This is a genomic window from Serinicoccus chungangensis, from assembly GCF_001483745.1.
GTDB classification, from domain to species: domain Bacteria; phylum Actinomycetota; class Actinomycetes; order Actinomycetales; family Dermatophilaceae; genus Ornithinicoccus; species Ornithinicoccus chungangensis_A.
The window spans coordinates 168746-226416 of record NZ_LQBL01000028.1 but is presented as its reverse complement, the minus strand read 5'-3'; the positions used below and the strand labels follow the sequence as shown (position 1 = coordinate 226416).

General features: G+C 70.7%; 43 protein-coding genes (1 of these 43 cut by a window edge). 16 read left to right on the top strand and 27 right to left on the bottom strand.

Annotation, left to right across the window (positions count from 1 at the left end):
* Positions 1–2102 carry the 5' portion of a UvrD-helicase domain-containing protein gene (locus AVL62_RS09610; RefSeq protein ID WP_161937872.1) on the bottom strand. It extends 613 nt beyond the left edge of the window, so only the first 2102 of its 2715 coding nucleotides appear in the window; it begins with the start codon at positions 2100–2102; its stop codon lies beyond the left edge, outside the window.
* A gap of 726 nt (positions 2103–2828) precedes the next feature.
* Here AVL62_RS09610 and AVL62_RS09605 point away from each other — a divergent pair.
* Positions 2829–4649 (top strand): DEAD/DEAH box helicase family protein, encoded by a 1821-nt coding sequence (locus tag AVL62_RS09605; RefSeq protein WP_161937871.1) that lies wholly within the window; start codon positions 2829–2831, stop codon positions 4647–4649.
* Positions 4650–4734: 85 nt separating this feature from the next.
* Here the strand turns inward: AVL62_RS09605 and AVL62_RS09600 are convergent, their stop codons facing one another.
* The 5 genes from AVL62_RS09600 to AVL62_RS09580 form a co-directional block, all read right to left on the bottom strand.
* Positions 4735–5415, bottom strand: coding sequence for a hypothetical protein (locus AVL62_RS09600; protein ID WP_058891417.1), 681 nt, complete (start codon positions 5413–5415; stop codon positions 4735–4737).
* A gap of 86 nt (positions 5416–5501) precedes the next feature.
* Entirely contained in the window at positions 5502–6224 is a 723-nt protein-coding gene (locus AVL62_RS09595) for an EcsC family protein (protein WP_058891416.1), read from the bottom strand.
* A gap of 73 nt (positions 6225–6297) precedes the next feature.
* Positions 6298–9384, bottom strand: coding sequence for a helicase-related protein (locus AVL62_RS09590; RefSeq protein ID WP_161937870.1), 3087 nt, complete (start codon positions 9382–9384; stop codon positions 6298–6300).
* A 59-nt stretch (positions 9385–9443) separates the two neighbouring features.
* Positions 9444–11378 (bottom strand): phospholipase D family protein, encoded by a 1935-nt coding sequence (locus tag AVL62_RS09585; protein ID WP_161937869.1) that lies wholly within the window; start codon positions 11376–11378, stop codon positions 9444–9446.
* A complete protein-coding gene (locus AVL62_RS09580) occupies positions 11324–12517 on the bottom strand; it encodes a DUF6361 family protein (RefSeq protein WP_058891413.1) in 1194 nt (397 codons plus the stop codon). The genes AVL62_RS09585 and AVL62_RS09580 overlap by 55 nt, the downstream gene beginning before the upstream one ends.
* A 123-nt stretch (positions 12518–12640) precedes the next feature.
* Between AVL62_RS09580 and AVL62_RS09575 the strand changes: the two genes are divergently transcribed.
* Positions 12641–13336: a DUF6994 family protein gene (locus AVL62_RS09575; protein ID WP_058891412.1), complete on the top strand. Its 696-nt coding sequence runs from the start codon at positions 12641–12643 to the stop codon at positions 13334–13336.
* Positions 13337–13364: 28 nt separating this feature from the next.
* Here AVL62_RS09575 and drmC read toward each other — a convergent pair whose 3' ends face one another.
* The 5 genes from drmC to drmD form a co-directional block, all read right to left on the bottom strand.
* Positions 13365–14099: a DISARM system phospholipase D-like protein DrmC gene (gene drmC, locus AVL62_RS09570; RefSeq protein ID WP_058891788.1), complete on the bottom strand. Its 735-nt coding sequence runs from the start codon at positions 14097–14099 to the stop codon at positions 13365–13367.
* Positions 14089–16038 (bottom strand): DUF1998 domain-containing protein, encoded by a 1950-nt coding sequence (locus tag AVL62_RS09565; RefSeq protein WP_327281961.1) that lies wholly within the window; start codon positions 16036–16038, stop codon positions 14089–14091. Before AVL62_RS09565 ends, drmC begins: the two co-directional genes overlap by 11 nt.
* 71 nt (positions 16039–16109) lie before the next feature.
* On the bottom strand, positions 16110–19835 hold the full coding sequence (gene drmA, locus AVL62_RS09560) for a DISARM system helicase DrmA (RefSeq protein ID WP_235585644.1): 3726 nt from the start codon (positions 19833–19835) through the stop codon (positions 16110–16112).
* Positions 19825–23910 carry an Eco57I restriction-modification methylase domain-containing protein gene (locus tag AVL62_RS09555; RefSeq protein WP_058891409.1) on the bottom strand — a complete coding sequence of 1362 codons (4086 nt, stop codon included), beginning with the start codon at positions 23908–23910 and terminating at the stop codon, positions 19825–19827. The genes drmA and AVL62_RS09555 overlap by 11 nt, the downstream gene beginning before the upstream one ends.
* Positions 23910–27071 (bottom strand): DISARM system SNF2-like helicase DrmD, encoded by a 3162-nt coding sequence (gene drmD, locus AVL62_RS09550; RefSeq protein WP_058891408.1) that lies wholly within the window; start codon positions 27069–27071, stop codon positions 23910–23912. The genes AVL62_RS09555 and drmD overlap by 1 nt, the downstream gene beginning before the upstream one ends.
* A 107-nt stretch (positions 27072–27178) precedes the next feature.
* Between drmD and AVL62_RS16620 the strand changes: the two genes are divergently transcribed.
* Positions 27179–28276: a helix-turn-helix domain-containing protein gene (locus AVL62_RS16620; RefSeq protein WP_153011741.1), complete on the top strand. Its 1098-nt coding sequence runs from the start codon at positions 27179–27181 to the stop codon at positions 28274–28276.
* Position 28277: 1 nt separating this feature from the next.
* On the top strand, positions 28278–28808 hold the full coding sequence (locus AVL62_RS09540; protein WP_058891406.1) for a hypothetical protein: 531 nt from the start codon (positions 28278–28280) through the stop codon (positions 28806–28808).
* Positions 28809–29088: 280 nt separating this feature from the next.
* On the opposite strand, the gene AVL62_RS09535 is transcribed toward AVL62_RS09540, so the two are convergent.
* Genes AVL62_RS09535 through AVL62_RS09525 form a run of 3 tightly spaced genes read right to left on the bottom strand, consistent with a single transcriptional unit; the run spans position 29089 to position 31822 of the window.
* Entirely contained in the window at positions 29089–30153 is a 1065-nt protein-coding gene (locus AVL62_RS09535) for a maleylacetate reductase (protein ID WP_058891405.1), read from the bottom strand.
* A gap of 35 nt (positions 30154–30188) precedes the next feature.
* Positions 30189–30872 (bottom strand): alpha/beta hydrolase, encoded by a 684-nt coding sequence (locus AVL62_RS09530; protein WP_058891404.1) that lies wholly within the window; start codon positions 30870–30872, stop codon positions 30189–30191.
* A complete protein-coding gene (locus AVL62_RS09525; protein WP_058891403.1) occupies positions 30869–31822 on the bottom strand; it encodes a VOC family protein in 954 nt (317 codons plus the stop codon). Before AVL62_RS09525 ends, AVL62_RS09530 begins: the two co-directional genes overlap by 4 nt.
* 162 nt (positions 31823–31984) lie before the next feature.
* Here AVL62_RS09525 and AVL62_RS09520 point away from each other — a divergent pair, with 162 nt between their 5' ends.
* The gene (locus AVL62_RS09520; RefSeq protein WP_058891402.1) at positions 31985–32674 is read left to right on the top strand and encodes a GntR family transcriptional regulator; all 690 of its coding nucleotides are present in this window, start codon (positions 31985–31987) and stop codon (positions 32672–32674) included.
* Between the two features lie 112 nt (positions 32675–32786).
* On the opposite strand, the gene AVL62_RS09515 is transcribed toward AVL62_RS09520, so the two are convergent.
* The 4 genes from AVL62_RS09515 to AVL62_RS09500 all read right to left on the bottom strand — a co-directional run bounded on the left by AVL62_RS09515 (position 32787) and on the right by AVL62_RS09500 (position 34764).
* Positions 32787–33206 (bottom strand): type II toxin-antitoxin system VapC family toxin, encoded by a 420-nt coding sequence (locus tag AVL62_RS09515; protein ID WP_058891401.1) that lies wholly within the window; start codon positions 33204–33206, stop codon positions 32787–32789.
* Entirely contained in the window at positions 33203–33436 is a 234-nt protein-coding gene (locus tag AVL62_RS09510) for a FitA-like ribbon-helix-helix domain-containing protein (protein ID WP_058891400.1), read from the bottom strand. Before AVL62_RS09510 ends, AVL62_RS09515 begins: the two co-directional genes overlap by 4 nt.
* 112 nt (positions 33437–33548) lie before the next feature.
* Positions 33549–33824 (bottom strand): type II toxin-antitoxin system Phd/YefM family antitoxin, encoded by a 276-nt coding sequence (locus AVL62_RS09505; RefSeq protein ID WP_058891399.1) that lies wholly within the window; start codon positions 33822–33824, stop codon positions 33549–33551.
* 157 nt (positions 33825–33981) lie between these two features.
* Positions 33982–34764, bottom strand: coding sequence for a DUF4352 domain-containing protein (locus AVL62_RS09500; protein ID WP_058891398.1), 783 nt, complete (start codon positions 34762–34764; stop codon positions 33982–33984).
* A gap of 211 nt (positions 34765–34975) precedes the next feature.
* Here AVL62_RS09500 and AVL62_RS09495 point away from each other — a divergent pair, with 211 nt between their 5' ends.
* Both AVL62_RS09495 and AVL62_RS09490 read left to right on the top strand, forming a co-directional pair.
* Positions 34976–36220 (top strand): sensor histidine kinase, encoded by a 1245-nt coding sequence (locus AVL62_RS09495; protein WP_139720920.1) that lies wholly within the window; start codon positions 34976–34978, stop codon positions 36218–36220.
* Positions 36217–36936 carry a response regulator transcription factor gene (locus AVL62_RS09490; RefSeq protein ID WP_201023240.1) on the top strand — a complete coding sequence of 240 codons (720 nt, stop codon included), beginning with the start codon at positions 36217–36219 and terminating at the stop codon, positions 36934–36936. The genes AVL62_RS09495 and AVL62_RS09490 overlap by 4 nt, the downstream gene beginning before the upstream one ends.
* Positions 36937–37063: 127 nt before the next feature.
* Here AVL62_RS09490 and AVL62_RS09485 read toward each other — a convergent pair whose 3' ends face one another.
* Complete coding sequence (locus AVL62_RS09485) at positions 37064–40171, bottom strand: AfsR/SARP family transcriptional regulator (RefSeq protein ID WP_058891396.1); 3108 nt, start codon at positions 40169–40171, stop codon at positions 37064–37066.
* Positions 40172–40261: 90 nt separating this feature from the next.
* Here AVL62_RS09485 and AVL62_RS09480 point away from each other — a divergent pair, with 90 nt between their 5' ends.
* On the top strand, positions 40262–41425 hold the full coding sequence (locus tag AVL62_RS09480) for an SAM-dependent methyltransferase (protein WP_083518843.1): 1164 nt from the start codon (positions 40262–40264) through the stop codon (positions 41423–41425).
* A gap of 54 nt (positions 41426–41479) precedes the next feature.
* A complete protein-coding gene (locus AVL62_RS09475) occupies positions 41480–42577 on the top strand; it encodes an alpha/beta fold hydrolase (RefSeq protein WP_327281956.1) in 1098 nt (365 codons plus the stop codon).
* 13 nt (positions 42578–42590) lie between these two features.
* Here AVL62_RS09475 and AVL62_RS09470 read toward each other — a convergent pair whose 3' ends face one another.
* On the bottom strand, positions 42591–44126 hold the full coding sequence (locus AVL62_RS09470; protein WP_153011739.1) for a trypsin-like peptidase domain-containing protein: 1536 nt from the start codon (positions 44124–44126) through the stop codon (positions 42591–42593).
* A gap of 633 nt (positions 44127–44759) precedes the next feature.
* On the opposite strand from AVL62_RS09470, the gene AVL62_RS09460 reads away from it, so the two are divergent.
* The 3 genes from AVL62_RS09460 (at position 44760) to AVL62_RS09450 (ending at position 46368) form a co-directional block, all read left to right on the top strand.
* Positions 44760–45554: an HNH endonuclease signature motif containing protein gene (locus AVL62_RS09460; protein ID WP_058891393.1), complete on the top strand. Its 795-nt coding sequence runs from the start codon at positions 44760–44762 to the stop codon at positions 45552–45554.
* A 184-nt stretch (positions 45555–45738) separates the two neighbouring features.
* Positions 45739–45963, top strand: coding sequence for a hypothetical protein (locus AVL62_RS09455; RefSeq protein ID WP_058891392.1), 225 nt, complete (start codon positions 45739–45741; stop codon positions 45961–45963).
* A 63-nt stretch (positions 45964–46026) separates the two neighbouring features.
* A complete protein-coding gene (locus AVL62_RS09450; protein ID WP_058891391.1) occupies positions 46027–46368 on the top strand; it encodes a DUF2200 domain-containing protein in 342 nt (113 codons plus the stop codon).
* 227 nt (positions 46369–46595) lie between these two features.
* On the opposite strand, the gene AVL62_RS09445 is transcribed toward AVL62_RS09450, so the two are convergent.
* Entirely contained in the window at positions 46596–47012 is a 417-nt protein-coding gene (locus AVL62_RS09445; RefSeq protein WP_058891390.1) for an organic hydroperoxide resistance protein, read from the bottom strand.
* Positions 47013–47064: 52 nt separating this feature from the next.
* Between AVL62_RS09445 and AVL62_RS09440 the strand changes: the two genes are divergently transcribed.
* Both AVL62_RS09440 and AVL62_RS09435 read left to right on the top strand, forming a co-directional pair.
* Positions 47065–47550 (top strand): MarR family winged helix-turn-helix transcriptional regulator, encoded by a 486-nt coding sequence (locus tag AVL62_RS09440; protein ID WP_058891389.1) that lies wholly within the window; start codon positions 47065–47067, stop codon positions 47548–47550.
* Between the two features lie 59 nt (positions 47551–47609).
* Positions 47610–48956, top strand: coding sequence for a phage tail sheath family protein (locus AVL62_RS09435; protein WP_058891388.1), 1347 nt, complete (start codon positions 47610–47612; stop codon positions 48954–48956).
* Here AVL62_RS09435 and AVL62_RS09430 read toward each other — a convergent pair.
* Together AVL62_RS09430 and AVL62_RS09425 are read right to left on the bottom strand one after the other, a co-directional pair.
* Positions 48949–49527 (bottom strand): DUF2231 domain-containing protein, encoded by a 579-nt coding sequence (locus tag AVL62_RS09430; RefSeq protein WP_058891387.1) that lies wholly within the window; start codon positions 49525–49527, stop codon positions 48949–48951. The two genes, AVL62_RS09435 and AVL62_RS09430, sit on opposite strands and share 8 nt — an antisense overlap.
* A gap of 106 nt (positions 49528–49633) precedes the next feature.
* A complete protein-coding gene (locus AVL62_RS09425) occupies positions 49634–50815 on the bottom strand; it encodes an NAD(P)/FAD-dependent oxidoreductase (protein ID WP_058891386.1) in 1182 nt (393 codons plus the stop codon).
* A 153-nt stretch (positions 50816–50968) separates the two neighbouring features.
* On the opposite strand from AVL62_RS09425, the gene AVL62_RS09420 reads away from it, so the two are divergent.
* Positions 50969–53725 carry a DEAD/DEAH box helicase gene (locus tag AVL62_RS09420; RefSeq protein WP_058891385.1) on the top strand — a complete coding sequence of 919 codons (2757 nt, stop codon included), beginning with the start codon at positions 50969–50971 and terminating at the stop codon, positions 53723–53725.
* Positions 53722–54405: a haloacid dehalogenase type II gene (locus AVL62_RS09415; protein ID WP_058891384.1), complete on the top strand. Its 684-nt coding sequence runs from the start codon at positions 53722–53724 to the stop codon at positions 54403–54405. The genes AVL62_RS09420 and AVL62_RS09415 overlap by 4 nt, the downstream gene beginning before the upstream one ends.
* A 98-nt stretch (positions 54406–54503) precedes the next feature.
* Here AVL62_RS09415 and AVL62_RS09410 read toward each other — a convergent pair whose 3' ends face one another.
* From AVL62_RS09410 to ctlX, 4 genes are all read right to left on the bottom strand, one after another.
* A complete protein-coding gene (locus tag AVL62_RS09410) occupies positions 54504–55367 on the bottom strand; it encodes a TrmH family RNA methyltransferase (protein ID WP_058891383.1) in 864 nt (287 codons plus the stop codon).
* A gap of 131 nt (positions 55368–55498) precedes the next feature.
* Positions 55499–55933, bottom strand: a complete 435-nt coding sequence (locus AVL62_RS09405; RefSeq protein WP_058891382.1) for an SRPBCC family protein — start codon at positions 55931–55933, stop codon at positions 55499–55501.
* On the bottom strand, positions 55930–56316 hold the full coding sequence (locus tag AVL62_RS09400) for a thiol-disulfide oxidoreductase DCC family protein (RefSeq protein ID WP_058891381.1): 387 nt from the start codon (positions 56314–56316) through the stop codon (positions 55930–55932). The genes AVL62_RS09405 and AVL62_RS09400 overlap by 4 nt, the downstream gene beginning before the upstream one ends.
* A 139-nt stretch (positions 56317–56455) precedes the next feature.
* The gene (gene ctlX, locus AVL62_RS09395) at positions 56456–57520 is read right to left on the bottom strand and encodes a citrulline utilization hydrolase CtlX (RefSeq protein WP_058891380.1); all 1065 of its coding nucleotides are present in this window, start codon (positions 57518–57520) and stop codon (positions 56456–56458) included.
* Between the last annotated feature and the right edge of the window lie 151 nt (positions 57521–57671).

Genomic DNA, 57671 nt, shown 5'->3' with positions numbered 1-57671 from the left:
AAGTCGCCGATTGCGCCGGGGACCTCGGCGGCGCTCGCCACCGTGCGCAGCTGCACCCCCTCGTGCGCGGCACGGTCGACCGGCCGGTCGTGGACCGACACGACGGTCTTGCGCACCTGGGCGGGGTTCTTCATGACGAAGCGGGCAGCGGTGTGGCTGATGGACTGGTGGCAGCGGAAGGTCGTCGTCAGGTGCACCGTGGGGCCTGGGCCGAACTGGTCGTGAAATCCCGTCACCACGCTCAGGTCGGCCCCGGCGAAGCGGTTGATGGACTGCCAGTCGTCCCCGACGGCGAGCAGGTGCCGGCCGGGCTGTGCGACCAGGGCTCGGGTGAGCCGGGCCCGCGCCTGGCTGGCGTCCTGGAGCTCGTCGACCATGACCAGCCGGTGGGGGCTGACGTACCTGCCCGACTCGAGGTGGTCGGCGGCCTGCACGAGCACGTCCTCGAAGTCCACGTAGCCGCCGTCGGCGAGCCGGGCCTGCCAGGCGTCGTGGATCGGCCAGTAGAAGTCCAGGAAGATACTGGCGCGTCGCCGGTTGCGCAGGAGGCCGGCGCCGAGGCGTCGTTCGACCTCCTGCTGGTCCAGCGAGTTCGCCTTGACGTGCAGCATGAAGGTCCGCACGAGGCGGAGCATATCGGCGTCGGTGACAACTTCGACGCCTCGCGCGGGCGGTCGGTCGGGGTCCCAGTCGAGGCGTATGCCGTGCCCCACCAGCTCTTTCTCAAGGCGGGACAGGCCGTCACCGTGCATGACCTCGGCCCACGTGGTCTCCACCAGCGTCGTGCCGTGCTGCTGATGCAGCTGGCGCTTCCACTCCATACCGTCGAGGTAGTCGGTCCAGCCGGGGCGCGGGTTGCCGTCGGCGTCGAGACTCCAGTGCTCGTGCCAGACGTCGATGTCGGGGTAGTAGAAGTCGGGGTGGTACTGGCGGTGCTCGGCGTCCGCGGTGTCGTAGGTGTAGGGGCGTTCGTACTCGTAGGTGACGCCGTGGAGGTAGAGGAAGTTCGCGACCCAGCGCTCTCCCTCGCTCTTGACCGTGGTGCCGTCCATCGCGCGGTAGCCCGTCGCGCGTCGGGCATGGTCCCACGCGTCTGGAGCAGCCGGCTCGGTGAAGTCTTCGTCCGGCCGGGTGAAGAGCAGCAGCCGGAACCAGTCCCAGGCATACCGGAAGTGGGAATCGCTGTCCTTGAGCTCGGCCACGATCTCGGAGAGGACGCCGAGATCGTCGTCGTTGTTCGTCAGCCACGGCGCCACCGTCGGTTTGCGACCGGTGGCCCGGCCGATGACCTTGAGCCCGAAGGCGTGGAAGGTCGTGGCCTCGACCCCCTCGGCGGGCAGGCCGGCTGCCGCGAACCGGCGTCGTATGCGCGTCTGCAGCTCGGTGGCGGCGTCCCTGTTGAAGGCGAGGAGCACGATCTCCTCAGGCTTTGTCAGCCCGCGGGACACGGCATACGCGGCCCGGGCCACCATGACCGACGTCTTGCCGGACCCGGCTGCGGCGATGACGTTGACCCGGTTGTCGTAGGTCACGACCGCGCGCGCCTGCTCGTCGGTCAGCGGGCTGCTCTCGATCGTGTCGAAGAACTGGCGCTGCTGCTGGGTGATCGCAGTCGCGATCTCCTCGTTGACCGCCTGCGCCCACCGGCGCGTACCTTCCTCGGTCAGCCAGAGGGGACCGGCTCCCGATGCGTGGTTGGCGACGGCTGGCTCTCCCTCCGCGATGCTTGGACGGGTCGAGAGCAGCGTGGTGACCTCCTCCTCGGTGATCCACCGGAGGTCACGCCTAGACGTCTCGATCGTGGTCGAGAGCCTCGCGGTCCAGACGGGGAGCGACCTGGAGAGTGCCTCCTGCACGGCGTTCTCGAGGCGCCGGCCCTCCTCGCCGGACAGACCGTTGAGGACACGGGCTCGCTCCGGCACCCCGGCCACGGTCACGGTCGTCCGCCACCATCGGCGGGTCACCGAGATGCGGTCGGCCCCGGAGGCGGGGATGTCGATCTCGTCCGTGCCGTGACGGAGGGTGAACCTGTCGTCGCGCCGGGCGAGGACCCAGTCCTCGCCGCGCGGCGTGGTGCCGCGCCAGATGACGGCAACCGCCATGGTCACACCCCTTCGTCGTTCAGGGTGGGTGCCCACGGCCCTAACCCCCTCTTGCCTGGGCCGAGTCTGCATTTACGCATCGTCGCGGCTCGTGGCGGCACGGCCCAGAAAGCGGGACCTTAGCAGGGTTTGTCGCTGACAGTGGCCGCCGTGACGGTTGGTCAGCTCCCTAGGTGTACCTGTTTCCACTCGCTCGTCCCGCCGCGGCGCGGACATCGCATCGCCATTTGCTCGCTGCTGCGGCCGGTATTCGCAAGGGGCGGTCTGAAGACACGCGCGGGCGTTCTGCTGGACCGACACCAGCGTTGTGTACTTGCCGACAGGGACGACAAACTCGCCGATGACCACGTGCACGGAAGCGCCAGCTGGCTGAAAGCCAGCAGATCGCGGTTCGGCCCAGAAGCCCCCGGCCGCAGGTGCGCGGCGACCGGCTCGCGGGGCGTCGCTTACCGCCGTTCGAGTTGACGGCAGTCGCCGCCTCAGCCACCCCGCGGTGAACTGTTCAAGCGATACCCGGCAGGTGCGTGCTCCGTTCATCGGGGCGTAGTCCATGATGTGGCTGATGAAGTCGCTTGGGGAATCATGAGGAATGCTGTGCCACCTGTCACCTGCCGAGCTCGAATGGCGCAGGTCTTGACCTTCGTTGATGAAGAAGGTCCTGTCGTTGGTGGTGCAATGCATCGCCTTGTCGAGGAGAGCTCCTGCCCGCAGGACCATGCCCTCGCGGTGGCCGCACTGCTGCCCCTAGTCCGGGCAAACGGAGACGGCCAATACGACCTCAACAGTGACGGCGAGGAGTGGTTGCTCGAGGTTGGCAGGCCGGCAAGTGATTGGCTGGACCTGAGCCCTGAGACCTTGCCGCAGATGCGTAAGTGGCAGGTCGAGGCGCTGGACGCCTGGGCGGAGCACGGTCGACACGGTGTAGTCGAAGCGGTGACCGGGACCGGCAAGTCCCGGGTGGGCATCGAAGCCATTCGCGAAGGCATCCGGCATGACTACTCGTGCATCGTCGTGGTGCCCACGGTCGAACTGGTCGGGCAGTGGCGAGATGCCCTTCGCAGGCACGGGGTACAGCGCGTAGCGACCTCCGCCGACGCACCTCGGACGCCCCTTGACCACTGCGACGTCCTTGTCGCCACAGTCCAGTCGCTGTATCTGTCGCCGCCGTCGCGTGATGACGGCAAAGTGCTTCTCGTCGCAGATGAGTGTCACCGATACGGTGCCGAGCAGTGGAGCAAGGTGCTTCACCCCTCATATCGCCGGCGCCTTGGGCTGACCGCCACCTTTGAGCGCGCCGACGACGGGATAGACATTCTTCGGGACTACTTCGGAGGTGAATGTGTCTACCGGATCGGCTTCGGTCGAGCCATGGCGGACGACGTCATCGCGCGGTACTCCCTGGATCTTGTGCCCGTACAGCTGTCGGTCACAGAGAGAGCCCGGTACGACGAGGCACATGAAGCTGTTGTGGACAGTCGGGCGGAGCTGCTGGATCGGGGTCTCCCCGAGAGTCCGTTCGGTGAATTCCTGGCTGCAGTGCAGATCGCAGCTGCAGACGACGAGCCCGACTACGAGCTCCGCGACCTGGCACGCCGCTATCTCTCTGCCTTTTCCCAACGCCTGAGCGTGATGTCGAACGCCCGGTCCAAGATGGAGGCGGCTCGACGGGTCGCTCCGCTCATCAAGTCCTCACGGGGCGCACTGCTGTTCACTCGCCGCGTGAGCGCTGCCGAGGAGATCACCCAGATTCTTGTCCGTGAAGGCGTGCCCGCTGCCGCGGTGCACAGCGACCTCTCTGGGGCCGAACGCAGGGATCGCCTCGCGGACCTGCGCGCCGGCAGGCTGCGCGCCGTTGTAGCGCCCACTGTTCTCGATGAGGGGATCGACGTCCCGGACGTCGACCTGGGTGTGGTGCTGGGAGGTTCCCAGTCGCGTCGACAGATGATCCAACGAATGGGGCGCGTCCTCCGACGCAAGAATGACGGACGCCCCGCGCGGTTCGTGCTCGTCTACGCCGCCGGAACGGTTGAGGACGTGTCTGCCCACTCGGGCGAGGAGGGGTGTCTCGACCTTCTGGTTCGCCATGCCGACTCCGTGCGGGAGGACGGCGTGCTGGCGCCGATCGCGCATCTGCCGGTCGCGGGACATGGGGCCGCCCCGGGCGTTACCCGTGAGGAGCCAAAGCCTTTGGCGAGCTTCGATTCCGTGGCGCGCGTCGAGGCGGTGGACAAAAGGACAACGTGCTCAGTGGTCGCTCACGACGGATCTGACGTGGAAGGCACCCGCGGCGGTGCGGGTTCCCGAGCGCCCGGGGACGCAGGGGCATCGCGCGGTGATGGACACAGGAGCCTCCTTGAGGCGGTCGAGGCGGATAGTACGTCTAGTGCAGCGGTCACACGAACGCGTGTCGTGACCCCCACGGCCGCTGGGGAAGAAGGGCCCGAGCCCGTGGTCGTGCAACTCGAGAGACTTGCGGCCCTGCGCTCGTCCGGGATGCTCACTGAAGAGGAGTTCTCAGCGGCGAAAAAACGCGTTCTTCAGCTCTAGGTGCACCCGGCAAGGCCGGGGGATCTGCCAGGACGACGTGGTGTCGATCAAGCGGGCGACCTGGCTCCGTAAGTCTGAGGCCCCTTCAGCGCGAGGAAGTACTTTCGCGTGCTGGAGACGGTTGCGCGGACCGTGCGGTGCGCCAGATCTGGTGGTCAAGTCGCGTGAGCAGGGCACGGGGGGAGTTGGTTTCGCCATCCGACAACTGGGTCGCTACCTCTCCTAGGAGGCTGCGAGCCTCCTTCGAGGAGACGTCCCGGTTCAGTTGCTGAGAAACCCACCTGACGACCCACGTGTCCGCCTTGGCACCGGGCTGGCCGAGCAACATCGTGAAGTACTCCCAGGTGATCCATCCCAGTCCGTGAACTCGCGTGTAGGCACGCTTGTGCGTCTCGAGGTCAAGATCAACCGCCGAACGCAGACCAGCATCGACGAGGCTGCGCGCAGCCTCGACAATCGCCTGCGCCTTGGGCCGGCCGCTGGCGCGTTGCTCGTTGCGCAGAACCTCTGCAAGCCGGTCCGCGTCGAAGCTGGCGAGGCGAGGCAGATCATCGAGGCGCCCGCCATTGACCTCTTGCCGGTACCGCTCGACGGCGCCGCGGACGCCCGTCTCCTCGCGTCCGTATCGCGCACGGATCGACAGGACGGCGTCCAGGAGCGCTGCCTCGACCTCATCCGGCCACCCTCCTGGCCATTCAGTCCATGGTCGCGGCAACTCGGTGTCGATCGCACGCTGCAGCGTCATGACATCGTCCGTCGTGATCATGTCTTCTCTCTTCGTGGGTTGGCGGTGTTCACTCTCAGGTCATCAGGCACAGGCTGGACCCGTCACTTCGATCGGTCTCAGATCGGCTATTCGCTCGGGAACACCCGGCAAGCCACACGTCCGATGGTGCCGGTCATGGTGGCGTCGACGGCGCCCCCCGCTAGCCCTCCGACGATCGGAACGCTCTTGGCGAGGGTGACGGCCGCTCTCTTAGTTCCGTATTTGGCGACCAGCATGAAGCCGACGCGCTTATTGATCTGGCGGATGACCGAGATCGGCACCTGCCGGATGAGCGCCTTGGTCACGTTGGCCCCCACCTTGATGCCGACGAGAGAGGCGGCCCGCTGGGCGCTCGTCCCTGCGACCACGAGCATGGCCATCGCCTGCGTGTGCGGATCGGTCAGCCTATAGCCGCGAAGGTAGGCGATCGCCCCCACCAGTCGTGCGTTGATGATCAGTACGCCGGCCACGTTGGCCGGGATGGCCACGGGCAGCGTCACGAATCCGCCGAGCCCGGTGAGGAAACCATTCGTGCCGGCGGCAGCCGCGGCTTCCCGTCGGATGCGCTGGATGGCGCGCTCCGCCGCTGGCGAGCCAGCGTCTTCGTAGACCGCGTTAAGCGGATCTTCCGGCACGGGGATGGATCCGCCGTTCTCGTCCCGAAGCCTCGCATGCGCGTAGTCCACAGAACCGGTCACAGGGCCGACGCCCTTGCTGATGACCGAGAGCACCATCCGCTGAAGCGTGTTCGGCTCCTCGGGATCGCCGTCGCTTTGCTCGTCCAGCTCGGGGGTGTCGAGATCCGTCACGTCGTACCTTTCGTCGGGGGAGGGGGTGAGTGGTGCTGGTGCCAGTGCAGGTGCAGATCCGAAAGGCTGGCGGTCACGGGGCGAGGTCCAGTGCGAGATCTGCGTCGTTGCCGACGTAGGCCAACAGGTCGGACTGGCGGGGGTGCCCGAGCGTGAGCCGGTATGCCCCCATGGTCCGGAGAAGGCGCCGATAGTGCTGACGCTCCCGACTCATGGGGAGCGCTGGGACGTAGCGCTCGATGGTGGCACCGCTTGCTAACGGGAAGACCCAGTCGGGCACGATGCCGCCCGCCCCGTCCGTCGACGACTTCGCCAACTCGAACAGCGCCTCCCATGGGTTGCGCTTGGCCAGGACCTCTTCGCGCTGGCCGAAAGCCGCGGCCACGTTCTTGCGGACGGCGTGCCCCCGGAACCGGTGGACGCGGCCCTCGCGCTGTTCCATGTCCACGGGGTTGCCCGGCAGGTTCCAGTGCACGACGGCGTGCGAGTAGTGGTGGAAGTCGAGCCCCTCCTGACCCACGGACGTCGAGGCCAGGACGAACGGCCAGAACGGTGAGTTGAAGGCGTCCCTGACCTGCGTCTCCCGCTGGACAGTCTTGTCGTCCTCGGCGGCGTGCCGGCCGTAACGCACCGCAAAATGGCTGCGCAGGCGGTCGCGGCGCACATGGCCCTCGTACTCGGCGCCGAAGTGGTCGACGGCCTGGGTCGCCGCACGCAGCCCGGACCCCTCGGCGAACGCGGACACAAGGTCTGACAGCTGCACGTCGACGGGCTCGTGCCGCAGGGACCGCGAGGAGACGAGCACCTCGGCATACTCATCGAGCACCGCCTGGAGGTTGCCGTCGATGGAGTGCTCCAGCACCTGACGCCAGTAGGTGCCCTCGCCGCCCTGGAGCATCGCCATGATCTCCGGCGTGTTGAAGAGTGCACGCAACGACCAGGCCCAGCTGGATGCTGCTCGGACCGTCGCTGCGTCGTTGACCGCTTCCTCGTTCACCACACGGTTCAGCCCCCGCAGCGCCGCGACGCCGAGTCCGGCCAGAGCCACTGACGTCAAGACATCGGCCAGGTCGTCGGGCCTCGCCGGAAGATCAGCCGGATCCAGCGTGTCCGCCTGGTCCAGGTGAGCCTGGAAGACAGTCCCGTGGTCCTCGCCGTCACCGTCGGTCACGGCGCCGAAGGGGAGGTCGCTGAGTGCCACCTGTTGCCCGGCAAACCTGTCGAGCAGCATCGGTGCGGCCCAGTACCAGGCGCCCGCCGGCAGCGAGCCATCGGGTGACCCCAGCGGCAGCTGCTTGAGCGCTGCCTCAACCCGGCGACGAACCACGTCGTGAAGAGCGTCGCGATCGAGCGGCAGAGTCGCTCCTGCCTCGCGTGCCACGGTCAGTGGGTCGCCGAGCTCCGCCAGCGCCCGGCTCGGATAGAGCAGGCCGAGGACCGGCATGCCCGACAGTCGGCCATCTGAACGGTTGAACGTCAGCAGTCCGGTCCGGCGGGTGCCGAAGTAGTCCCGTGCGGCGCTGCTTGTGCTGCGGCTCTGCAGCAGCCGCTCGACCTCATAGCTCAGCAGCGCAGCGATGCCCTTCGGTGCGACGGTCCAGGCGGAGAAGACCAGCCGCTTCGTGAACCCCTGCAGGCGCGGGTCGGCATACGCGCCCGCGGGTGTGTAGTAGGGCAGCGCAGGAGGGAGCCACGCCACCTGCCAGGCGCCGGACCTGACGACGTCATCCGCGAGCCAACGCAGCTTGGGGTTGGCCAGGTCGATCTGCCCGTACTGCCGTATCTCGTCATGCCGGAGTCGGCTGCTCAGCACCTGCCGCAGCGCGGCATCACCGGCGTCGAGCTGCGTCTTCAGCTTCTTCTTCACCTGGTACTGGTCCATCAGCTCGAGGGCGTAAGGAGAACTGCGCCAGTACTCGAGCATGTCGCCTGCGCCGAGCAGGCGCGCGACCTCGGATTGCGAGACGTAGTCCCGGACGTCGTCGGGCGTGAGCTCGATCTGCAGGTCGTCGTGCGAGCTGAGCATGCCGTCGCGGCTCGAGGACACGGCGAGGCGCTCGGTCCGAGACATGACCTGGCGCAGCTCCCCTTGTGCAAGGTCCTTGGCCGCGATCGCACGCTCCGTGTCGCCCACCAGCAGGGCGGTACGCATGTCCTTCAACGTGCGCCGCACAGCGTCCGCTCGTTCCGCGCCGCCGAGGAACGCCACCGTCCGGATGAAGTCCCGGTAGTGGTCGTCACCCTCAGGCTCGTCGGGGAGCGTGTACATCTTGAAAGGTGTCGCCGAGAGCAGCAGGACACGCGTCTGGGTGTGCCGATTGTCGGGGTCGATGGCCTCGTCACCCAGCAGGTGCCGGGCGAGCAGCGCCGCCTCGTTGTCTCCGTGCAGGAGAGAGCCGAACCGCTGGAACTCGTCGAGGATCACCAGGTCAGGGTCGAGGTGACCCACGCACGCCTCTGCGAGGGCGCGGCGCAGCTGGCTGAGCACGGCATACCGCTCGGAGGATGCTCGGGATGTGAGCCGGCGCCGGCCGTCGAAGAGGTCGACCGTGTCGTGCAGGGCGTCGACGAGAGAAGTACCGCCGTCTCCGAACGTCGCGGCGGCCAGGCACCCGTCGAAGGAGCTGAGCACGTCGTCGGTCAGCGTGGAACGGTCCACTCCCCACCGACGCTCCCATGCCATGCGCCTCTGGCTGGCCCCGCCGCGGAAGAAGCGCTCCCACTTGCCGGATGACACCGCTCTGCGGCCCCACAGCTCCTCGAGCAGCACGTGGAGAAGCGCTCGCTCCCCGGCGACGCCCCCGCTGCTGCGCAGGTCGAAGGAGGTGCCTGGGGTCAGGGACACGATGTTGATGGCCGGCCCGTCGCCCTTGGGGCGGTTCATCTCGTGCAGCACCTTGGGCAGGAGAGTGAGGCGGTCGGCGTGCGGGATGTTCACGTTGACGCCGTCGTGCAGGCGCCGCAGGTTCTGCTGCGCGATCTGGCGGTTGGAGCAGATGTAGACGATGTCGATCCGCTTCTCGCCCTTTCGGCGTAGGTGCTCGACCGTCCGCGCGACCACTCCTCTGGCGACGAGTGTCTTGCCAAGGCCGACCTCGTCGGCGACCAGGAAGCGCGACACGGGGTTCGTGCCCCACAGACGCTCGAAGGCGTTGTCCACCGAACGTCGTTGGAAGTCCTTCAACCCCCGGAGAGCCTCACTCGTCCGCACCTTCTCGGTCATCGTGCTCCACCCCTCTTCGGCCCGACCGCGGCCCAGACCGCCTCCCACACCTGGAGGAACTGTTCGGACACCACGGGGGAGTCGCCGTTGTGGTCCCTGAGATCGCTCATGAGGCTGTGCACCCTGGTCAATGACTCGTCTCCCCGGCCGGCGGCGCGGACCAACGTCTCGAGCAGGGCAAGGTCCTCGTAGGTCGGCCGAGGCAGAGCCGATCCCTCGGCACGTTCGCCGTCCGCTTGACCATCGAGGTGCCACCCGGGGCCACCCGCCTCGTCGAGCAGGAACGAGAGGTAGCGCAGGACGCTGTCCTCCGAGTCGAGCAGCGTGCGCAGGATGAAGGCGGGCCGGTCGTGCTCGACGCCGACCAGCTCGGTCTTGAGCACGCACTCCAGACGCACGGGCGTGTCCGCGCCATCGACCGCCACCTCCGTCATGACCGCGATGAAGGGGGTCAGGTCGGCCAGTCCTATATCGACCCAACGTGCCTCCGCACCCAAGGCTCGAGCGTCGTTCCGTGCCCGGCTCAGGGGGCGCACCGTCGTCACTCCCGGATCGTCGGGAGTGGGCGAGCTGAAGGCGAGGCGCACGTCATACCGCCCGTCAGGCCCCTCGTCCGCGACTAGCTGAGGACCAGCCGTCGCCAGAGCGGCGTGGAAGGCAGCCACGTCCATCTCAACCCGTCGACCCGGGTCGGGACGGGGATCTGCTTCCTCGATGGCGTATGGCGTCAGGATCCTGGAGAGCGTCAGCTCACCCCTGCGGTCCTCCTCCGGGAAGAGCGACTGCGGACCGCAGCTGCGTTGCGGCCCGCGCAGCAGCACGTTGAACTCCACGTTGCCGTCGAAGGCCGCACCCGTCGCGTTGGCCGAGCCGACGAACCACCAGCCGCTGCCGTCGTAGTTCCACACGAGGACCTTCGCGTGCAGGCCGGACCGCACCTCCCAAGGGGCGGTGACCTGAGCGGTGTCGCCGTCGTCGGACTCGCCATCGACGCCGCCCTGACTCTCCGACTCCTCGTTCTCGGTGAAGTGCGTCGTCTCCGCCAAGGGGTCGAGGACGAGGGTGCGACGGCCAGTGAAGGCCGCCGACCCGAGCTCGTCGAAGGTGTCGGGCCGTGAGACGTAGGTCGAGTCCCGGGCCGGGACGCGGTCGAGCGTCTTCTGGTCGAGGAAAGGCGAGATCACCACCGGTCGCCCGACGTTGTCAGGCATCGGCCAGTCGTGGTCCGTCCCCACGCCGAGCGGCCAGAGCTCCCCGCGAGTGAAAGGGGCAGGCGTCGCGAAGCGCGCACGCTGCAACGTGTCGGCGAGGTCCTCCACTTGGGCCGAGCGAGCTGCGGTCACGTCTTTGACAGCCATCTCCGGTAGCCGGCGCAGGAAGGTAGCAGCGGGAGCACCGTCGATCGCACCAGCGGGGTCCTCCTCCAGCTGGACTACCGTGTCCCACGACCTGTCCCCCGTGAGGTTGCGGCTCAGGACCAGTAGACGATGACGGACAGACTGTCCATCGCTGAACCGCAGTGCCCACAGCTTGGGGTGGAAGGTGCGCCCGGGGCGGGTCGGAAGCACCTCGACGACGCAGTCCTCGGCAAAGGCCAGCAGTCGTCGGTAGGTCCCAGGCACGTGGATCGCCCCGGCGTGGCAGAAGACGGTCGTCCGGTCCGCGAGCCGGCGCACCGCCTCGAGCAGGGCGATGTCGTCGTCCCGAACGTCCCCGTCGTCGACGTTCACCCGGTCGTGCGCCGCCATCGCGAGGGGTGGAAGTAGGAGACTGACCAGGCCGAGCGTGTAGGTGGTCCCGACTGCCACGTCCATCCGGAAGCCCGGCGGCGGGCGGAGGCCGTCGACGAACAAGTGTCGTCCGGTGGGCTCCAGCATCAGCGCTCCAGCCCGTCGCGGATGTCGTTGACCATCGTGCTTGCGCTGGCCCACCGGTAGTGCAGGCCCGCCACCCCTGCCTCGCCCTCCCACGCCGCCAGGGCGTCGCGGTTGTCGAACCGTGATCGGGAGCGCTTCAGGCGGCGCTCGCGCTGGCGGACGAGGTCGGCCGCCTCAACGCTGCGCCACCCCTGACCGGGGTCGGTACGGACGAGATCTACCCAGGCGTCGATGAAGCCGCGCGTCCCGATGTTGACCCGGCGTTCGTCCAACACCACCCGCCAAAACGCCTTGGTGTCCCACTCCTGGACGGAGGTCCGCAGCTCCTCCGAGGAGGACCAGGTATCCAGCCTCTCCTCGTAGTCCTCAACCCCCTCGGCCCACCCTTTCGACCTCGCCAGGAGGAGGTTGTAGAGCAGGGGCGCCCCCTGGTACAGATGCCGCAGCCGGCGGGCGTGGGCGACCACGACCGCCGGCTCACCGTCGAGGTCCTCGGTCAGGGCCGGGTCCCACGGATATGCCGCGTCATCCGGTGTGCGGTGCCGGACAAGCCAGGCGAGGTAGGACCCCGGGCAGGTCGCCTGGATCCGCTCGTCCAGGAACTCGGCCTCTTCCCGGGTCAGGTCGAAGTCGACAAGAGTGTCCAGACCGTCCGGGACCGGTGGGAGCTGGGCGAAGTGCGGGTCGTGCAGATGCCGAGGGGCGTCGTCCTCCTCCTCGGGCGGAGGGACGGGCATGGCCGTGACCGTCCGGAAGTGCTGCTGCGGCCCTTCGTCGCAGCGGCGGATCCGGTAGCGGCCCAGAGCGCCCCAGTAGACCTCGCTGGGCATGCGCTTGAGCCGAGCTCGCGAAACCCTGCCGATCACGCCGCCGTCAGGGTCCCCCGCGACGAGCGCTTCGATGAGCTGAGTCTCGCGACGCCGCAGCTCGCCCGTGGCTCGCTCGAGCGGCAGGCGCTGTGCGGCGACAGACGTGGCGAGCCAGGAGACGAACAGCAGGTAACGCGCACGCGTGTGCAGAGTGGACGTCCCCGGGAACATCATGTCGGCAAAGGCGTCACGCACCGTCCCGATGCCGAGCTCGTCGACCGTGGACTCGTCGCGGAACGCGTCCAGCAGACGGTCCATGCCCTCCCGGTGCTCCTGGCCGAAGTCCACCCACGCCATGACCGACATGCCGATCCCCTCACTCACAGTCGGCGGTGACTGCTGTCGATCGTGACTCTAGCCGCAGCGGATGACAAGCCCGACGGTGGTCCGCGGGATTCGATAGGCTCGCGCAACCGCAAGCGTTGCATGACAGACAGGGGCTCAACGATGAGCGGCATTGACACAAGCGTGAACTTCCTTTCCGACACACCGGCCGGCAAGGACGCGGACTCCTTCAGCCCGACGCTCAAGCGCTACCACCGTGTGATCTGGACCAAGCCGTTGCCGTCCGGCCAGGTCTTCGAACTTCAAGAGCGCCCTCGCGCCTACCTCGCGTACGAGGCCCAGGACAGGACGTTCTTCCTGGCCAGCGACGCCATCACGACGCCGTTGGGTGGCAAGGCCGCTCGGATCATCGAGCAGATCCCGGAGGGACAGAGGCCGCCGCACCTCGGGTACACGATCGGCAGCTCCATCCTCTTCCCGGGGGACAGGATCGGCACGAAGATGACGATCAACGGCGCCCGGGGCACGCATCCGCGGATTGCGGACCGCTTCGACCTCACTCTCGAGTGCATCCGAAGGCACTACCGCAGCGAGGGCAGCCCGCTCGGCGAGGTCCTGGACCGCTACCGCGATTTCTTTGAGCTTTTCGTGGACTTCGACGGGTATGTGGAGTTCTGGCTCCTGCATGACCTCCTCGACGCCGCCGGCGAGATCCGCTTCTTCCACCACTTCGACGACTTCCGAGGCGCGGCTGTCCCGAAGACGGTCGAGGACTATCTCGATTACGCCAACGCCAGCAACGACTTCATCGTCGCCCGGAACGGCCGCATCGAGGACTACGTCGCTCGCCTCGTTTAAGCGCGACAGAGCGCCGCGCGTGGTGCACTCACTCGATGCGCTCGAAGATGTGAGCCTCCAGGTCGATCATCTGTCTCTCGACTCCCTGAGCCAGGCGCTGATCGGCGACGACGAGCCCGAGTTCAACGTTCACCTGCTCGGCGCTCTTGGAGAAATTGGCGCTGGTGACGACCAGGAACTGGTGGTCGATGGCGACGAACTTGGCGTGGTTGCGGACCGGGCTCCCGTGGAACTGCCTGGTCCGGAAGACTCGCGCCGCTCGGAGCTGTTGTGCCACTTCCTGGGTCGTGGGCTTCCACGGAGCCGGGTTCTCGTCCGCTGCGGCGGCGTCCACGTAGACCCGTACGGCGACCTCGGGCCGCTCGGCTGCTGCGGTCAACGCTGACCACAGTGCCGAGCTGCGCTGGAAATTGAAGGTCGAGCAGACGACGGACTCCCGGGCGTGCTCGATGTAGTGATGGATCGAAGCCGTGAGCTGCCCGTGCTGCGCAAGATGTGCAGGGGTCGTCCAGACGGGGGTGATGCTGGTGGGACCTGCTCTGGCTCCGGCGATCCCCTGAAGGACCTGGACGAGCGTCGCGCGGTCGTCGAGCAGCGCAGCTCTCTCCAGCAGCATCCGGATCCTGTGCGACCGTTGGTTGTCCAGCTGGGCGAGAGCCATGGCCAGTGGCTGGCCTCCGCCGAGGCGCGCAGCGAGGGACTCTGCCTCGGCCCCGGTGATCAGCTCACCCAGCTCCCGGACCGCGGTCGGCTCACCAGACATGCGCCTCACCGAAGAAGCCCAGGCTCTCCCCACCCACGTTGAGCAGGAACCGGCGGTCGAGGAACCGGTTGGCCCGCTCGCACGAGGTCTCCGACGCCATCACGCAGCAGTGGCACGCCGCCCCGTGCAGGAAGTCCTCCGGGTCCACGGGCGTACGTCGTGCGCACACGGGGTCGCTGGAGCAGCGGGAGGCCTGGTGAAGCGCATCTCGCACGATGCCAGCCAGGAGCTCCGGCTTGCTCAGCCGCACCAGACCCCCCAGGGTTCCGTCACTGTCGGAGGCGGTGGTGCAGATGAGCAGCCCGGCCGCCGGAGGCCGCCCGTCACCCCCGTCCGGCCAGGCATAGATCCGTTCGCTCAGACTGGCGGCGCCGTAGCCGCTGTGCATGGCCATCTGACGGATCAGGATGTGGGCAAGGGTATGGAGCAGCCAGTAGCGCGGCGGCTTGAGGCGGGACTCGGGATCAGCCACCTCGGCTGTCTCAGAGAACCGTCGCTCGAAGTTGCGCAGGTGCGATGTCCTGTGGGCCTCCCACAGGGCGCTGTGCGACACCCGGTCTTCCCAGGCGGCGACCGCAATCTCGTCCAGCTGCAGGAAGATGCCTTCGCCGCGGTCCTCGGTGGCCAGGGCCCATGCCGGCCTGACCGAGGTCAGCGGCACCAAGCGCGAGCTCACGTCGTTGATCCGGTCGAGCTCGTCGATCCGGGTGAAGCCGATAATCGAGTTCACCTTGCGCAACCGGTCCACGGCGAGCACGCGGCTCACGCCGTCCGGCATCGACTCGTCCACCGCCCGGGGGCTCAGCGTCAGGCCGCTACGAAGGTCCTGGTGACGCTCCCGCGCAGGGTCCCTCAGCAGATACCTCCACTCGGGCACTAGGAGGTCGATCGGCTCCCAGTCAGCTCGCCGCTGCTCGCGATCCTCGTCCGACTCCTCGGGAGCCAGGGCCACGGCGACGGTCCTGGCCAGGTCGTCGTCGTCGATCTCCGTGACGTCGACCTTGCCCCTCAGCAGCGCTCGGAGAAACTTGGGCTGGTCTGCAAACTCCGAGAGATCATCCCCCAGGGCCGCCTTGATCAGATCAGCCCGATCCCGCACCTGCTCCGCTGGATCGAAGCGAGGCATGTCGATGATCGACTGGAGCGCCGGGAACCACAGGTTCGACGCACCGACCAGCATGAGGCGTGCCTCCCGGACGCATCCGCCGTTGGCGAAGCCGTCCAGGTGCGGCAGCCGGCCCCGGCACCGCGGCAGCTTGGCACGCCCGGCCTGCCCCTGGGCCTCGTTCATCGGTCGTCGGGCGTCGCACGACGAGCAGCCGATGATCGCGCTTGCCCCCCGGCCGCTCGTCCTGTCGTCCATCGTCAGGACGGGCGCGTCGGGTGCCGCCGAGCAGCTGCCGCCTCCGTGCACCCACCAGTCGTAGGGGAACTCGTCCAGATGCCCGTCAGCGCACGCGAGCAGATAGCGTGCCGTGACCACCGGCTGCTTCCTCTTCCCCTTGTTCCGTCCCCGACGGCCCCGGCAGTCCTGATGGAAGAACTGTGCCTCGTCCGGTCGGTAGGGGTTCGTGTTGTGGTACGAGAAGATGCTGATCGGCCCGAGCCGGTCGCAGCCCGTGCACCGCATCCACTGCGGGAAGACCCGCGCAGGGACGCCGAGGTCGCTCCCCTCCCGCGAGAAGGAGGTGAGGTTGGGCTGGTGAGGGAACGGCCGCAGCTCGGCGACCTGGTGCCCGAGCATCATCCTGACCACCTCGAGCAGGCGGGGCGCGTTGATCGTCGGTATGCCGTCCCGCCGCCGCCAGATCGGGTCCCACGAGTCCAGGCCCAGGGGCATGACGGTGAAGTGCGGCAGGTCCATGATCGCGCCGGGCCCGTAGGTGTAGAGCAGCGAGGACGGCCGGGCGCCCCCGACCTTGGCGTAGTTCTTCTTCACCCCGGACTCGGCGAGGCGCTCGCCGTCCGCCAAGGGGTCGTAGGGGATCTCGGGCTGGTGGGCGACCGTGCTCATGAGGTGCTCCCGGGTTGCGGCGTCCAGGTCGGCGCAGTCACGGGCGGCACGTAGTGCAGCCGCGACGGGTCCGGGCTGACCAGCAGGTTGATCTCAGGCTGGACCTCGCGCATCGAGTTGGCGACCACAAAGGGTGCGTCGGTGAGCGCCGCATCCCGGGAGGCGGTGTTCTCCGCGCTGCGCAGCAACGGAGCCAGCTGGCTGGTGTCCTTGATCCGCTCGTAGGCCAGCGACTTTCCCTCGGCGATCACGGTGGTCCGTCGCTTCTCCCACGTGTCCAGCCGGTTGAGCAGGCGCTGCCGTGCGAAGTCGGCTGACGTCTCGTCCGAGGCGTCCGTGATGCGGTCCACCATCGCGTCGATGAGGGCGGTCAGCACGGGGCGTCGATCGGACACCCGTCCTGCGGAACGCTCGGGCGAGAGTCCGTCGGTCGTCCGAGTGGCGTCGACCACCCGGGCAGCGCTGACGAGGACACCGTCGAGGCCCCTCTCCATCGACGTCTCCGAGAACGGCGTGACGGAGAGTGCTTCGACCCGGGCGTAGAACGTCTCGTGGTAGTGCCGGAACTGCTCGAAGTGCGCCAGGTCTCGTGGTCTGGCCCAGTTGCCGAGGGTCACGACCAGCCCCGGACGTCCGGGCACCGCCGGCTGGTCGCCCCGGGCCGCGCGACCGGTGTCCCGACCGACGCGGGAGGACGCCTGGATGTACTCGGCGGTGTTCTTCGGCTGACCGACCATCAGCATCAGCCCCAGCCGGGTGACGTCGACACCCACCTGGAGCATCGACGTCGCCAGGACCGTGTCGTAGGGGTCTACCGGACGGTTGGCGACCTTCTCGCCCCGCTGGCGGGCGTCACGGCGTTGCATGAGGGCCTGGGTGCTGTCGAAGTCGGGGTCGAAGCGCACCGCCATCTGGTTCAGCGTGGTCGTGATGTCCGCGCCAGAGACCCGAGCCGTCAGCTCCGTGGCGTTGAGGTCCCCGTAGGCCGTCCCGAACCGCCGTGGGAGCCCGCTGCCCGGTCGGCCCTTCGCGAGCGCGGTGCGGACGTCATCACCGAGGTAACGCGTCATACCGGCCAGCTCGCGCGTGGAGCTGAAGTACCCGACGAGAGTCATGTACGGATCGGCGGCCGAGCCACAGCGGTCGAGCATCAACTGCGCTCCGGCCATCATGACTTCGGCGAGCCGGATCTCTGCGTTGGTCATGCGGACGCCGGTGGTGCTCACGCCGATGTAGCGACGTCCCGGCGTCTCGGCGGACACGGGCACCTCTGCGGAGAAAAAGGTGTCACCCGCGTCCAGCACCTGGGGCGGAAAGATGGAGGTCGCCCTGCCGTAAAGGTTGCGCACCTGGTCGGCGGCGTTCCGGACGGTGGCGCTGGACGCGACCACGAGCGGCCGGCACGGTCGACCGTGCGCGTCCCGCCACCGGGTGAGCGCGTCGATCGCCACCTCGAAGAGCCCCACCGTGGTGCCGAGCGCGCCGGTGATCAGGTGGAGCTCGTCCTGGATGATCAGGTCCGGGGGGCGCAGCCGGACGTGGGGGGACACGGGCGCTGCCGGGTGTCCGGCCTTTGCCGGATGCTTGCCGCCGTCCTTGATCTCGCACGCCTGGTAGTCGGGGTGCACGAAGCCGTGCCTGGCACAGCGCCGGGAGACGTAACCGAAGAGCGAGGCCGCCTCGCCCTCACGCGCCAGGCGGGCGAACTTGTCGACCGTCGCGATGACGAAGGCCGGCGCGAGGCGGTAGATCTCCTCGTCGACGGTCAGGACGGGGACCCCACCCTCGACGGTGCCGCCCTCCGCGAACGGGCACTGGGCGAGCGGGTCCGAGCAGTAGACGTGCACCCGTCGGGTCGTCTCGTCCACGCGCACCTGGGCGGCCGTGATGGCCGAGCCGCACCACGGGCACCGCTGGATCTGCAGGGCCGTCAGCTTGTAGGCCGTCCCCTCGTTGACCCGCTTCAGCTCCTTGGCAGCGTCGTCGACCCGTTTCGGCGAGACGCCGCTACCGACCCACAGCCCGATCCGGAACGGCTCGGTGCCCCATGTGTCCTCGTCCTCGCGGCGAGCCATCTCGGCCGCGCACACGAGCGTCGTCGCCCGCTGGAACTGCTGGGCGGTCAGCAACCGCAGCGTGTAGCGCATCAGCACCGTGACGCCGGACCGCCCGTCCAGCGGGCCATCCGGCGAGCCGACCACCCCCTGGCGCCGACGGATGGCGAACGCGAACGCGGCAAGCCCGAGGTAGGCCTCCGTCTTCCCACCACCGGTCGGGAAGAACAGGAGCTCGACCTGGGCGAGGTCGCCGCTGCGGACGGAGGTCTCGGGCTCGCACAGGGCCCGGATCTGCATGAGGACGAAGGCGATCTGGAAGGTGCGCCAGGAGTGCGCGCCGGGTCCGCGGTCCAACACCTTCTGACGTGCTGCCGAGCGGGAGAGGTGAGGCTGCTCGGCGCGCAGCTCGGCGATCTGGGTGTGGATGCGCTGGTCGGCCATCACCCGGTTCATGAAGGCGAAGCACCGGAGCGCCTCGTCGTCCCCGAGCAGGAAGTCGAGGCCATCCGCGAGCTGGCGCTGCACGTACTCGGCCATCTCGACGGCGTCGGTCGCGTCCTGGCGAAGGTGCGCGGGCAGGGCTCCGATCCGGTCGCGACGACCGGCGAGCCACTCGGCGTACCCAGCCACGATGGGTCGCAGGCCGGCGTCGATCTCTGGCGGCGTGGCGCGGGAGAGGGCGACCATGTCCAAGACGACGCCGTCAGGGTCGGCGGCCAGGGTCTGCGGGGTCTCGGCCTCCGGCAGCCACGTGGTGGACACGCGGGTCGCCCGGCGGGAGCCTTCGGCCACCAGCCAGGTCGCGGAGCAGGTCCTGCCGATCGCGAACTCGAGGCGGTCGCGATACTGCAGGTCCAGGAGTCGCTGCTCCGGGTCGCGACCGAGGGAGTCAGGGTCCTCGACCACGTCGCGCACGGGGAGGAAGACCTCGGCCCCGCCCCCCTCGACGACCAGCCCGGTCTGGAAGAGCCACGCGTTGACGGGGATCTGCCGTGGAGTCTCACGGTCGTTGCACAGGGCCAGCTCCACCAGGCGGCAGTGCCGCTTGGGGTCGGTGTAAGAGTCCACCCGCAACGTGACATCGTCCTTGAGCGGCACCTCCTCGGTGACCCCGTCGCGGAGACGGGCAAGGTCGAGCACTGTCGGTATGTCGTGCTGCGTCCGGGCGAACTTGCGGATCGACCGCCCGGTTGCGGTGACCTCACCCGTGGGCTTGGGGTCGTAGGTCCCCCACGACGCCCTCACCGTCACGGTCGGGAGGTCGAGCGGCACCTGGAACCGTAGTCCCATCGAGGCCGGGATCATCAGCCCCCGTCTGAGTGCCTGGTCCTCGGCAGAGTCCTCGTCGGCAGCGGTCGCGGTGTCGTCCACGTCGAGAGCCGGGACGCCGCGTGACTCGGCGGCCGCGAGGTCGTCACCGACGTCGAGCAGTGAGTCGTCGTCGACATCGGCCACGGCTGGGCTGTCCGGTGAGTCGCTCAGGCGGACCGGCGCGATCCGCCCCACGAGGTAGCGGCTGTCCGGCGGCGCCTCGATCACCTCGTCGTCACCGTCGGCCGGTCCGAGCAGCTCGCGCCGCAGCACGTCGGCCAGGTTCTCCCGCGCCACCCAGGAGGTCCCGTCGGGCTCGTGGCGCAGTTCGTAGGCGGTGGAGTCAGCCGGCATCCGAGCCCACCTCATCCTTCTCGTCCTCGTACAGGGCGGGTTTTACGTCGCCCTGGAGAGCGGCGCGCCGGTGGTTCTCCTCCAGCAGCCGGTCGAGGATCTCGACCCGCGCCGCGGGGCTGACCGTCCAGCGGGTCATCTGGCGATAGGTGTGGAAGCCGTGGGCGAGCGTCACGTCGCCCCAGCCGTAGGCGTGCATGACCGCATGGTCGAGCTCCACGTGGATCTCCCGCAGCCGTGCTACGTCGGCGTCTGCTGCCACACTTATGTCGGGGTCGTTGACCAGGTTGTAGAGCTTCGTTAACCCCAGATCGCGGCGGAGCATCACCTCTCGTCGCTCTTCATCCAGGGTTCGTCCGATCTGGCGCAGGACATCCTTGTCCGCTGGGCGAGGGAAGGTCTCGAAGGCATCCGAAGGGGCGTAGCGAATCCCGGCTCCCATCGTGGATGTGTTCTGAACGGTCCATAATTGATGCATCGAACACGACTGAACTGAGAGAAACGCGTCGCTCGCTGTCGCGAAGACAACGACCTGCTCACTGAACACCATTTCAGTGGAAACTTTGGACGGCATCTGGGTGCTGCTCACTCGCGGCAATGCGATGACTGAACTCAGACCAGCGATCGTCCGCCGCATTCCAGGGCGGGCGTTCCAGAACTTCCACCACTCGTTGACCATGCGGGGGTACTTCTTGGCGTTCTGCTTTAGTCGCTCCGGTCTGACGTACCGGGTGACGTGATTCCATGGCTTTTCGAACTGGCGCGCTTCCTCCTCGGTGCGCTCACCGAAGTCTATGACCCAACGCGAGGCCGAGCCGTCGGGGCGAGAGTTCAGATCGTCGCCATTGAGGTAGGGAAACAGCACCTCGGCGTTCCGGGGATCGTCGTCGAGCCACGCGAGCGCCAGGGGCGGATCAATCACGAACCCCTTGCCGAGGACAATGCATCCCTGGAACGCAATACCCAAGTTCTCCGCGAGGCGTAGCGGGTTTCCGGTCACCCGACCGGACGGTTCCAGCAACGTCGAGATCCGCCGGACCGGCACGTCGTCGGAGACCCGCGGCACGCCGTCCGCCACCGGTCCATTGGTGGCCCACACGGCCGCATACTCAAGGTTGGCGGACTTGGCCGGCCACGGCCGGCTCTGGATCGCTCGCGTGATGGTCATTCCGTCGTTGACCATCCGGTCCAAGCCGACCTCGCGAGTGTCGCCCTGGGCGATCGTGTTGGTAGCGATGAGGCCCATCGTGCCGCGCGGGGTCAGGAGGCACTGGGCGCGGAGGAAGAAGTACGCGACTAAGTCGGCGTTACCCTTCGTGCCGCCTGCGAGTTGGTTGACGAACCACTCGCGGAGGTTCTGTCCCATGGCCGGTGACAGCTTCTTGCCGCCGAGGAACGGGGGATTGCCCACGATGGCGTCGAAACCGCCGCGGCGCATCACGTCCGGCACCTCGAGGGCCCAGTGCAACGGCTGCCAGCGCGCGTAGTCCGTCTCGACTTCCGGAGTCAGCCCGACGTCCGCCATCGCCTTAAGTGCCGTGCGGTCGCCCGTTCCGGAGGCGGGGAACGCGCGGGCGACGGCGGCGCGGAGGTTCTCGTACGCCTCGTCCAGCGCTCGACCAGGTTTGCCGCCGACCCGCAGCCCGGCGGCGATCACAGCGTCGGCGATGAGCCGCAGGTCGGCGGTGACCTCGTGCAGCCGCCGCAGCTGGGCGCGCTTGGCCTGCCCGGAGCGCTGCGGGTCGTGCTCCACGATCTGGTCGGACAGCTGCCGCCGCAGGCGGACCGCCTGCTCGATCCGGTGGTCGAGGTCGAGGCGGTCGACAAGCCTGTCTCCGACCAGCTCGAGGGCGCTCTGCTGCGGGCCGCGCCGGGGCCGGACGTGCAGGTCCTCAAGCTGGCGCAGGTCGGTGACGCCCAGCAGGGAGTTGCCGTGCAGGACCTTGTCGTCGACGAACGAGAACGGCAGCTTGGGGTCGAGCGAGACGAGCCAGAGCGACAGCTTGCACATCTCGACCGCCATCGCGTTGATGTCGGCGCCGTAGAGGCAGTTCGCGACCACCTCGCGCACGGCACGCGTCTCCAGCTCCGCGGGGGAGTAGCCCTCGGCCACACCTTCGCGGCGCCACGCTTCGACGAGCCGGGCGGCCAGGTATCGGCCCGCTGCCACCAGGAAGGCCCCAGACCCGCACGCGATGTCGGCGACCCTCAGTCCGAGCAGGTCGGTCGAACCGAGCGGCACCCACCGCTCAGGGTCGTTGCCCTGGTGCGGGCCAGGAGAGTAGACGAGCGGCTCCAGAGCGTGCTGGACGATCTCCTCCGCCAGCTCGCGGGGGGTGTAGTGCGCGCCGGCGTTGCGGCGCGACGGCGTCTCCCGCACCAGCAGGCCGCCGGGCAGCACGACCACCGGCCAGCCCCGCAGGTCTCGCCGAATCGCTCCGAGCCACGGTCGCAGCTCCTCGCGGAGGTCCTCGTCGCTCGTGACCGCGCGAAGCGCCCGCTCGGCGTCCTCGAGACCGTCGCTCGCGGCGAACGCCCTCGTCAAGGCAGCCTTTGTCGGGGGGACGCTGCCCGGCTGGTCCTCCTTGACCTGTGCAATCACTGCGTCAGCGGTGCGCGCATCGGTGCCATGCTCGTCATACAGGTTGTTGAGGGACTCCAGGGTGATCTCAGGCTCGCTGCCCTGCTTGCCGATCAGCCCGAGCACCACCTCGTCGGCGACCACGCAGGTGTAGCCGAGCAGCCCCTCGTAGATGTAGCCGATCTGCTCGACGTCAATGTCCCGGAAGGACAGGCGTCGCTCCTGCCGGTTGACGGTCGCAAACTGGAGCGCGCGCAGCACCTGAAGCATGACCCGGTCGCTGACCGGCAGCGCAAGTGAGCCCCGGGAGGTGACCGCGGTCAGGAACGGGAAGCGTGCCGGGTCAAAGAGAGATCCACCGTAGGCCGGCAGGCGGAGGTCTTCGAACGTCGCGCCCTGGTGCAGTGCCTGAGACGTGGCAAGCAGCCGGTGCCAGGTGCCGAACGACCGGTCCAGGGCGTCGTCGCCCTGGTGGCGGGCGCGCTGCTCCAGTCGGTCGAGCTGACCCGTGAGGCCATAGCCCTTCTCGAACAGCTCGCCCTGGGGCAGCAGCCCACGCTCTTCGGCAAAGAGTAGAAAGACGACTCGCATCATCGTGGTGACGACGGCCTCGTAGACCTGGTCGCCGTCCACCTGGCCGTCGCGGACGGGCAGGGAGGAGTCTTCCCCACGTTGCCGGGCAGCCTCGGCGGACTCGGAGAAGGCCTGCACGACCAGCTCGACCGCCTGCCGGACCTGGACGCCCAGGGCCTCGGTGATCTCTTCGGCAGCCAGCACGGAGCTAGCGAACAGGGCCGTCAGCCGGTTCTCTGCCTCGCCACCGACGAGCCGGACTGGGGCGAGCAGTGCGACGAGTGCGTCGCGCGCGGTGGGCTCCTCGATCCACGTCTGCGCGTCGAAGATCCCTGACGCGGCGAGCGTGTCAGGTGCGTCACTGACCAGACCCCACCAGCGTCCGTCGGTGACGACCCCGATCGGTATGCCACTTGCCTTGAGCATCAGCTCCATCCGGTCGACCGGGCTGGTCGCCCAGTCGTCCTCGGAGACCGCCCGCAGGTCCGAGACGGGATCGATCACCCAGACGAGGACAGCGACCTGGTCCTCGTGCCGCATCACGCCGGTGGGTTGGAGGCTGACCGAGTGGTCGGGGGAGTGGATGAGGGCGTTGCTCGTAGCAGCGTCGCCCCGTGACCACATCTCGCCCCATCCGAGGACCTCGCTCAGGATGACGTCCACCCACGCATCCCGCTCCGTCCGGTAGGCCTCGGTGGCTGCCTCGGTCCGCTGCGCGTCCCAGGTGTCCCAGGCGCGGTCGAACCGGCGCTTGCGGTCGGACAGTGTGACTCGGACGCCGTCGTTGAGGCGCGGCATGCCCTGGGGCCAGACCTGTAGCAGTGGTGGGAGGGCGAGGAAGGGACCCTCGGTGTCGATGAGCTCCAGCCACGCGGTGTGCAAGTCGCGGCCTGTCGGCGTGCTGCGGCGTTGTATCGCCATCACTGTCCTCCTCCCAGAGCTGCGGCGTCCGCAGGGGTCAGGGCGAAAATCACGGCTGCCGCTGTGACGTGCGCCCGCACCTCGGCATACCGCTCGCGAATCGCCGCGATCTCGCGGCCTTCCTCTTCATCCAGGGTGGCCAGGCGGGTCTCCATCGCCACGATGTCTCGAGTGCGCTGCTGCTGCTGGTCGTCGGGCAGCAGCATCGCGTCCTGCTCCTCCTGTTCGGACCGAAGGGTCCGGATGCTCTCGGTGAGGTTTGTCCGGAAGGCGGTATAGATCTGCCGAGCCCGGTCGACGTCGTCGGTCTGGCGCTGGGCCAGGGCGTCCGCCACGGCCTGCTGTCGACGCTCGGCGCGGGTCTGCATGGCCTGCTCCAGCCGCGACCGCATCCGGGATCCCTCGGCCGACCATTGATCGGCGACGGCTTCACGGACTCTGCCCGGGGCCAGGGATAGGTCCGGCGAGTCGAGCACGCGCTCCAGGAGGTCGTTTACCCGTTCTTCCGCCATGTCGTTCCCGCGCAACCGGATGCCGGAGAGGAAGACCTCCTCGTGGAGCCGCAGGCCGCCACGACCGACCAGGACCAGTCGAGAGACAGCAGCCACGCAGGACATGGGGAGCGTGTCGTCGACGACGGCGGTGACCCGCCGGACCTGGGCGTCGGCCCCGACCAGGCTGTTGCGCAGGATGCGCGCCGACGTCTGGAGCAGGGGATGGCCGAGGTGGACGTGCACCAGGTCGGTGCGTCCGGCGGCGGCGGTGTCGTCGAACGTGATGGGCCGCAGCATGCCACGGTTGAGTCGGGTGTCCAGGCCGACCGTGGCCTCACCCCAGCGTGGACCCAGATTGGGTACCGCGAAGACTGGGGCGTCGGTGTCCTGGTCACCCACCTCGATCAGACCCGGCTGGTTGGTGAGGGCCAGTGCCGTGTCGACGACCCGCTGGGCACTGTAGGGGGTGAGGTGCATGGCCTGCTTGCGCTGACCGTAGGTCCGGGCAAGCTCGGTCAAGGAGGCGTTGAGCTCCAACTCGCCGGCGCGCGCCCGGTTGGTGGTCTCGACGCCCACGTTCGTGGCTGCCTTGCGTCGGGCGGACCGCGCGCCGGTGAAGTGCTCCTGGATCTCGTCGTCGATGATCGGGTTGATGGACCCGAGATCGGCGTCGATCCTGGAGACCTTCTCTGCGATCCGCCGCATGAACGACAGGTCCGCAGCCAGTCGGGTGTCCGCGTCGGTGGGAGTCAGGTAGTAGATCTCCGGCGGGTACTCCTGACCGTAGCGGTCGATCCGTCCGATACGTTGCTCCAGCCGGGACGGGTTGAACGGCACATCGAAGTTGACGAGCCGGTGGCAGTGGGTCTGAAGGTCGATGCCCTCGCCGGCGGCGTCGGTGGCAAGGAGGACCCGAAGCGGGTGTGCTGCCGGGCTGGCCGTGAACTGGGCCCGGATGTCCTCCCGGGTCTCCGGGTCGGTGCTGCCCTGGATGACAGCAAGCCGGTCGCCGAACCCACGCTGGGTGAGGATGCTCTCGAGCCACCGCAACGTCGCGGCATACTCGGTGAAAACGACCACCCGCTCGTTGGTCCAGGTGCCACCCGGGCGGCAGACCGCCTCGAGGAAGCGGACCAACGCCACGGCCCGGGAGTCGGGCTTGTGCTCGTATCCAGCACCCCAGCTCACCAGCTGCTCGATCTGCGCGGTGGTGGCTGCGCTGAGCGGGTCGTGCCGCTTCTCCTGGCGGATCGCGGACGCCTCCGGGTGCTCCCAGAGACCCTCCTCTTCATCGGTCTGCTCGCTCCCGAGCAGCTCGGCATAGGGGTCGTCGTCCCACAGGTCCGCGGAGTCACTGGCCGCGCTGGAGTCGTAGTGCGCGAGGGTCTGGGAGAACGCGTAGGGGCTGGAGAGGAAGCGCTTCTTGAGCAGCAGCGCCACGATGTCACCGGCCGATCGACGGCCCTCGGCCCGGCTGCTCTCGCGCAGGAGGGTGTCCAGCAGCTCGAAGGCCGACGACTCGTCGGGAGTGGGGGTGAACAGGATCGGCTTGATCTGTCGGGTCTTGAAGTCTTTGCTGGGGATGTCGGTCTTGAGCCGCCGGACGGTGACCGCCTTGAGCGCCTCCGGGTCTAGGGCTGCCCCACGACTGAAGCGACGGTTGTCCACCATCTCCATCAGGGCTGTGAAGGACTCGGTGTGCCCGTTGTGCGGCGTCGCGCTGAGGAAGAGGCGGTGCTCGCAGCGCTCCGCAAGGGCGCGCGTCGCGCGGGTGCGTTTGCTGTCGAGCGCATACCCTCTCCCGCCTCCGAGCTGGCTCGGGCTGGCGGGCGCGACGTGGTGGGCCTCGTCGACGACCAGGATGTCGAAGGCATAGCGCCGGGCAGATCCGGGCCGGCCGACGTTCGCGAGCACGTCGCGCAGCAGCCGCTGCGCGCGGGGCATGGGGAGCCAGGCCATGCTGACGATGACCCGTGGGAAGAGACGGAACGGGTTGGCGCCCGGTCCGTGGCTGCGTCGGACCTGAGCCATCAGCTCGCTGTTGATGATGACGAAGTCCAGACCGAACTTCTCCCGCATTTCCTCCTGCCACTTCAACGCAAGGCTCGGCGGGCAGACGATAATGGCGGTCTGGGCCCGGTGCCGCAGCAGTAGCTCCTGGATGACGAGGCCGGCCTCGATCGTCTTGCCGAGTCCCACGTCGTCGGCCAGCAGGAGGTTGGCGCGCGGAGCGGCCAGCGCACGACGCAACGGCTCCAGCTGGTAGGCCTCGACGTTGGCGCCGCTGCGGAACGGTGCCTGGAAGGCGCTCGCGTCGGCGGAGGTCACCGCACCCCACCGGACGGCGTCCACGAAGGCCCCGAGCGTGTTGGGGTCGTCGAAGTCGTTCCGGTGCAGCTTCTCGGGAAGGCCTTGGTCCGGGATGACCGTGTGACCGACTTCGAGCTCCCACACGACGGTGAGCTCGTCACCGAGGCGGTCCTCGTCGAGGGACTGGAGGGCCACGACGTGCTGGACGCGGGCATTCGTCTCGTCGGCCGGGCTGCGGGGCAGCCCCTGGGCGCGGACGTCGGCCACGGCCCAGGCGCTTCCGCGGACCTCGACAACCTGACCGGGCTCAGGGACGTCCGGCAGAGTCTGCGCGGTGCGATCTTGGGTGACAGTCATGGCGGCCTCTCTGCGCTTGCCGTGGTTGGCTCGTGGTCGTCAGCCACGTGGCGCCGCCACTCTTTCACGCTGTTGCGAAAATCGCAACCGCCTGCCACGCTGTGTGCATGAGCGACACGACACAACGGGTCCGCGACCTGATCGCGGATCTCGGTACAAGCCAGGCGGACTTCGCTCAGGCTGTCGGTCTAGACCCCTCAAAACTGTCCAAGTCACTTGGCGGAGCTCGACGATTCTCATCGCTCGATCTCGCTCGGATCGCAGAGCACGCCAACGTCACGGTTGACTGGCTGCTGACCGGCAACGAGTCCACGCTCGCGCTGGCAGCTCGGGCACACGCGGGTAGCAGCACCGGCATCGCGTCGACCACGGCGCGGCGCATGGCTGATGTCCGTACCTCAGCTACGCGGCTGGGCTATCCGCAAGGGTGGAACTTCCCCGAGTTCACAGTGTGCTCGGGTAGGGCTTACGAGCAGGGTGAAGAGCTCGCCAAACAGGTGCAGAGACACTTCGGTTGCGATCGAAGCATGGGGGCTTTGCACGATCTTCCCGGGGTCATCGAAGAGGTGTTTGGCTTCGACGTATGCCGAACGGACCTAGGCGATGGGTTCGACGGCCTGGCGGTTGCGACGCGGGACGCCAGGATGATCCTCGTGTCCGTCACGCCGAACGCCTATCGGCAGCGGTTCACGATTGCTCACGAGCTCGCCCATCTCCTAGTCGAGGACAGCCAGGAACTGCACCTCGACGAGGACGTCTATGGCGCGAGGACCAAGCGGGAACCCTCGGAGATCCGGGCCAACGCCTTCGCGGCCGCCCTGCTCATGCCACAGGGCGTGCTCCTTGACGCGGTGAAACCGGGATTCGCCCGCTCAGACTTCCTCCTCCTCTCGACTCGTCTGCAGGTAACCCCACGCGCACTGGGCTTCCGCCTCCAAAATCTTCGGTTGATCGACGAGATGGCCGCCAGGCAGTGGGGACAGGTTTCCGCCCTAGGCGCAGCCAAGGAGTGCGACGAAGTCTCCGCCCTGTCCACAGCGGTGCAAGGTAGCTCGGCACCGCGACCACCGGGGCTCCTTGCGCGCGACCTTATGCAAGCCTATCTGGATGGGAAAACCACTGTCCGGTTGTATGCTGAACTGCTCGGCGTAAACCCGGAGGAGATGAGGGTAATCTTGGAGCAGGCTGGCTCGGAGGAGACCTGAAGTGGTCAGTGCGCTGTTCCCCGACAATACCGTGCTCTGCAACTTTGCCGCAGTTCATCGCCTTGCACTTCTTGAAGGCTTTTTTCGGGGGCGCGGGCGATGGGTTGAAGCGATCGCGGCGGAGGCGCAGCGATCTTCCCAACAATTGCCTGATTTGGCGGACGTGGCGGCATGGATGGGTGAAGCCATCGAGATCAGCGATGAGCGGGACAGCGCTCGAGTCGAGATCATTCGCCGGGATGTCTTCGGCGGAGCTTCGACCGACCCGCTCAAGCACCTGGGCGAAGCCCAGACTTGCTTTCTCCTTAAGGAGAAATCGGAATGGCGCGACTCTTGGTGGGTAAGCGACGACGTGGATGCCCTGATCTTCGCCCGACAGCAAGGTCTGGTCGTGCGGGAGACCATTGACGTTGTGATGGCCGTGATCCAGGACGGTGACCTCAGCCCCCAGCAGGGCTGGGATCTGATGCAGGACATGGTGGACCACGATCGGCGTCTCAGGATGCCTCGACGTCCGGAGGACTTGCGCTAGTCCTAGTGTCCGCGTCGAGGAGTGCTCACGCGGTGTCACCCTGAGCGATGACGCACGTCGGCACGTGCGCCGGTTGCGCTGCCCAGTCCCGACGCTTGGATTTTGGCGTACGCGGCCCAGCGGCTAGTCGGCGGGAGTGTATGCCGCTCGACATCGGAGAGTTCCTTGAGAGCGACCTGCCCGGAGGGCCTTCACGGAGATGACGCCGCGTGTACGGGAATCCCGTCCACCGGGTTGACCATCAGGTGCTCTAGCGCCCAGGGGCTGACGGCGCGTCAGGTCATCCGCAAACGTGGTCACCCCAGAGCGCAGACCGGAGGAGCGTCGTGATGCGCTCCTGACTCACCGGCGCCGGGTTGGAGTCCGGGATCGCCGCTGTCGCCAGCTCAGCAGCGAGCTCCACGTCGTCCTCGGTGAAGCCGATCCCGCCCAGCGAACCGGGCGCCCCCACCTCTCGCGCCAGGTCCCACAGCCCGGCGGCGCCCTGCGGCGTCCCGAGGGTCTCCGCGATGCGCGCGTCGGAGTCCGGGTCCGCCTCGGCGTTGAAGGCGGCGACATAGGGCAGCACCACCGCATGGGTCGGGGCATGCGGCAGGTTGAACGTCCCGCCCAGGACGTGGCAGATCTTGTGGTGCATCCCGGCCCCCGCCGAGGCCAGGGCGACTCCCGAGAGGTAGGTGCCGTAGAGCACCTGCTCATGGGCGCGCACATCCGCCGGGTCCGCCCGGAGGCCGCGCAGTCCTGGCACTAGCGCGCGCATCCCCTCACCGGCCATGGCCCGGTTGATGGGGTCGGCGCGCGAGGCCCACAGGCTGTCCACGGCGTGGGCCAGGGCGTTCAGGCCGGAGTGGACCGCGAGGTCGGGCGGCAGGCCCAGGGTCAGCGTCGCGTCGTAGACCACGACCCTCGGCAGCACCCTGAGGTCGGTCCCGGTGGTCTTGCGCTCGTCCTCGGTCATCCCCCAGATGTCGGTCGCCTCCGACCCCGAGAACGTGGTGGGCACCGCGACCACCGGCAGCCCGGTGTCCCGGGCAACGATCTTGGCGAGCCCCGTGGCCGAGCCGCCGCCGATGGCGACGACCAAGTCCGCACCCACCTGCTGGGCCAGCGCGACCGCCTCGCGGGCCCGCTCCGCCGGCACATGCTGGACGACCTCGCGGATGTGACCCGCGACGATGAACTCCTCAGACACCTGGTCCACGACCCCGGCCGCATGACCACCTCCCACGAGCAGCGGTCGGGAGGTCCCGAGGTCCCGCAGGGCCGCGGCGATATTCGCCCCGGCCTCCCCGGCGCCGAAGAGCACACGCTGACCCAGGGTGGTGTGGTCGAACCTGATCTCCATACGATCCTCTCCCTCGTCCCGCACCGGTGGCGCGGTCATCCTCGTCCGGTCGCGCTCACGGTATGCCGCAGCAACCGGGCGGTGAGCTCGCTCGCCGTCGCGCTGACCTCGTGCTCGGTGCCCGGCTCGACGAGCGAGGTGAGGTGGGCGCCCATACCTCGGAGCCGGTCCTCGGTCTGCGCCATCCGGTTGCGGGGCACCCAGGGGTCGGCCTCGCACCCGGCAAGCAGGGCAGGCGTCCCGTTGAAGTCACCCGCGAACGACACCTCCTCGCGCTCGGTCCCGACGTAACCACCGGTGAGGACGACGAGGCCGGCATACCTCCTGGGGTGCAGGAGCGCCCAGTGCGCGAGCAGGCAGGCCCCCTGGGAGAACCCGAGCAGCACTACCCTCTCCGGCGGCCACCCCGCCTCCGCGAGGCGACCCACATGCTCGTCGACCGCATCGAGCGACCAGGCGAGCCACGGGTCGTCGTCCGGTCGCTCCTCCATGAAGCCGTAGGGATACCAGCTCTGTCCGGCGGCGGCCGGCGCGAGCCACCGCAGACCCTCGACGTCCAGGCGCTCGGCGAGAGCGCGCATGTCGGCGGGGGACTGGGTGCGTCCGTGCACGGCAAGCACCGCGACCGGCGCGTCCTCCTCGCCCCAGCACTCCGCGCCCGCGGCCAGGTGCGGGTTCTCGCCGCCTTGCGGTCGTGCCGGGGCTGCGGAGCTGGTCACACCTCGATCGGTTCGAGCTGGGCCATGATGTGGCTGCGCTCGGACTCGAACTGGGGCGGCAGCATGAAGGCCTGGCCGAGCTCCTCGGGGGACTCGTCGCAGTCCCAGCCGCCCTCGTTGTGCGTGACGGCCAGCTCGAAGAGGGCGCCACCGGGCATCCGGACGTAGTGGGACTTGAAGTAGGTGCGGTCCTTCAGCTCGGAGATGTCGGTGTAGCCGGCACCCTCGATGTCGAACTTGACCTGCTCCTGGTTCTCCAGGTCGCCGAGGTTCCAGGCGAAGTGGTGGTAGGTGCCCGCGCCGAACCGCCAGGTGCCCTGGTCGTCGGTGCGGTTGCCGCGCAGCTCGACCCAGTTGCCGTGCTTGGCGTCGCCGACCCGGAACCGGGCCAGGTCGCCCTCCTCCTCGACGTCGCCGGCGAGGAAGAACGCCTCCTGGCCGAAGTCGACCGAGCGGTCCTGGTCGTAGACGTGGATGCCGATGCCGTGGATGCCGTGGACCGCGTGCTCGCGGGTCACCCCGTGGGCCTGGTGGCCGACGCGGGGGTCGTCGTCGCTCTCGACGAGCTGGTACTCGATGCCGGACGGGTGCGCGAAGGCGAGCCGGCGGGCGCCGAAGACCTCGACCGAGGTGCTGTCCACCTCGTGATCGGCGAGCCGCTTGGACCACCAGTCGAGCGAGCCGTGGGGCACCGCGAGCAGCACCTCACGGGCCTGGTTGGTGCCGCGGCTGCCGTAGAGGTTCGCCTGGGCCCACGGGAACGTCGTGATCACCGAGGACGGGTCGCCGTTCGCGTTGGAGTAGTAGAGGTGGTAGACGGGCTTGGACCCGTCGTAGAGCACGGTCTTCTTGATGAAGCGCAGGCCGAGGATCCTGGTGTGGAAGTCGACGTCCTCCTGGGCGCCGGCGACCGAGAGCGTGACGTGGTGAGAGCCGTTGATGTACGTCATGGGCGAGATCTCCTTTGATGTGCACCCAGCGCGGTGACCGACCCGATCGTCGGTTCTCGGACGCTAGCACGCCTCGTCTTGTCCGACAATAGATGCGAGGTATGACGTTCTTGTCCGGTCTGTGACCACGTCGCCGGGTGTTGAGCGCTAGGCTTCGGTCCCATGACTGCAGCGACGACATACCGGGAGGTCACGACCGGAGCGGCTCCGACGTCCCGCTCGGAGCGGGTCCACCAGGAGCTGAGCCGGCAGATCCTCGACCACCAGCTGGCGCCCGGGCAGCGCCTCATCGAGCGCGAGCTCATCGACCGGTTCGAGGTGTCCCGGGCGACCGTGCGCGAGACGCTCCGCCAGCTGGCCGCCGAGGGGCTCGTCCAGATCCAGCCGCGGCGCGGGGCCGTGGTGCGGGCCATCGACAGTGACGAGGCGAGGGACCTCTACCGGCTGCGCGCCGCGATCGAGGGGCTGCTCGTCGAGACCTTCGTCGAGCGTGCCGGGGTCGCCGAAGTCCAGCGGCTGCAGGAGGCCCTCGACGCGCTCGACGGGGCGGTCGAGGACGGGCTCGCCGCCTCCGAGGTGATGCGGGTCCGGGACGACTTCTACGAGGCGCTCTTCGCCGGTGCGGGGAGCTCCGTGCTGCGCGAGGAGCTGGGAGTAGTCCAGGCGCGGGTGCGCGTCCTGTGCGTCTCCAGTTTGTCCGAGTCCGGTCGCGGCGCCACGGCGGTCCGCGAGCTACGGGCGGTGACCCAGGCGATCATCGAGTGCGACGGTCCGCGCGCAGCCGCCCTGATGCGGGAGCACCTCGCCTTCGCCGCGGCCGCCACGCTGCGGACGCTGCCGCGGGCCGACTGAGGCCGGGGGCCTGCCCTCCTCATCACGACATTCGCCGCCCACCGCCGCACCGGATGGTGGCCATGCGATCTGCGTCCTCGCGGCCACCACCGGTCGCGGAGCGGTCAGGTGGTCAGGCGACCCAAGGGTCGACGAGCTGGACGCCGGTCAGCTCGAAGTCCTTGGTGTGGCGCGTCGCGCAGGTCGCGGCGTGCGCTCGGCAGATTGCCGCGATCTGCGCATCAGCCGTGCTGATCGGCAACCCCGCCTGTTCTCGTGCCACGAGCACGGCTGCGTAGTGATCCGCAGCGACGTCATCGAAGGCCAGGACGGCGCTGGTCCCGCGGTAGGGCCGCAGCGCATGCTCGAGCTGGCTGCCCAGCATGGTCTTGCGCCGGCCATCCGGCAGACGGCGCACGCCAGCGAGCAGCTCAGCGAGAGTGATCGACGTGATAGCGACCTCACCTGTGATCGTCTGCAACCACGTCAGGACACGCCCGTCAGGCTGCGGCCGTAGCGCCTCGGACAGGACGTTGGTGTCGAGGACGATCACCCGAGATCCGCTGCTCGGGCATGATCGGTGCGCTCGGGGACGGGGAGGTCCTCGATGCCGCCGATCTCCTGCGCTGCCCAGAACAGTGCGAGCCCGACGTTGGGTTGCTGCGTGCCTCTCTCGAGGATGTGACGGGCTTCGGCCTCCATCGACCGGCCGTGCTCCCTCGCCTGAGCTGCCAGCCGCTCCTTCACGGACTGGTCGAGCCCACGGATGACGATCGATGCCATCGTGTTCACCTCCCCGAACTGATAGCGCAGATGATAGCACTTGTGCAGCGCGTAGGGCCGGGTTCCGGGGCGACCAGCTTCACTAGCGCCGAGGTGTCGAGATACCAGGCCATCAGTAGCGCTGGTCCTCACGATCCTGGCCGAGAGCCTCCGAGACCGTGTTGCTCGACGCGCCCTGCGGTCGAGGAAGGTCCGCCAGCGCCGCCCGAGGCGCGCGGGCGAGCCCGGCGGTGAGGAGCTCGGAGGTGCGGCTCGCGCCGAGGGGCACCAGGCGGGCGACCGGCCTCCCGTGGTCAGTGATCAGCAACGCCTCCCCGGCGGCTGCCCGGGAGACCACCGCCGAGGCGTTCTGCTGGAGCTCGCGGATGCCGATCGACCGTTCAGACACGACGCCCTCGCCTTCGGTTGCTTGTGCGACAACCTAGCGCTTTCACCCCGCCGACCTTCAGGTCCGACGGTAGGTAGCGCCGATGCCCGGCGGCGGGCGAGCAGGACCGGGCTCGGCCGCACCCTGCGCGGCCGAGCCCGATCGTCATACCCCCCCGTCAGCCGTCGAGCGAGACCCGCACCGGCGAGCTGAAGAAGCCGCCCTGCAGGTCGATCGCGGTCGGCACCGCGTCCGCGGGGATGTCGTAGAGCAGGACGCCCTCGACCCGGTTGCCGGGGTTGATCTCGGTGAGGAAGAGGCTTTCCTCGTCGAGCATCCAGGAGGCGGACGAGGTCGAGTGCTGCCGGTCGGAGTCGTCGATGAGCTTCTGCTCGCTGTCGAGGAAGTACTCCGCGGCGTCACCGGTGTTCTCCACCGTCACCATGACCTTGACGAACTGGCCCTGCGCCTCCTCGCCGAGCATGTCGTCGCCGATCTGGGCGAGGCCGCCCTCGACACCGGTGACGCTCACCTCGAAGTCACCGATCTGTACGACGTCACCCTGCTGCGGGTCACCGCCCGCCTGCTCGGCAGGCGCCTCAGCCTCCTCGGCCGGCGCCTCCGCCGCGTCCTCCGTCGTCCCCTCCTCGACGGAGGTCTCGGCCGGCGCCTCCTCGGCAGCGGACTCGTCGGCCGTCGATCCCGGCGAGCCGGCCGACGAGTCCGCGCCTTCCTCGGCCGAGCTGGTGCTCGTGGCCGAAGGCTGTGCGGCGCTGTCGGCGGGGTCCTCGTCCCCGCCCCACGCGCCGATGATGATGAAGAGGCCGAGCACCACGAGGCTGCCGGTGATGATCTTGTGCCGGGCGAACCAGCTGCGCCTCGGGGGCTCGTCGTGGCCCCACGTCGTCTGGGGGCCGGGGGAACCGGGCTGGTGGTGCGGGGTGTGGTCGGGGGTGCTCATGGGAGCCTCCTTGGTGCTCGCGGGATGGACGTCGTCAGTCCACCCGCGGACGGTGGAACTCTCATCGGCCGTCCGGGCAGATCGCACTGACCGATCGGTCAGGTATGCCGCGGCGAGGCTGCCCGAGTGGCTGACGGGTCTGTCGGCGCTCGCCTCTAGCCTTCGCGACATGGAGGACAGGACGAGGGGGCGGGCACCCAGGGACCGCGGCGTGAGGTACTGGGCGCGCACGGCGGCAATGGTGTTCGCCGCCCTGATGATCACCGTGCTCTCGGTCAGCTCGGCGGAGGAGCGCAACCGGGTCTGGGCGTGGACCGGGCCGGTGGGAGGTGCCGCTGACGCGGTGCAGGGGCTGTCCACGCTGGTCGCGCTCGGCGCGCCGTTCCTGCTCCTCCTGCGCCGCAAAGACCTCGCGAACACGGCGTGGGGCCTGGGCTTCCTGCAGCTCATCTTCCCCATCGGCCCGGTCATGGCGCTCGTCCTGCCGCAGGTGCTGGTGCGGGAGAAGCGCAACGAGGCCGAGACGCTCGCTTTCCTGCACGTGCTGGGCGGGACGGTGTGGTTCGTGCGCGACGCGCTCGGGCCCACGCCGGCCTCGTCGCTGGTCCGCTTCTTCTCCTCGACCGAGACCGTCCAGACCGACCCGGTCGACTTCAACGTGTATGCCGCGAGCGTCGTCTACCTCGTCGTCATCGTGGTCCCCGTCGTCGTCGGCTTCTGGCTGCGGGCCCGGCACGAGATCGACGACACGCGGCACGAGGTCGCGGTCGAGCGGGCCACCGCCGGGGCGCTGTCCGCCGAGCTGTCCCGCCAGGGGGAGCGCGAGCTCATCGCCCGGGAGGTCCACGACGTCATCGGTCATCGGCTGTCGCTGCTCGTGCTGCACGCTGGCGGCATCGAGGTCGCGGCGGGTGACGACCCTGAGCTGCGGGAGAGCGCCCGCGCCGTCCGCGACAACGCCCAGCGCGCCATGGACGACCTGCGCTCCCTCGTCGGGGTGCTCCGCGACCCGGCGGCCGGTGCGAGCGATGCACCGCTGTCGCCGGTGTCGGTGCGATCGCTCTCCCAGCTGTCCTCGGTCATCGACGACATGGCCGACGCCGGGGTGCCGGTGGCGTCGACGGTCTTCCTCCACTCCGCGGACCAGGCGGACCCCGTCCTGGCTCACTCGGTCTACCGCATCGTCCAGGAGCTGCTCACCAACGCCCGCAAGCACGCGCCGAGCGAGCTGGTCCGGCTGCAGGTGTCGGGAGGCCCGGGCGAGGGCATCCGCATCGAGTCGTCGAACCCGACCTCCGTCCGAGTGCCCGTCCCGGCGGGTGTCGAGGGTGCGGGGTCCGGACTCCGCGGCATCGACGAGCGCGTCGAGATCCTCGGCGGCACGAGCGAGGTGAGCACCGACGGCGGGCGCTTCCGCGTCGCCGTGACCTTGCCCTGGTCGGGGGACGCGGCATGAGCACGCCGGAGGGGTGGGAAGAGCGAGAGGGGCCGGCGGGGCAGCGGCCGGTGGTGGATCGGCCGGTGCGGGTGCTTCTCGTGGACGACGACCCGATGGTCTGCTCAGGGCTGCGGATGATCCTGCAGCGCGGCAGCCAGGGGCGGATCGAGGTGGTCAGCTCGGTCGCGGACGGCGACGAGGCGGTCCCGGCGGTCGAGCGCCACCGGCCCGACGTGGTGCTCATGGACGTGCGGATGCAGCGTCTCGACGGGTTGACCGCGACGGCGCGGGTCCGGGCGCTGGCGCGACCGCCGGAGGTCATCGTGCTGACGACCTTCGACAGCGACGACGAGCCGTTCCGGGCGGCGGCTGCCGGGGCCAGCGGCTTCCTGCTCAAGACGGAGTCGCCGGACGACCTGGTCGCCCATGTGCTCGCCGTCGCCGCGGAGGAGGGAGCGGTGTCCAAGCGCACGGCGCGGCAGTTCATGCAGCACCTGCACACCGTCTCCTCGGCCCCGGAGTGCGTGGAGGCCCGCCAGGCGCTGGCCCGGCTGACGGACCGCGAGCGGGACGTGGCGACCCTCGTCTCGCAGGGCCTGTCGAACGTCGAGCTGGCCCAGCGCCTCTACGTCAGCGAGAGCACGGTGAAGACCCAGCTGTCCTCGATCCAGACCAAGCTGGGGGTGGGCAACCGCATCCAGGTCGCCGTCCTCGTCGCGCTCGCCTCGGTGTGAGGCGAGGCCCCACTCGTCGCGTTCCCTCGGGGTGAGCTGAGGCCCCCGCGTCGCGTTCCCTCGGGGTGAGTCGATGGCTCCTCGGCCGGGGGCCGGGGTGATCAGCGGGAGGCAGCTCCGGCCGCTCTCAGGTCAGCAGCGTGAGGGCGCGGCGCAGGACGTGGGGCCGCGGTGTCGCGGACGCCATCGCGGCGATCTGCTCCAGCACGCCCGCTCCCACCTCGTCGACCAGACGCTGCCGGATCGCGGCATGCCGAGCGATGTCCTCACCCATCAGGGGAGGAGCAGAGGGATCCTGCTCGGCCGCACCGAGCAGGAAGGCGGCGCCCGAGGCCTCGCCCTCCTCGAGGAGCAGCTCGGCCAGCACCCGGAGCATGGTCCAGATCTGGGCCCAGGACCCGGTGCGCTGCAGGTCACGGAGCAACGCCCCGCCCAGCGTGCGTGCCTCCCCGCGGTGACCGTCGCGCACCAGCCGGGCGAAGAGCGCCAGCCGCGCCACCTTGCTCACCTGGGCCGCGCTGATCTGGGCGGCCAAGGCCGCCGCCTCCCGGAAGCGGTCGGTCGCCGCCTGGGTGTCGGTGACTCCCATGACCTCCCCCTCGGCATACAGCGCGAACGCCCGCGAGGCGTCCGCGCCGGAGCCCGCGGCTGCGCGCGCCACGGCGAGGTGGTCTTGCGCTGCCGCCAGGTCACCGGCATACAGCGCCATCAGCGCCCGGGAGGTGTGGCTCTCACCGGCGAGTCCGGGGAGGCGGCCGAGGCGGGTGAACCACTCGGTGCAGGTGGCGGCGTCCCCGCGGTACATCGCCTCCACGCCCAGCACCAGACAGACCATGGCTTCGTCGGTCCCGCCGACGAGCTGGTGCCCGGCCAGCGCCAGTCGGCGCGCCCGGTCGAGCTCGCCCCGCTCGACCGCGACCATCGCGCCCGCCCCCACACCGTTCGCGACGACCGGTGCGTCACCGACCGCGAGGTCGCGGGGCCCCAGCCGGGAGACCGCCAGCTCGGCGACCGCCAGGTGGAGGTCGCCGAGGTCCGGCGGGGGCACCCAGTGCAGGCACCGTCCCACCGCGCCGGCGGTCCGCAGCGCGACGAGCAGGACCGGGGCGGAGCGGGCGGTCCTTGTGCTGGCCACCGTGCGGCGCAGCGCCGCCACCACGTCCGGCACCAGCTCCTCGAGCCGGCCGGCGAGGAGCGCCCCGTCCTGAGTGGCCCACACCTCGGCCACCTGCTCGCACTCGGTGGCTGCCCAGGTCGCATGCGCCCGCTGCACCGCGACCTCCTCGGTCCCGCGTCCGCGCAGCCGACGAGCGGCATACTCCCGCACCACGCCCAGCAAGCGGTGCCGCGCGCGCGGACCCTCCACCCGCGCTGAGACGAGCGAGGCCTCCACGAGTCCGGCCAGGGCCGCGCCCGGGTCCGGGGCGACCTCGAGACCGGCGTAGAGCGCCCGGACCGCCTCGACGTCGAAGTCACCGGCGAAGACGGACAGCCGCGCCAGCAGGACCTGCTGCTCGGCGTCGAGGAGCCGGCAGGACCAGTCGACCGTCCGGTCGAGCCCGAGCCCGTCGGGAGCCGGGGGTGGCGGGCCGTCCTGCGGAGTCACGCGCCCAGTGCCGGCCCGGCCGGGTGCCAGGCTGTCCCCCGGAGTGAGGTGCCCGTCATCGGCGCGGTCGGGTGTCGGCAGGAGGGCCAGGACCTCCTCCAGCCCCAGCGTCACCGTGCGCGCGGCTGCCAGCTCCAGCGCCAACGGCAGCCCGTCGAGACGGCGGCAGAGCTCGCCCACCGCCACCGCGTTGTCCGCGGTGACGCCGAACCCGGGGCTCAGCCGCCGCACCCGGTCGGTGAAGAGGCGGACCGCCGCCGAGGTGCCCAGCCCGTCGCCGTCGTCCGGGCCGGGCACCGCCAGCGGTTCGAGCGGCAGCACCACCTCAGAGCCCAGACCGAGGCGTTGGCGGCTGGTGACGAGCACGTGCGTGCCGCTGCACCGCCGCGCCACCTGGGCGAGCAGCTCGGCGACCTCCCCGAGGAGGTGCTCCGCGTCGTCGACGACCAGCACGTGCGGAGCGATCGTCAGCAGGTCGACGACCGCCTCGGCCGGGTCCGCGATCCGGCGCCCCAGCCGCAGCGCGCCGGCGAGGGTGGTCGCGACCTCGCCGGGCCCGGCGCCGGCGAGCTCGGTCACCACGACCGGCAGCGCCGACTGGCGCGCGATGAGGCGAACAGCCTCCCCGGCGAGTCTGGTCTTGCCGACACCGCCCGGGCCCGTCACCGTCGTGAGCGGACCAGCCCGCACCGCCTCCAGGACGCGGGCGAGGTCGTCCTCCCGCCCCACCAGGGGGGCCGCTCCCCGGAGCCAGTCCGGCGGCGAGGGCCTGGGCGCTGGCCCTGGTGCGGGCCCCGGTGCTCGTCCTGCCACCGCTGGGCCGTCGACCGGCTCGGCGGTGTCCGAGAGGTCGGGGTCGTCCCGTCGGCGGGGTCGCCCGGCCGGGGATGCGACGGGGGCCTCCAGCTCGTGCCCCAGCACCCGTGCCTGCAGGTCGACCAGCTCCGGGGACGGGTCGAGCGCCAGCTCGTCGGCCATGCGGCGGCGGTGCCGGTCGAGCAGGTCGAGCGCCTCGGTCTGCCGTCCCAGACGGTAGAGGGCCCGCGCCAGCACGCCGACGGCGCGCTCGCGGTAGGGCTCCTCGGCCAGCAGCTCGCCCAGGAGCGGCACCGCGGCGGCCTCCTCACCCAGGTCGAGCAGGGCCGCGGCCTGCAGCTCGGTGGCGTCGTGCCGCATACCCTCCAGTCGTGCGGCTGCGGCCACCACCGGCTCCCGGTCGGTGAGCGCACCGAAGGGCGGCCCTCGCCACAGCGCCCGGGCCTGCTCCAGGAGAACCGACGCGCTGGCAGGCTCGGCGGCCCGAGCCCGGGCGAGAAGGTCCTCCAGCTCGAGGGCGTCCACCTGCGCCGGGGGAGCCGGTAGGCGGTAGCCGTGCTCCACGGTCTGCACCGCGTCCGGTCCGAGGAGCACCCGCAGGCGGGAGACCACGGTCTGCAGCGCGCCGCGTGGGTCGGCCGGTGGCTCGTCGCCCCACGCCGCCTCGACCAGGGCGTCCGTGGAGACCGGGGTGTCCGCGTGCACGAGCAGGCAGGTCAGCACCGCCCGACGACGTCCGGCGGGGACGTGGACCGGTCGGCCGTCGACGAGCACCTCCAGCGTGCCGAGCACGCCGAACCGCAGCTGGGGCACGTCGACCAGTCTGCCTGACAGTGGGGTGACAGCGCCGTGCAAGCGCGGCGGTCCACGGTGGGACGGTCAGCACGACGAGAGAGAGGCGACATGACCACGCACACAGCACCCCACCACGCCGACCAGGCCGACCACGGCGGTCCGGCCGGCACCCCGGCCGACACCCCGGGCGCCACTGAGGCGGCCTCGTCCGAGCTCGATCTCGAGCAGGTCGGCGCCTTCGCGCAGCAGATCGCGATGATGCTCGCCGGGGGCGCGACCGCCGCGATGATGGCCGTCGGCGACCGCGTCGGACTGTATGCCGCGCTCGCCGGCTCCGGCCCGGTGACCCCGGCCGAGCTGGCAGCGTCGACCGGCACCGCAGAACGGTACGTCCGCGAGTGGCTCGCGCAGCAGGCCTCCGTCGGCATCCTGCTCCACGACCCGGACGCCGGCACCTTCACCCTCCCGGCGGAGCACGCCGCCGTCCTGGCCTCGGACGACTCGCCGGCCGCGATGATCGGGGCAGCCCCGCTCATCAGCGGTCTGCACCGACGGACCGAGCGGCTCAGCGAGGCGTTCCGCACCGGGCACGGCATCCCGTGGTCGGAGCAGGACCCGGCGATCTTCGAGGCGATCGAGCGATTCTTCCGCGTCGGCTACCGCAACAGTCTGCTCTCCGAGTGGGTGCCCGCCGTCGAGGGCCTGTCGCAGCGGCTGGAGGCCGGGGCCACGGTCGTCGATGTCGGTTGCGGTCGCGGGGCGCCGCTGGTGCTGTTGGCCCAGGCGTTCCCCGCCTCGCGCTTCGTCGGCTACGACGCGCACGAGCCCTCCGTCGAGGTCGCCCGACGCCGTGCGCAGGAGCACGGGGTGAGCGACCGGGTGCGCTTCGAGGTCGACGACGCGCAGAGCTACCCGGACCGGGAGGTGGACCTCATCACCTACTTCGACACCTTGCACGACCTGGGCGATCCGGTCGGGGCAGCGGCGCACGCCCGTCGGGCACTCGCTGCCGACGGTCGGCTGCTGCTCGTCGAGCCGCTCGCCGCGGACGACCTGTCGACGACCCTGGCGACGGTGCCGATGGCACCGGTCAGCTTCGCCGCCTCCACGTTCCTGTGCACCGCCAACTCGCTGTCCCAGCCGGTCGGTCTCGCGCTCGGGTCGCAGGCGGGCGAGAGGAAGCTGACCCAGGTGCTCACCGAGGCCGGCTTCGGCACGGTGCGCCGGGCCGCGGAGAACGACTTCAACATGGTGCTGGAGGCCCGCGCCTGACGACGTGGTACCTCTTCCCGGCGGCGGGCCCTTGCGGCTAGGCTCACGACCACCGTGACCGCGCTCGACGAGGAGTCCGCCATGCCGATCGACAACCCCTTCTACACACCCGAGGTGCAGGGCGCCTACGAGCTCCACAGCCTCGGGAGGTTCGAGCTCGAGGAGGGTGGCGTCATACCGGACCTCCAGCTCGCGGTTGCCACCTACGGGGAGCTGAACGAGGCGAAGGACAACGCGATCCTCATCCCCACCTGGTTCTCCGGCACTCACCAGACCTGGGACCTGACCTACATCGGGGAGGGGCGGGCGTTGGACCCGTCGCGCTACTTCATCGTCGTCGTCAACCAGATCGGCAACGGGCTGTCGACCTCCCCGCACACCGCCGAGGGCGAGATCGCGATGGCGGGCTTCCCGCACGTGCGCATCGGTGACGACGTCCGCGCGCAGGAGCAGCTGCTGCGCGAGACGTTCGGCATCGAGCGGCTCGCGCTCGTCGTCGGCGGCTCGATGGGGGCCCAGCAGACGTGGGAGTGGGCGGTCCGCTTCCCGGACAAGGTGCAGCGCGCCGCGATGATCGCGGGCACCGCGCAGAACACCCCGCACGACTTCCTCTTCACCCAGACGCTCATGGACGCCATCACCTCGGACCCGGGGTGGAACGGCGGCGACTACGCCTCCCCGGCCGACGTGGGCGAGGGGTTGCGCCGGCACGCCGACATCTGGGCGGTGGTCGGTCTGTCCACCGAGTTCTGGCGCTCGGAGTTCTGGCGCGGGATCGAGCTGCCGGACGTCACCTGGGACACCTTCGAGGAGTTCCGCGACCGGTTCCTGCGGCCGACGTTCGCCGCGATGGACCCGAACGCCTTGTTGAGTATGGCGTGGAAGTGGCAGCGCGGGGACGTCGCGCGGCATACCGGCGGGGACCTGGCGGCGGCGCTCGGGCGGATCACCGCCACGACCTTCGTGCTGCCCATCGACGAGGACATGTTCTTCCCGCCGCGCGACTGCGCCCGGGAGCAGGAGCTGGTCCCCGGCAGCGAGCTGCGCGTCCTGCACTCGGTGGCCGGGCACTTCGGGCTCTTCGGGTTCGAGGAGTCCTACCTCGCCGAGCTCGACGGCCACCTCTCGGAGCTGCTCGGCACCGAGGTCTGACACGCTCGGTGATCTACTCCTCTTCCTCCTCGGACCAGACACAGGAGCCACCCTCGCCGGGGTAGCGGCCGCCGCAGTCCTCCGCGATCGCCTCCGCCTCGCTGCCCGACGGTGACTGCCAGTAGAGGTCGTCGCAGGCCTGCATGTCGCCCGCCCCGCACGACCCGACCAGCGTCGCGATCTCACCGGCCTCGGCCTCGCGGTCGACGCAGGAGCCCCAGTAGTCCGCGAAGTGTCCGCCGCAGTCCGCGGCCGTGGCCTCGGCCTCGCTGCCCGACGCGGACTGCCAGTAGAGGTCGTCGCAGGCCTGCATGTCGCCCGCCTCGCAGACGGAGAGCAGGGCCGCGACGGCGGCCTCCTCCTCCGCCTGGGCCTGCTCCTCGGCGGCCTGTTCTGCCGCCTCGTCGGCGGCCCGGTCGGCCTCGTCCTGGACCCGCTCCGCCTCCCACGCAGCCTCCTGGGCAGCCCACTCGGCGTCCGAGACGCAGCTCCCGTGCGAGGCCTCGCTGGTGCCCCCGCACGTGGCGGCGAACGCCTCATACCCCGAGCCGATCGGCGAGTCCCACCACAGCGAGTCGCACGCCTCCAGGTCCCCGGCGGCGCACGAGTCCCACAGGGCGTCCAGCGTGGCGTCGTCCCCGTAGGCGTCCGGGCCGCTCGCGGACCAGTCCTCGAAGTCGTCACCCCACTCGTCCGGGAGCTCGGCGACCTCCTCGTCGCAGGACTCCTCCACGGTCTGCGGGTCGTCGATGAAGTCCTGCACCGTGGACCGCAGCGCGTCCGTGGTGAAGAGTAGCGGCACCATCTGCAGCTGGTTGGCCTCGCGCACCATGACGGTGGCGACCCCCGCGACCTCGCCGTCGGCGGTCAGCGCCGGACCGCCGGAGTTGCCGTGGTCCAGGGCACCGTCGCCCCGGATGGCCTCGCGGGTGGACCCGTCCATCTGGAAGCTGAGGATGGTGGACGGGGTGACCGAGAAGTCGCCGGCGGGAGCGGGGTAGCCCAGGGAGACGATCTCCTCGCCCTCCCGCAGGTCGTCGGTGTCGGCCCAGTCGAGGGCAGCCCCGCGGATGGGCTCGTCGACCTCGATGACGGCGATGTCGGGCTCGGTCCGGCCGCCGATGACGGTGCCGGTCATCGTGGTCCTGCCGTCCCGGCTCACCAGCTCGGGCGTCGGGTCGATGCTGACGACGTGCCAGTTCGTGACCAGGTGGTGCTCGTCGAGGACCCAGGCCGAGCCGGAGCCGCTCATGTTGCACCCCTCGACCTCGACCTTGAACACCCCCGAGGCGTAGCGGTCAGCGAGCTCGTCGGTGCTGAGGGAGTCGGAGGCCGGTTCCGCCGTGGCGACCACAGGGTCGGGCGTGGCGGCGGCGACCGGCTCGGTCTCGGGTGGGGCCGCGGTGCTGTCGCCGCGCAGCGTCATGCCGAGATAGACCCCGCCCAGCCCGATGACGACGGCGAGAACCGCCCCCAGGGTGACGAGGAGGAGAGGATTTACGCGAGCCCGTGCTGCAGGGGTCGCGGACAAGGGTGGTTGAACGTTCACGGGTCCCTGCTCACGGATACAGACGAAACCTCCTCACATTCCCCAGGAGGCGAGGAGAAGCATAGGACGGAATGCGTGATCGCGGAAGAGTCACAGACTCACGACTCGAATGTCGAGAAGGCGGTGGCTGTGAAAAGGAGCCGGGGGGGCGGAGGATGCGACATCCGTCGACACGACGCCCGACGAGGGAGGGTGTGTCGGAGGTGGTTCGTACACTTGTTCGTATGAGGGGTAGCTGGGGCAGTGAGGCCACCGGCGGCCGTGACGGCGGCGCCGGGGGTGGTGCGGTCGCGGTCGTGGCGCAGTTGGCTGAGGCGGTCGAGCGGTCCGCGGCGGCGCTCGCCTCGCCGGCGTTGTTGCAGGAGCGTGAGCTGGGTGAGGTGCTGGGGGTCCTGGACGGGGTGGCGGCGCGGACGCAGGCGTTGGTGGTGGCGGTGGTGCGGGAGGGTCTGGGGCGGGGGTTGCACCAGGAGGCCGGGTTCTCCGACGTGGACTGGGTCCGGGGCGTATGCCCGGGGCTGGCGTCGCGGACCGCNNGCGGGCCGGGAGGAGTTCGACGAGAAGGACCTGGGCAGGATCACCTCCAAGCTCGTCGCGACCTGCCTGTCCGAGAAGGAGCAGGTGTCACGCGCCGTGGTGAAGCATGAGTTGCGGGACGTGCACGAGTCGTCGTTGGCGGACGGGTCGCTGCGCCGGTTCGTGGTGACCGTGGGCAGCGACGCCGACTACGAAGCGATCCGGGCCGTGCTGATGTCACCCCTGGCTGCGCCGGTGCGGCGGGAGGACGGCGCGCAGGGTGGCGACGCCGGGCGAGGTGGCGTCCCGGGGCGCGGCATCGGGAGCGGCGCCATGCAGGCCGACGCTGTTCAGGGAGGCGACATCGGCGATGGTGGCCTTTCGGTGGCCGAGTTGGACCTGCGGACGGCGGGTCAGCGGCGCTACGACGCGTTCATGACGGTGTTCCGCCGCGGTGTCGCCGGTGCCCAGGGGCAGCCGACGACACCCAAGGCGCAGGTCATGGTGACGATCGGGCTGCAGGAGCTGCGTGGTGCCCTGGGCGGTGATGGACGCACGGTGCACGACGGGGCGATCCCGGCCCACCAGGTGCGGCAGCTGGCGTGCGAGGCCGACATCATCCCCGCCGTGCTCGGCGAGACCGGGCAGATCCTGGACCTCGGCCGCGCCAAACGGTTGGTCACCCCGGGCCAGCGGCGGGCGTTGGCCCACCGGGACGGCGGGTGCACCTTCCCCGGGTGCCACGTGCCCGCGACCTGGTGCGACGCCCACCACGTCGTCCACTGGGCCCAAGGTGGCCGATCAGACCTGGGCAACTACGCCCTCCTCTGCCCCCGGCACCACACCTGGGTCCACCAGCACGACACCACCGCCGACGTAGACGCGACCGGAGTCCGCTGGAGACTGCGATGACCCCGCCCCACACCCGGCCCCACGCGGGCCGGGCCACCGGCCTGCGTGCTGCTCGTCCGCGTGAGGCCGGTCCACCCGCCTGCGCACCTCTCACCAGCGGACAGGGCCGCGGCCACCGCCAGACCCACATCGCTGGTCACCGGTCGCCACGACCATCGGCTCGCCAGCGCGTAGATTGAGGAGCATGACCCATGACTCCGACCAGGGCCGCACCGTCTCCGAGGGTGGCTCCGGCTCCCTCAACGAGGAGACCATCCGCGGGGGCGCCGATGCCGTTCCCGAGACCCCGGACACCAACGACACCGGCCCGGACGACGCCACGGCCGAGGACAAGCACCGTGACGAGCCGAAGGGCGATGCCACTGCCAGTCACGGTCGCCAGAGCACCGTCGAGGACTCCGGCCGCTGACCCGGGCCTGACAGCCACGACGACCCACTCATCGACACCCGCACCCGAGGGCCAGGATCTGACATGAGCCGCATCTTCACCGTCAGCGTCGCCTCGGTGTACCCGCACTACGTCACCAAGGCCGAGCGCAAGGGGCGTACCGAGGCCGAGGTGCGTGAGGTGTTCGAGTGGTTGACCGGGTTCGACGACGCCGAGCTGAGCCGACACCTTGCCGAGGGGACGACCTTCGAGGACTTCTTCGCGGCCGCGGACCTCAACCCGCGCGTCGACCAGATCACCGGATCGGTATGCGGCGTCAAGGTCCAGGAGGTCGAGGACCCGCTGATGCGGCAGATCCGCTACCTCGACAAGCTCGTCGACGAGCTGGCCAAGGGCCGGCCGATGGAGAAGGTGCTGCGCTCCTGACGGCGCTGCGATCCGACGGCGCTGCGCTCCTGAGGGTTCTGCGTCGCCGAGGGCGCTGGGCTCCTGAGGGTCGTGCGTTCCTGAGGGCGCTGCGCTCCTGACCTGGACGTCCGCACCCCATGCGGCCGGTCCCGCGCACACGTCCCTACGACGGTCCGGTCCTGGCCAGCCGCCCCACCGTCCTGGCCTGGACCTGCCAGGGCGACGAGGCGGCATACCTGTGGCACTCAGGCGACCGTGAGGGTGACCTCGATGTTGCCGCGCGTCGCGTTGGAGTAGGGGCACACCTGGTGGGCCTGCTCCACCAGCTTCTCGGCCTCGGCGCGCTCGACCTGGGGGAGCGTCACCTCGAGGCCGACGGCCAGGCCGAAGCCTCCCTCGCCGTTCGGGCCGATGGACACGTCCGCCACGACCTCGGAGTCCGTGACGTCGGCGCCGGAGCGCTTGGCGACGCTGCGCAGGGCGGAGTGGAAGCACGCGGCGTAGCCGGCGGCGAAGAGCTGCTCGGGGTTGGTGGCGCCGCCCTGGCCGCCCATCTCCTTCGGGGCGCGCACGTCGGCGGCGAGGATCCCGTCGCTGGACTCGACGCGGCCGTTGCGGCCGTCCCCGGTGGCAAGAGCGGTAGCGGTGTAGAGAGTATCCATGCCCACAACTGTATTGCGCGCAATCGAATCGTGCAAACGCTACGATGACGGCATGCACGACGGCCACCCCACGAGCCGGCGGGCGGAGGACCACCCGCAGCTCGCGCTCGACGAGCAGATCTGCCTACCGCTCTACGCCGCCTCCCGCGCGGTCACCCGGCGCTACGCCGAGCTGCTCGACGAGGTCGGGCTGACCTACCCGCAGTACCTCACCCTCCTCGCGCTCTGGGACTCCGCCGAGCCGCTGAGCGTGCGCGACCTGGGTGCTCGCCTGCACCTGGACTCCGGCACCCTCACGCCGCTGCTCAAGCGGATGGAGGCCGTCGGTCTGGTCACGCGGGTGCGTGACGCTCGCGACGAGCGGCGCGTGCTGGTCTCGGTGACCGACGACGGGTGGCAGCTGCGCGAGCGCGTGGCCGACGTGCCGCAGCGGCTGGCCGGCGGCATGGGCATGACCGAGGAGCAGGGGCGCGCCCTGCGTTCCCTGCTCGACACCGTCATCGACGCCCTGGAGGACGACCGGACCCGGACCCGCTGACCGTCCGCCAGATCGGCTCGTCCGATGTATCTCAGCGGCCGTCGACGGCTCCTACCGGTATGCCCCCTCCCGCACCCGGCGGCGCCCTCGCCCCCGTCGAGGCGCTCCCCACGTCCGTGACCGGCTTCGTCGGTGTCGCGGACGAGGGCCCGCTCGACTCCCCGGTCACCGTGAGCAGCGCAGCGGAGTACCACGCCGTCTTCGGTCCCGGTCTCGATGCGGGTCGTCCCCTCGGTCACGCCGTCGACCTCTTCTTCGCGAACGGTGGCGCCCAGGCCGTCGTCGTCCGGGCGCCCGGCCCTGCCCCGGAGCAGCTCGTGCCTCCGGACGGCCCTGGGGGCCTGCACGCGCTGGACGACTCCGGGATCACCGTGCTGGTCGTGCCGGGTCTCACCGCCGACCACCCCGAGCAGGTGCGGGTCGCGCTCGGGTGGTGTGCGGCATACCGGGCGGTGCTGCTGCTCGACCTCCCGCCGGGGCCCTGGACCTCCGGGGTGCGCGCGAGCCTGGACGAGGTGGGCGAGCACCGGGAGCGCGCCGCGGCCTACCACCCCTGGGTGGTCGTCGACGGGCTGGCCGTGCCGCCGAGCGGGGCGGTGGCCGGGGTGATCGCCCGCACCGACGCGCAGCGCGGGGTGTGGAAGGCCCCGGCCGGTGTCGAGCTGCGGGGGATCGAGGGGTTCACCGAGGCGCTCGACCGCGCCCGGACCGAGGAGCTGACCGGCGCCGGGGTGAACGCGCTGCGCGAGCTCCCCGGGCGGGGGCGGCTGGTGTGGGGTGCTCGGACGCTCGCCGGGGCGCAGACCGGTGACCCGGCGACCCGCTACCTGTCGGTCCGGCGGCTCACCGACCACGTCCTGGCGTCGCTCACCGCGGGGCTGGACGTCGTAGCGGACCGGCCGGGTGACGCGGCGCTGTGGGCGGACGTCCGGCGGCTGTCGGAGGACTTCCTGCACGCCCTCTGGCGGCAGGGCGCGTTCGCCGGGTCGAGGGTCGACGAGGCCTGCGGGGTGCGCTGCGGGCCGGGCCAGAGCATGACCGAGGCCGACGTCCGCGCAGGTCGTGTGGTGGTGTCGTTCTGGATGGCACCGGTGCGTCCTGCCGAGTTCGACGTGCACACGCTGACCCTCCAGGCGGTGCCGCCGGCCGGTCGGGGTCGGGCGAGCAGCGGTCCGGTGGATCCGGTTCGCGTCGGTCTCGACCGGGTGGACCTGGGCCGGGTGGTCTCGCGCTACCTCGAGGAGACCGAGAAGAACGTCGGTCGGATCCTCGACCATGCGCAGAGGTCCGATCCGGTGCTGGTCGTCGACGAGGTGGACGCGCTCTTCGACCGGCGGACCGAGGGGCGTGCGTCGACGGGCGACTCGGGCGCGGGGGGCACGTCCGAGGAACCGGGGCCTAGGTGACGATCTGGGCCGGGTCGTCGAAGACCGGGTGCTTGCTCCCGACGCCGCGGGCCACGGCCAGGTGACCGCCGAGGTATGCCGCAGCGCCCGACGCCCCGGCCCCGCCGATCGCGAGCACCGCACCGAGGCGGTGGTTGCCGCTGCGGCGGGCGATCCAGGACGCGGCGTAGGCGGTGGCGGCGAGCGCGTTGCCCGCGGCGTGCACGAGACCGACCCGCTTGTCGCGGGTGCCGGTCTCGGACCACTCCGCCCAGCCCGACCACGCGGTCGGGGCGGCTGTGAGGAGCCCGAGGCCGACCAGCCGCTGCGCCGCCGGCGCCGACGCGGGACCGCCGACGAGGTCGAGCACCGTCGCCGAGGTCCACGACCCCATGGTGATGTCGGTGAGCAGCGGGTGCAGCGCGTGGCCGAGCCATTCGCCGCGCAGGGCCCAGCCGGTCGTGCCGGACCCGAAGACCGAGGTGATGGTGGGCTCGATGGCCTGCACCGGGCCGTCCAGCGCCTCGGTCTGCTCGAGGCGCTCGGTCCATCGCACGATCGCGGGCACGGGCTGGGACTGAATCTGCTCCATGACGCCATCGTCCGCCTGCTCGCGGCCGACCGCACCTCGAGACGGAGCGCGGCATACCTCGGGACCAGGGCGCAGCACTCGGGACGGAGGGCGCGGCATACCCCGCTCAGGGGATGAGCCGCCCCCGCAGCAGCGCGCGGAAGTAGATGACCGGCTCGACGTACCGGTCGAAGAGCCAGAGCGCACGGCGGGGGACGGTGAGGTCCACCAGGCTCGTGGTCGGCGCCGGGGCGCCCGTGCGGTCGAACTCGACGAGCATGAGTCGGCGCCGGTCCACCGTGACAGGGATGATGGTGTAGCCGTCGTAGCGGCGCAGCGGCCTGCCCAGCCTGCTGCAGGCGATGTTGTCGGCGAGCACCTCGACCTGCTGGCGCAGTCCGCCCCCGGAGGACCGGGTGTCGAGCGCGGCGGCGTCGCCCAGGCTCCAGACCCGTGGCGCGCGGCGGTGGGCCAGGGTCTCGGGGTCGATGTCGACCAGACCCGCGGAGCCCTCCCGGCCGAGCGGGGCGAGCCAGTCCGGCCCGCGGTAGGGCGGCACGACGAACGCCCGCTCGACGTCCTCGAGCACCCGCCCCGCGGGGCCGTCCACGGTCACCGTGCGCTCCACGTGGTCCACCGCCCCCACCGTCGAGCCGTGGTGGACGCTGACCCCGAGCTCACGCAGGTGGTCGGCGAGCCGGCCGTCCACGAAGGGCACGCCCAGGACCCCGTCGAACGGTGTGATCAGCTGCACGTCGAGGTCGTCCAGCACCCCGCACCGACGCCAGTGGTCGCACGCCAGGAAGAGCGGCTTCAGCGCGGTGCCGCCGCACGGTGAGGGCTCCGGCGGGACCGTGAAGACGACACGTCCGCGCCGCAGACCCTCGACCGCGCGCCACACGGCACTCGCCTGGGACTCCAGGTGGGCGGTCAGCGACCAGCCCGCCGTCATGGCCGCGGCGAGTCCCGGCACGGCGTCGAGGTCCTCCTCCATGCCGGGCGCGAGGACGAGGTCCTGGTACCCCAGCCGGTCGCCCCCGGCCAGCTCGACCTCGCGCTCGTCGGTGTGCACCGCCACCGCCCGGTCGCGGACCCACGTGCACCCCGTCGGCAGGACCGCCGCGGTGCTGCGCGTCAGCTCGGTCATCGTCGCCTGACCACCGGCGACGTAGTTGAGCAGCGGGCGGAACAGGTGCGGGCGGTCCGGCGACACCACGGCGACGTCCTTCGCGCCGACCCTCAGCAGCCGCGCGGCCAGCGAGACACCGGCATTGCCGGCACCGATGATGACCACGTCGTGCCGTGCCATGGTGCTCCGTCCCTCGCGACTGCGTCTCGTCAGCCTAGCCGGGGCACCGGGGTATGCCGTCGCTCCGCTGCCCGGCGGGCCCGCCTGTCGTCGAGGACCTCCACCTGCGCTCGCGGACCCTGCCGTCGGACCACCCCGCTACGCTCGCCGGTGATGGACAGGGACGAGCGGGCGCGCCTGGAGGTGGTGGTCGCGCAGGGGGAGCGGCTGGCCCCGGTCGCCGAGCGCGTGCACGCACACCGCCAGGAGGTGACCCGGGCGGCCGACGAGGCAGGCGCCCGGCTGACCTCCCGTATGACGCGACTCCGGCCCTCGGGCACGCGCGGGTGGCGGGTGCTCGCCCTCGGCAGGGGGGACGACGTCCTGCTCGGGCAGCTCGTGGCCAGGGCCGCGCTGACCGGCCTCGACGCGTCGGAGCAGGAGGTGCTGGACGACCTGGCCCTACGGGTGCCGCGGGCGGTCGACGCCGCCCGCGCGCTCGTGGGGCTGCGCCGCCTCGTGACCTTCGGCGCCCGCCGCACCCGGGCCGAGACGCAGGCACGCTGGCTGCTGCTGCACCAGCGTGACTGGGGCGCCGACCCCGAGGCGTGGCTGGCCCGGATGGACGCGCAGACCCGCGAGCCCACCCTGCCCCTCGCCCCCGACGCCGCCCTGCACCCGCACGTCGGCCTGGTCGACCTGCTGGGCGGCCCCACCGACCACCAGCAGGTCGTCGCGCTCGGCGACGCGGCGACGGTGGTCGACGCACCCGACGCACCCGACGCGCCCGGCGCGCCCGACGCACCCGACGCACCCGACGCACCCGGCGCGCCCGTCGCGCCCCACGCCCTCGACCTGCGGGACCTGCCCGCCGTGCTCCCACCCCTCGCCACGGTCATCACCCGTGCCGACGAGGCCCGCCAGCAGGCGCTCACCGCCGGAGAGGCCGTGCGCGCGGTCGCCGCCGACCGACTGCTGGCGCAGATGCCGGTCGACCGGCTCCGCGAGGCCACCGGTGAGCGGCTGCGCATCGGCCCCCTGACCGACGCGGGCATCACCACCGTCGCGCAGGTCCTGGCGCGAGACCACGACGCCCCCGACCTCGAGGCGGTGCCTGGCGTGGGCCCGGTCACCGCCCGGCGCATACGCGGTGCCGCCCAGACCCTGCGCACCCTGGCCCTCGACGACGCGCCCGTGCGCCTCGACCCCGACGACCGCACCCCGCAGACGACCCGCCTGCTGGAGCGGCTGCGTACCTGGGACCTGCTGCGCCAGACCGCCAAGGCGACCGACCTCGTCGCCCTCGCCCAGACGCTGCTGCCGCTCGCCGACCACGTCACCGACCGCACCACCCATCTCGCCGTCCTCGGCGACGCCCCGGTCGAGGACCTGCTCGACCTCCTCCTCCCCGTGCTCGAGCGCGCCCGCGAGCTGCGCGACGCCCTCGCCCGGGCCCAGCAGGACGACCCCTGGGTCGACTTCGCCGACCGCCCGGCGCACTACCTGGCGCTGCTCTCCGAGCTCGGCCTCGTGGAGGAGACCGGCACCCACGGCGATCTGCCGGAGGACGTCGTCGAGGCGGTCCGCGCGCAGGAGCTGGACACGGCATACCTGACGGTCCCGCTGCGCGGCTACCAGAGCTTCGCCGCCCGCTTCGCCCTCGTCCAGGAGAAGGTGCTCATCGGCGACGAGATGGGCCTGGGCAAGACCGTCGAGGCGCTCGCCGTGCTCGCGCACCGCGCCACCGAGGGTGCCCGCTGGTTCCTCGTGGTCTGCCCTGCCGCCGTCCTCAGCAGCTGGGTGCGCGAGGTCGACGCCAAGACCGGGCTCGAGCCGCGCCGTCTCCACGGCACCGACCGGCAGGCCGAGCTGGCGCGGTGGCGCGCCGACGGGGGAGTCGCGGTCACCACCTACTCCACGCTCGCGTCCCTCGGCGAGGACCTGGGCGGCTTCGAGGTCGACGCGCTGGTGGTCGACGAGGCGCACTACGTGAAGAACCCGACCGCCCAGCGCTCCCGACGGGTGGCCGCGCTCGTCGCGCGCACCCAGCACGTCCTGCTGCTCACCGGCACCCCGCTGGAGAACAGGGTGGGGGAGTTCGCGACGCTCGTCGGCTACCTGCGCCCCGACCTGCTGGACGGTCTCGGCGACTCCCCGGTCGACTTCCGCCGCCGCATCGCGCCCGTCTACCTGCGCCGCAACACCGAGGACGTCCTCGTCGAGCTGCCCGAGCTGGTCGAGGTGGAGGAGTGGCTGGAGCTGTCCGCCGCCGACGAGGTGGCCTACCGCGATGCCGTCGCGGCGGGCAGCTTCATGGCGATGCGGCGCGCCGCCTTCGCCTCGGGTCGGCGGTCGGCCAAGCTCGCGCACCTGCTCGAGGTCGTGGCCGAGGCGGAGGAGAACGGCCGCCGCGTCATCGTCTTCTCCTACTTCCGCGACGTGCTCGACCGGGTCGCCGCGAGCCTGCCGGGGCCGGTCTTCGGACCGCTCACCGGCTCGGTGCCCCCGGCCCGACGCCAGCAGGTCGTCGACGACTTCTCCCGGGCCGCGGGTGGAGCCGCGCTGGTCGCGCAGATCCAGGCCGTGGGCGTCGGGCTCAACATCCAGGCGGCCTCCGTCGTCGTGCTGTGCGAGCCGCAGCTCAAGCCCACCACCGAGTGGCAGGCGGTCGCGCGGGCCCGGCGGATGGGCCAGCTGCAGACCGTCCAGGTGCACCGCCTGCTCACCGAGGACAGCGTCGACGAGCGGCTGGTCGAGCTGCTGTCGGCCAAGGCGGGCACCTTCGACCGGTACGCGCGGATCAGCGAGACCGCCCAGAGCGCCCCCGAGGCCTTCGACCTCAGCGAGGCCGACCTCGCCCGCCGAGTCGTCGCGGCGGAACGCGCACGGCTCTTCCCCGACGAGGACGGCACGGTGATGATGGGGCGATGACCACCGCGCCGGCCGTCCTCGTCTTCGACGTCAACGAGACCCTGTCCGACATGAGCCCGATGGCCGACCGGTTCGTCGAGGTGGGCGCCCCGGGGGCGATGGCCACGACGTGGTTCGCCTCGTTGCTGCGCGACGGTTTCGCCCTCACCGCGGCCGGCGACAACCCGCGCTTCGCCGACGTCGGGCGCGCCGTGCTGCGGCCGATGCTCGCGCGGGAGCTGCGGCATACCGAGGTGGAGGGGGCGGTCGAGCACGTGCTCGGTGGCTTCGGCCGGCTGGCGCTGCACCCGGACGTCGAGGCGGGCGTGCGGCGGCTGCACGACGCCGGCGTCCGCCTGGTGACCCTGAGCAACGGGTCGACGGCGGTGGCGCAGGGGCTGCTCGAGCGGGCGGGGCTGCTCGACCGGTTCGAGCGGCTGCTGACCGTCGAGGACGCGCCGCGGTGGAAGCCCGCGCCCGAGTCCTACGCCTACGCCCTCGAGGTATGCGGTGTCGCCCCCGCCGACGCCATGCTCGTCGCCGTGCACCCCTGGGACCTGCACGGCGCCCGGGCGGCCGGGCTGCGGACGGCGTGGGTCGAGCGCGGCACGGCCCGGTACCCCGGGCACATGGCCGCCCCCGAGCTCACCGTCAGCGGGATCGACGACCTGGCCCGCCGGCTGGGCGCCTCCGAGGGCTGACGCAGGAGGCGCCGCGAGCGGCCGCCCGTCGACTCGTGGGCAGAAACTGCACCTCTGCGGGGATGCATCCCGGCACAGGTGGAGCTTCTGCGCAGGAGTCAGCGCACGCGGCCGCGCAGGGCCGCGTGCAGCACGATCGACCCGGCGACGGCGGCGTTGAGCGAGCTGGCCGAGCCCACCATGGGGATGCTGAGGACGCCGTCGCAGGCCTCGCGCCACGCCTTCGCCATGCCGCGGGTCTCGTTGCCCAGGACCAGCACCGTCGGCAGCTCCCACGGCACGGCCGAGAGGTCGGTCTCGCCGTCCTCGTCGGTGCCCCAGACCTGCATCGGCATCCCGCCCCGCCGCTGCGCCTGCACCCAGTCGAGCACCGTCTGCGCCGAGTCGACGCGCACGGTCGGCACGGCGAAGCAGGAGCCGGTCGAGGCGCGGACGGCTCGCGGGTCGTAGGGGTCGGCGGCGTGCCCGGTCACCACGAGGCCGGTGCCCCCGAAGGCGTCGATGGAGCGCTGCAGGGTCCCGATGTTGCCGGGCTGACCCGGGCGGTCGAACACCGTCACGAGCGGCACCCCCGCCCGCGCACCCGCCCGCGCCGCCCCGGCGTCCCCCGCGCCGAGCACCCGCCCCAGGTCGTCGGCGGGCATGCCGACCACGGCGACGAGCTCGGTCCGCTCGTCCTCCCGCTGGGCCAGCTCGGCGAGGAGCCCGGGCGCGACCTCGAAGCGCTCGCCACCGGCGTCCGCCCACACCCGGGCGGCCCACGCCGAGGGCCGCCCGCCGAGCGGGCGCAGCAGCGCGTGCACCGGCCAGCCGTGGGCCAGCGCCTGGTCGATCGGGCGGACGCCCTGCACGAGGAGCTCACCCGCCCGGTGCCGGGCCCGGCGGTTGCCCAGCAGCGACTCCCACCGCTGGAAGGTCGCGTTGCGGGTGGTGACGCTCAGCGTCCGGCGAAGGGCGGGCATACCCCGCATCGAACCAGACACTTCGTGGCGCCGTGGTCACCCGGCTCCTCCCGTGCCGGGTATGACGTCGCCCGGGTCGCCGACGGGTCGGCGCTGCACGAGGGCTCGAGCGGGAGGAGAGGCCCGTCGAACTAGCTCACCAGCCGCCGTAGCGCCCACCGCGCCACCGGCCGGTAGGCGAGCACGACGGGCGCCGGCCCGCGCAGCACCAGGCCGGCCACGGTGCTGGTCCCGGTGTCGTCCGGGACCTCCACGAGGGTGTGGTGCAGGTCGAGGCGGAACGGGCCCGGTACCGGGCGCACGAGGCGCACCGTCCACGACCACGTCCGAGCAGGCTCGTCGACCGCGTCGACGACGAAGTCCACCGCGAGCCCGAGCCTCCCGTGCACCCGACCCGACATCCCTGCGTGCAGCCGGCTCGACCCTCCGGCGGGCACCCCGTCCAGCTCGACGCGGCGCAGGTGCGGCGCCCAGTCCGCCCAGCGGGAGGGGTCGGCATACCGCTCCCAGGCCTCGGCGACCGGCACCGGCCCGAGCGCCGAGGTCGAGACCTCGCTGCGCCTCACCCCTGGCCCGGGATCGCGCACTGGGCGGTGCCGCCCGGCAGCCGACCCCGGTTGGCGGCCACCAGACGGTAGACCGCGGCGCCCGGCCGCTCCATGACCCGCGACCCCAGGACCAGCCCGAGGGCCCGCAGCGGCTGGGGGCAGTGGGCGAGGATCTGCGCCCACGCCCGGTGGCCGTAGGCGACCCGGCCGTCGGGCAGCACGACGGGCATCTCCAGCTCGGTGCGGCCGGCGTCGACGCCCAGCGCGGCGAGGTCGTGCTCCTGCAGCGACGAGACGTCGACCCGGGCGCCCAGCCGCGGGATCCAGCCCGCCGCCCGCGTGCAGAAGCCGCAGTCGCCGTCGTAGAGCGCGAGCGGCCGGCGTCGGGATGCGGTGGTCATGGCCTCATGCTCGCGCACCGCCCCGCCATCGGCGAGTCGACCGGGCGTCCTGACCGACGGGCGGCCCAGCGGCGGCCCCCCGGCGGGCCCTCGGCGGGCCGGGGGAGACCTGCGGGTCGGCGCCGGCTGCGCCCGCCGCTCAGGCCCCGGGCGGCTGCTCGGCCTCGCGGCCGGTGCTCGTCGGCCGGGGCTCCTCCACCTGGCCGTCCGCGCTGACCGGGGCCTCGTCGATGGCCTCGGCGGTCGCGGTCGGCTCGGGCGCCCCGGTGCGACGCGGGTCCAGGTGGACCCCGGCGATCATGCACCGCACCGAGCCGCCGGCCAGCTCGATGGTCGGGATGTCCACGGACACGATCTGGCAGGAGCGCTCGATCGCGGTGATCTGCGGCCCGGTGAGGCTGCGCCGGGCCCGCCCGGACATGGCCATGACGTGCTGCCGGCGACCCTCGGGGGTCCGCCCCAGCAGCTCGACCGCGTTGCCCGCGAACTCGCGCACCTGGTGCTCGCTCAGCTCGATGATCTCGCGCCCGGTGACCTCCAGCCGCTCGCGCACCTCGCGGCGGCGCTGCTCGTCGGGGATCATGTCGAGCGCGATGAGCGCCACGTCCGTGCCGATGCAGGCGATGACGTTGGTGTGGTAGACCGGCACGCCGCCCGCGTCGACCGCCCGGAACGGCATCGGCTCGTAGTTGAAGTCGCTGCAGAATCGCTCCAGCACGTGCGTGTCGGCCCGGTGGCTGACGGCCGTGTAGGCGACCCGGGAGACGTGGTCCAGCACCATGGCGCCGGTCCCCTCCAGGAAGATGCCGTCCGGCTCGAGCCCGGAGTAGTCGACGATCGTCTGCAGCCGGTAGTCCGCCTTGAGCATCTCCAGGATGTCGCCGCGGCGCTCGTGCCGGCGGTTCGAGGCGTACATCGGGTAGACCGCGACGTAGCCGCCCGGGTGCGTGGACAGCCAGTTGTTGGGGAAGACGCTGTCCGGCCGGGTGTGGTCGGCGTCGCTGAAGACGTGGACCCGCACCCCGACGTCGCGCAGCGCCTGCGCCACCGCGTCCATCTCGGCCAGCGCCGCCGCCGAGGTCGCCTCGACCGACTGCCCGACGGGCACGTCGTGCTGGAAGGCGTTGTCCGTGGCCGTGGCCGGGTTGGGCACGAACTTCTCGGCGCGGATGAGGATCACGGAGGAGGGGGCTTGGGCACTCACGCCCGGCAATCTAGGGCATCGCGGCGGCGCCCCCGAAAATGGTGCGCGTGAGCTGTCGATCTCGCGCCTGCCCGTCCGACATGCTGGTGAGGTCGCGCCCGGCGGCCCGCGCAGATGACGAGGAGAGACGTATGAGGCGACGCACCGTCCG

Bases quoted from the DNA above. Each gene is read 5' to 3' on its own strand.
- AVL62_RS09425 (WP_058891386.1), bottom strand. From the start codon at position 50,815: ATGGCACGGCACGACGTGGTCATCATCGGTGCCGGCAATGCCGGTGTC.
- AVL62_RS09400 (WP_058891381.1), bottom strand. From the start codon at position 56,316: ATGACCACCGCATCCCGACGCCGGCCGCTCGCGCTCTACGACGGCGAC.
- AVL62_RS09420 (WP_058891385.1), top strand. From the start codon at position 50,969: ATGGACAGGGACGAGCGGGCGCGCCTGGAGGTGGTGGTCGCGCAGGGG.
- AVL62_RS09500 (WP_058891398.1), bottom strand. From the start codon at position 34,764: ATGAGCACCCCCGACCACACCCCGCACCACCAGCCCGGTTCCCCCGGC.
- AVL62_RS09575 (WP_058891412.1), top strand. From the start codon at position 12,641: ATGAGCGGCATTGACACAAGCGTGAACTTCCTTTCCGACACACCGGCC.
- AVL62_RS09600 (WP_058891417.1), bottom strand. From the start codon at position 5,415: ATGATCACGACGGACGATGTCATGACGCTGCAGCGTGCGATCGACACC.
- drmD (WP_058891408.1), bottom strand. From the start codon at position 27,071: ATGACTGTCACCCAAGATCGCACCGCGCAGACTCTGCCGGACGTCCCT.
- AVL62_RS09535 (WP_058891405.1), bottom strand. From the start codon at position 30,153: ATGGAGATCAGGTTCGACCACACCACCCTGGGTCAGCGTGTGCTCTTC.
- AVL62_RS09410 (WP_058891383.1), bottom strand. From the start codon at position 55,367: ATGCCCGCCCTTCGCCGGACGCTGAGCGTCACCACCCGCAACGCGACC.
- AVL62_RS09480 (WP_083518843.1), top strand. From the start codon at position 40,262: ATGACCACGCACACAGCACCCCACCACGCCGACCAGGCCGACCACGGC.
- drmC (WP_058891788.1), bottom strand. From the start codon at position 14,099: ATGTCTGGTGAGCCGACCGCGGTCCGGGAGCTGGGTGAGCTGATCACC.
- AVL62_RS09415 (WP_058891384.1), top strand. From the start codon at position 53,722: ATGACCACCGCGCCGGCCGTCCTCGTCTTCGACGTCAACGAGACCCTG.
- AVL62_RS09525 (WP_058891403.1), bottom strand. From the start codon at position 31,822: ATGACGTACATCAACGGCTCTCACCACGTCACGCTCTCGGTCGCCGGC.
- AVL62_RS09490 (WP_201023240.1), top strand. From the start codon at position 36,217: ATGAGCACGCCGGAGGGGTGGGAAGAGCGAGAGGGGCCGGCGGGGCAG.
- AVL62_RS09440 (WP_058891389.1), top strand. From the start codon at position 47,065: ATGCACGACGGCCACCCCACGAGCCGGCGGGCGGAGGACCACCCGCAG.
- AVL62_RS09520 (WP_058891402.1), top strand. From the start codon at position 31,985: ATGACTGCAGCGACGACATACCGGGAGGTCACGACCGGAGCGGCTCCG.
- AVL62_RS16620 (WP_153011741.1), top strand. From the start codon at position 27,179: ATGAGCGACACGACACAACGGGTCCGCGACCTGATCGCGGATCTCGGT.
- AVL62_RS09555 (WP_058891409.1), bottom strand. From the start codon at position 23,910: ATGGCGATACAACGCCGCAGCACGCCGACAGGCCGCGACTTGCACACC.
- AVL62_RS09435 (WP_058891388.1), top strand. From the start codon at position 47,610: ATGCCCCCTCCCGCACCCGGCGGCGCCCTCGCCCCCGTCGAGGCGCTC.
- AVL62_RS09430 (WP_058891387.1), bottom strand. From the start codon at position 49,527: ATGGAGCAGATTCAGTCCCAGCCCGTGCCCGCGATCGTGCGATGGACC.
- AVL62_RS09455 (WP_058891392.1), top strand. From the start codon at position 45,739: ATGACCCATGACTCCGACCAGGGCCGCACCGTCTCCGAGGGTGGCTCC.
- drmA (WP_235585644.1), bottom strand. From the start codon at position 19,835: ATGCCGGCTGACTCCACCGCCTACGAACTGCGCCACGAGCCCGACGGG.
- AVL62_RS09445 (WP_058891390.1), bottom strand. From the start codon at position 47,012: ATGGATACTCTCTACACCGCTACCGCTCTTGCCACCGGGGACGGCCGC.
- AVL62_RS09450 (WP_058891391.1), top strand. From the start codon at position 46,027: ATGAGCCGCATCTTCACCGTCAGCGTCGCCTCGGTGTACCCGCACTAC.
- AVL62_RS09510 (WP_058891400.1), bottom strand. From the start codon at position 33,436: ATGGCATCGATCGTCATCCGTGGGCTCGACCAGTCCGTGAAGGAGCGG.